Genomic DNA, 53,998 nt, shown 5'->3' with positions numbered 1-53,998 from the left:
ACGATATATAGAATGATACACGCAAAAAAGCTGCCAAAAACTAGTATGAAAAATTTGAGAAGAAAAGCTAAATTTAAAAGGCCAGCAGAAAAAAGAGGAAAATTCAATGATAAAGGTAGAACAATTAAGAAAAGACCTAAAGAGATATACAGAAGGCAAGAATTAGGCCACTGGGAAGCAGATACAGTGGAATCAGGCAGATTAGATCATAAAAGGAAAAGTAGATGTTGTTTCGTAACTTTAGCAGAAAGAAAATCTAGATATTATATAGCAATCCTAGTTGAAAATAGAAAGTCGGAAAGCGTAACACCAGCAATAATAAATGCATTAAAAGATTATCCAAAAGAATTAGTAAAAACAATAACCTTTGATAGAGGTAAAGAATTTTCAGAATTTGAGAAAATAGAAAAAGAATTAGGATGCAAAACTTATTTTTGTGATCCCTATTGTGCATGGCAAAAAGGTACAAATGAAAATAGTAACGGACTTTTGAGGGAGTTTTATCCTAAGGGTATGGATTTATCAGAAGTGAATATTGATGAATTAAATTATAACTTAAGTTTAATGAATAATAGACCTAGAAAATGTATAAAATATAAAACACCTAAAGAAGAACTTTTTGGTCTCTTACCATAGGTGTTGCATTTGATTTGACAATTCGTCTGAATAAAAACCTCTATAATATGAAAGTGCTCTTTCGGCTTCCTCTTCATTAAATTTAAGGCTGTTTTTGAATGTATCATCCAAAGGTGGTCCTATATATTTTTCCAATTCCTTTGCACTTGGCACTTCCAACCCCATCTTATCAAGAGTATATTCAAAACTTCTAACTATACCCTCTCCAGATTCTATGATAGTGCCATCTAAATCAAATATTATTAACATTATTTCTCCTTCTTCCCAAAAAGTGAACTTAACTTTTAAACTAAAGATTGCTTCTTTAGTATATATAAAAAGGTAAACTTTGAAAACTTTTATTTAAATATTTTAAAACTTTTCCCAAAATTTCTTTTGCATTTTAAAAAACTCATCCAATGAGATTGGCTGCATCTTTGCAAATAGTTCCATTTGAGATTTCATCATCTCTACATAAAATTTGTCCCAACTATTACTAACTTCTATCTCTTTTTTAGAATTTATAGTTGCTGGGATTTTAGAAGAATTTTCACTCTTTGGTGAATGCACTTCTATTATCATCTCCCCAAAATTATTTGAAGGCTTTGTCTGTATATTTATTTTTTCAGAATCTTTATTTTTTATTTCTGCTTTTTTTCTAATTTGAATTTGATTTTTAGGCGTAGACTCGTCCCTATTCTTATTTGAAAGCTCTATAAATATCCCTTGGCTCTTTATAAGAAGCAACTCATCATCTATTTCTTCGAGTTCATCTTCTGCAAAATCACCTTTTAAAACATCCATTTCTTCTGAATATCTATAAAACTCAACAGACACTAAGACTAACTCTCTGTCTATATCTAAAAATCCTTTGTCTTTAACTTTTGCTATAAGGAATACTTCTTTATGTTTTATCCAAATATAGTCTCCTTTTACCAACTTAAAACAAGTCCCAAAAGGTCGCTCTATATTTAGTAGCTCCTCTGCATTTGAATCCAATAATTCGCTAAAAACAATCAAATTATTTTCTATTAAGCTATGATACCTGTCCTCATCAGTTAAATTAAGTCTATATAACATAATAATCCTTTCTAAAGACCTCTCATCATTCCTGGTCTAAAATTCTTTCTTCTGAGAGTTTCATCAATTTGAGCAATTAGAGCCTCTCTATCTCTGTTTAAAGTTCCGCCCAACAATACATAGTTGGAAGCATGGTTAGATCTGAATACAGTACCTTCAGAATCAACATGTTCCAAAAATTTTCTCATCTCAAACAAAATTTGTTCAGCTGTTGGCATTTCAAACTTTCCAGATGCATAGTCTCTATATAGGCTTGCATTTTCATAAAGTCTAATTGTCAAATAACTCACATATTTTGGTTTTGTCTTACTTATCAACTCTGCTGTTCCAACGGCATTTTGTTCCCATTTAGCAGTACCACCAAGACCAGCTATTATTGTGATTGAAGATTCAAACCCAACTTTGTTTACCTTCTCCATCGCCTCTATATAGTCTTTTGTAGTAAGTCCCTTGTTGATATCTCTAAGTATCTCTTCATCTCCACTTTCAAAACCTATATAAAGCATTCTCAAACCATTGTCATAAAGCAATTTCAGTTCTTCTTCTGTCTTTAAATTTATATCCTTAGCTGTCGCATAAGAAGATATCCTCTTCACATTAGGCATATTTTCATTTATATAATTTATGAGCTTTAGAAGTTTATCTGTTGGGATTATAAGTGCATCTCCATCAGCAATAAACACTCTCTCATAGAAGTGAAAATAATCTCTATCTTCTTCCAAATCTGCTATGACATCATCTATATCTCTTATTATAAACGGTTCATCTTTGTACATATAACAAAAGGTACACTTGTTGTGTGAACATCCTATAGTAGCTTGAATGATTAAAGATCTTGCTTCACTAGGCGGTCTAAATACATTTCCGTAATATTTCATTTAACTCCCTTTCCATGAGATTTTAAAAGTTCATCTTTTATATTCCAAAGTTCTTGTGACAAGTCCACAATATACTCTTGTGGATTATCAAGTCTCTTTACTTCTTCCCATATAGTACCCAATTCAACTTGAACTTTATCTCTTATTTCATCTATTGTTGGCAAGTCATATACCAACTTACCTTTTTCATATATAGGCACTAAAAGTGGTTTAGCTGTAAAATCACTTAGTCTCTTTCTCTTCCAAGTATGCACTGGATGGAAGATTTCATACTCTTCTTCATCTATTGTTTCATCATGTAGAGTTATGACATCTGCCATTGCCTTACCTGTTTTGTTGTCATAAAGACGATATAAATTTTTAAATCCTGGATTTGTAATTTTACTTACATTTTCAGAAATTTTTATCTTAGGAATCATCTTTCCATCTTTTTCAACAACAGTTAATTTGTAAACTCCACCAAAGACAGGAGAACTCTTTGATGTTATAAGTCTTTCTCCAACACCAAAAGAATCTACTTTCGCCCCTTGTAGTAAAATATTTTGTATTGTAAATTCATCCAGAGAATTTGAAGCCATTATTTGACAATCTTCAAAACCTGCCTCATCTAACATCTTCCTTGCTTCCTTAGTTAAATAAGCCATGTCTCCAGAGTCTATTCTAATTCCCTTTGGTCTATATCCTTTTGGCAAAATCACTTCATTAAACACTTTAATGGCATTTGGAATACCCTCTTTTAAAGTGTCAAATGTATCTACCAACAGATAGCAATTGTCAGGATATGTTTCAGCAAATTTCTTAAATGCCTCATATTCAGAATCAAAAAGTTGAATCCATGAGTGAGCCATAGTTCCCATAGCTGGGACTCCGTATGCTTTTTCAGCAAGTGTGTTAGCCGTTCCAACACATCCTCCTATATAAGACGCTCTCGCTCCAAGCATTGCTCCTGAGTATCCTTGAGCTCTTCTTGAACCAAATTCTATTACAGGTCTGCCCTCTGCTGAAGTACAAATTCTGTTGGCTTTTGTTGCTATCATAGACTGATGATTAATAGTCAAAAGAATCATAGTTTCTATAAATTGAGCTTGTATTGCAGGACCCTTAACTATAACTAAAGGTTCATTTGGGAATATAACAGTCCCTTCAGGGATTGCCCATACGTCACATTCAAATTTAAAGTTTCTTAAGTATTCTAAGAATTCATCATCGAATATTTTCTTTGTCTTTAAGAACTCAATATCATCATCTGTAAATTTCAAATGCTCTAAGTACTCAACCATCTGCTCTATCCCCGCAAGTATTGCATAACTTGCATTGTCAGGTACAGATCTAAAGAACATATCAAAACACACAATTTCGTCCTTTAAATGTGATTTGAAAAAGCCATTTCCCATAGTAAATTCGTAAAAATCTGCAAGTAGTGTATAATTATTTTTGTCTCCGTCTATGTCTCTCATATTTTCACCTAACCCTTTTAAACTAAAATCATTATATATTTATTATGCGTATTGTTCAAATGTTTACCCATTAATTCAATAATTCATAGGATTTAAGTGAAATATTGTTTTTATTGGGTATCAAAACAAAAAAAGGAGGATTGTATGAAAATTAGAGATGAATATTACTTGGAAGAAAATTTTGCAGTTGACTTCATATCAGAAATTGTCGAATACGAAGGCAGCTCATTTGTCCATGATGAGATTGTATATTTGCTATTACAGAGACTCACTGTTGGGAACAAGAGCCTTACAGAAATGTTTGAACTTTTAAATTTACAAAAAGCTGTTGAATTTGCAATTGAGCTTGCCAAAAGCGAAAAGGAATTGAGCGAGAGCTTAATCACAGAAATAAACAGAATTCTCTTGATAGACATAGTGCCTGGTGGAATTTACAGAACTCACAACAACATCGGTGGCGTGAACTTTACGGAGATAAGAGAACAAATGAACTATCTGCTTGATGACTACCTCCACTCTGAAGATGTAAAATCCGCAGAATGGTTCTTTGAAAACTTTATGGAAATCAAACCTTTTAACTATAGAAACTTGGCCACTGCAGCTGTTCTATACGTGTTTATTAGCTTGAAACTCGGAGACACTCCAAAACTAATAAGTGAGGTATAATAATGAAAGCTTTAACAAAAAATCTTTTCTCTATACTTATTATATTAGCGCTCGTTGTTCTCACAAGTTGTCATAATAAATATGATTTTGAAATAATATTTGAACCAAAAGACAACTATCGAGAAAAGATATATACTACAAAAGAAAATTATTCCATCTACTCATTAGATGGGAAAGTTTTGGTGAAATTTAATGAAGAAGAAATTTCTTTAAAGGAAGCTTTGGAAAACAATAAAATATCCATGGAGCAAATCCTCGAAAAAGCCGAAAATGATTTTTCATCTAATTCCATTACAGCCCGCACGTACGCCGACGGTGGTAGTGAAGAATACTCTTACAAACAATATACCATCATAGATTTTAATGAATTAGATGGCAAAGACGATATCTATTTTGCCCCACCAGACACAACCATAAATGATATAGACGATAATCATGAGATGGATGTTACTTTTATCCCCAATCAAAATGGATTGATGCTAGTTCAATCTTCGAATAAAGATGTAAGTTTTAACACTTTTTCCTATAATGGAGATGTTAAAATAGTTTATGAAGGAAAAGAAATACCTTTAGAGGATGCAATAAAAAACGGTTTGTATATGGAATTCGTGTATTATAAAATAGATAGAGGCGATTTCCAAAAGAACGAAGATATGATTAAAACGTATAAAAATAGTTTTAAAATATATCCCTATTCAAATTACAAAGTTATAAAATCTGAATCTAATTTATATTTTATTCCTTCTGAAATCCCTTTGACAGAAATCGAAAAAATAATTAAATAATTTAAGAAAGGATGTGTAATTATGCAAACAAAAAAATTATTACTCTTAATGCTCGTCTTTACACTTACTATTCTACCTAATTTTGTAAGCGCAAAAGTTGCAGATAAGGTTGAAGAAAAGTACACAAGCTTTTCAGGAATGATTGACTCTGTTGACAAAAAATATGGTGATATTACCATCTTAGTAAATATCAACAACGATAAAAACAACCCTATGATTGTTCATATTCAAAAAGATACTCTTTTATTTGACATGACAGACACAAGAGAAAACAAAGAAGTTCTTTTGGAAAAGGGCGCTACAGTAGAAGTATTTTTCTTAGAAAACACTCCTATCGCTGCAAGTTTACCAGCACAACTTATGAACCCTTGCTTAGTGCTAATTAAAAATTCTGATTACACAACAAAATTAGATAAATTTGATTCCGAGCTTGTGAGTTCTGATGGAAAATTAAAACTAAATGTTAAAGACAATGCAACTGAATACAAAGATTCACTTCTTCTTGTGTTCTATAAAGAAAGTACAAAAAGTATTCCAGCTATTGCAAATCCTTACAAGGTAATCAAACTGCACCCAGAAAATGAAGTTGCCTTACTATCAAAAGATGGTGTGTTATTTGCTCCATTGAGAAAAGTTTTTGAAACTATGAACTATAAAGTTGATTGGAATGCAGAGCAAAAACTTATAACTATCAAACAAGATGATAAAGCTGCAACTTTAAACTTGGATAAAAAGTCTTATACAGATTTTAATAAAAAAGAAATTAAATTGGAAGCTGAACCATTTATAATGGATGGCAGAACTTTCGTGCCAGTTTCCTATATGCAAAAGAATCTAAAGTTAAATAATTTAGAAATCAAAGATGCGTTCTTAATTATAAAATAATTTTAAAACACAAAAATCTACCTCGCTAATATGGGGTAGATTTTTTTCAGATTTAATTTTGTCTTATTATAAATTTCTAAGTTTCTTTAGAATTAATTTTTGTTCAACACTTGCAACTAAACGTCTTGTGTATTCAACTGTATCTGGGTTTACACTCATTGATGTGACTCCACATTCAACAAGATATTCAGCTAACTCAGGATATTGGCTTGGGCCTTGTCCACATATTGAGCAAGTGATTCCCTTCTTATTTGCCGCGTCTATAATAGTCTTTAGTGCTCTCTTAACAGGTTCGTTTCTTTCATCGAAGTAACCCATGTTGTTTAGTACTCCGGAGTCTCTGTCTGCTCCCATAACAAGTTGAGTTAAGTCGTTTGAGCCAATTGAGAAACCATCTACAAGCTCTGCAAACTCTTCCGCTTGGAATACAACAGCTGGAACTTCTGCCATTATCCAAATCTTGAAGTTCTTAGATTGTTTTAAACCTTCAGATGCCATAATTTCTTTAACTGTTACAAGTTCATCAAGAGTTCTAACAAATGGAAGCATAGCTATTACATTTGTAAGTCCGAATTCTTCTCTTACTTTCATCATAGCACGACATTCAAGTCTAAATCCTTCTTCGTATTCAGGAGAGATATATCTTGAAACCCCTCTCCATCCAATCATTGGATTTGCTTCTATAGGTTCAACTTCGTCTCCACCCTTAAGCCCTCTAAATTCATTAGTTCTGAAGTCACTCATTCTAACTACTAAGTTCTTTGGATAGATTGCTGATGCTACTTTTGAAATTCCTTCAGCCAATTTATCTATCATAAGTTGCTCTTGGTGAGTTTTTAATAGATACATTGGGTGAGCTCCAATCATATTTGTGAATATGAATTCAGTTCTCATAAGTCCAATTCCATCAAATGGTAGGTCTTTATATTTTTCAATAAGTCCCGGTTCGCCAAGATTCATATATATTTTTGTTGCAGTCACTGGAGCTGAAAGATTTCTAAGGCTTGCAATCAAGTCTTCAGATACTACTGCTCCGCCTTCGCTCTTTTCTTCAACTTTCTTTTCTTCTTTTAATACTTCGCCTTCGTATACTACTCCACGAGTTGCATCAACTGTAACTGTTTGTCCTTCCTTTAGAACTTTTGTAGCGTTCTTAGCCCCTACTATACATGGAATTTGGAGTTCTCTTGATACAATTGCTGCGTGGCAAGTTCTTCCACCTTCATCAGTTACAACTCCGGCTGCCTTTCTCATAGCTGGCACCATGTCAGGGTTTGTCATTTCAGTTACTAATATATCTCCCTCTTTTACAAGGTTAATTTCTGAAACATCTTTAATTAAGATTACCTTACCTCTTCCTATTCCAGGAGAAGCTGGTAGACCTTTACAAAGTGGTTTTAAAACCTCTTGTTTTTCTTCAATTGTAGTGATTGGTCTTGATTGTAGGAAATAGAATTCTTTAGTATCTCTATCGAATCCCCATTCAGTATCTTGAACACTTCCGTACAATTCTTCAACTTTTAATCCTCTTTCAATTAGAGTATTTAATTCATCTTGAGAAAGACATTCTGCTTCAACAAATTCTTCTCCAAGCACTTCACTTACAAGTTTTTCTTCTGTTCCAACAGTATCTTCTCTACGAACTACCATTGTCTTTTTAGAAGCTATATTCTTTTCAATTATCTTTTTATTTGTCTTGTCTATTACATATTCGTCAGGAGTTACCATTCCGGAAACAACAGCTTCCCCAAGTCCCCAACTTGCATTTATCATCATTTCATCTTTAGAGTTGTTGATAGGATTTGCAGTGAACATTACCCCTGATTTTTCAGAGTTTACCATCTTTTGAACAACTACTGAAAGAGATACGTTGAAATGGTCAAATTTTTGCTTTTCTCTATAGTAAATTGCTCTTGAAGTCCAAAGAGATGCCCAACAGCTTCTAATGTGATTTAAAAGTTCTTCTTCTCCTCTTATGTGAAGATAAGTGTCTTGTTGTCCTGCGAAAGAAGCATCTGGTAAATCTTCTGCTGTAGCTGATGATCTAACTGCCACTTCAGGATTTTCAACTCCAATTTCTTTTGCAAATTCTGCATAAGCTTTTTTAATTTCTGCTTCTATGTCCGGTTGAATTTCAGAAGAGTTAATTTTATCTCTAACTTCTTTTGAAACTTGTGTCAATGCTTCAACATCTTCTACGTCAAGAGAGCTCACTAATATTCTTACAATTTCATCAAGCTCTGAATAGTTTATAAATTCATCATACGCACCTGCTGTTACGCAAAATCCTGGAGGCACAGGCAATCCCATGCTTGTAAGTTCGCCTAAATTAGCTCCCTTTCCTCCAACTTGTGATATATCATCTTTACCAATTTCATCAAACCATTTTATATAATTATAATTAGACATAAGCCCTCCCCGACAAATGTTGTGTCATACTTTATTAACTTCTACAATAGTATATCATATTTATTTATATGACGCATTATTTTTCAATAAAAAAATTCCGTTTTTACACGGAATTTATTTTGACAAACTTGCCTTTAGTTCTGCTATGGACATTGTAGAAACATGGGCTTTATCAATCCCTAGTTCTTCCAATATCGAATACAATTCATCCTCTGAATTAGCTTCTACTTCTACGTATGGATAAGGATAAGTCCTCTCGTCCCATCTATCCACATCAAATCTTATATTTTTAAATTTATACGAAGTTCTCTGTTTACCACCTTCATCTTGTAAATCATATCCCATCAAAATCAAAATCTTTCTAAGTTCTGCCACATCTGAGATTTCAGTTGTGTGCTCTATATTCTCTCTCACATTTTGATCTGTTATCTGTTCTTTAAATGTAAAATAGTTTGTGCACTGGCCTGTTGTCAGATTTTTAGACTCTCTAATTCTCAAATAGCCCAATGTTTTATCTATTGGATGTTTTGTAGAATTTATAGTTATATTGAGTTGACTCTCTTCTAAAAATTTTTCTGCCCCTATCTGTAAAAGCTTATCTTCGAAAGTCTCCACATCAAGACCTAATAGCTTAACTTCAATCTCTCTTTCCATCTACAATCTCCTGTAATTCAAAATTTATATAGTCGCTTGATACACACTTATATAGTACATCATTTTTCATCCCTTTAAACACTTGCTTATGTCCCTCTGCATGAAGATGACCATATATACAAATCTCAACTCCACTTGCTGTGAGTAAATCTGAAAATTCATTTGCTGTAAAGTCTTGGTTGTAAGGAGGGTAGTGTATCATGGCTATTAACTTCTTCCCCTTTTCAGCCGCCTTTATTGAATTCTCTAACCTTATAACTTCTCTGTTATAGATTTTTTCATCAGGCTTCTTAAACTCACTCATGTCTTTTGAAATCCATCCTCTTGTTCCCACAATTGCATAGTCTCCAAAAGTGTGAGCATTGTTGTATAAAAATTTTGTCTTTTTAAGCTCCAACTCATTTAGCTTGTTTATTGAGCTCCACCAATAGTCGTGATTTCCCTTAGATATTATCTTATATCCCGGAAGTTCATCTATCAATTTTAAATCTATTACACTTTCTGAAAGTCTAAGTCCCCAACTAATATCTCCAGGTAGCAAAACTAAATCATCTTCTTTTACCTTAGACTTCCAACTTTCAATTATCTTTTCCTTGTGATTTATCCACTTCTTCCCAAATACATCCATAGGTTTTTCGCCTATCGGGTCGAAATGTAAATCACCTATCCCATATATCATAAATTCACCCTGTTATATATAGCGCCCATACTATCTAACATCTCACATTCTCTATTCATGGCACTAAATATTATTACCTGTTTTATTTTTGAATACCTATCTAAAAATTTCAAGGTCTCTTTGCACCTTTCATCATCATATTGTACAAAATGATCATCTAAAATTATAGGTGCATCTTTGTATAGCATTTCTGAAACAGCAAGTCTTAATCCAAGGTAAAGTTGGTCAATAGTTCCATTGCTTAGCTTTTCAGCCTCAACCATTTTCCCTGACTCAGTATCTTCAACTGCTATATTAAAACTATCATCAACCACTATCCTATTGTACTTGCCAGATGTTATATCAGATATAAAACCATTCATAAACTTTACAATCTTTGGCAAAAATACACTCTTGTTTTGAGCATACACTTCCCTCAAAGCATCTATTGCTCTTTGCATAGCTTGTTGATTTTGTTCCAATTCATCTAGTTTTGATTTCTTTAGACTGATTTCCTCTTCTATTTCATTTAACAGATGAAATTTTTCATCCTTTGAATAGAGTTCTCCAGAAAGGCTTAAAAATTTAGATTCCAACTCTTCAAGCATGCTTTCTTCTTCTGTTAAATCCCCCTCAACCACTTCAATCCCATGGTTCAAGTCTTCCAAATCTCTGCCATTTAAAATATGTGCTATTATACTTTCTCTATTCTTTAACTCTTGTCTTTGTCTCTTGCCATCTTCAGATAGATATTTTTCTCTTAACTCTTCAAAATTTAAATTGTATTTAATTTCCAATTCTTCAATTTTATTCTTTAACTCTTTAAGTTTATCTTCCAGCTCAATTCTATTTTTGGTTTCTATCTCAGTCCTTACATTTTCTTCAATCTTCAATTTATCTATTTCAGATTTTTCATTTTCTAAAAATGACTTCAATTCATCAAAGCTATTTATCCTATACTTTCTCATGTAGACAGAAAAAACTTTATCCATTTCCCTTTTCTCTTCTGTTTTTACCGAAGACTTTTGCATATAGTTATTTATTCTGTCTTCAATTCTATCTATAGCTGCCTTTTTCATTCTATATGGATTGAATTTTAAATAAGCATGAAATAGCATTGGTATTGCAAATAAAGCACTATAATATACTTTTAAATACACCCCTAAAACTACCATTAAAAAGGCTAACCCAAGCTCTACAAACATAATAAGTCTTAGCTTGTCTACTTCCGCCTTTGTGATAATCAAATCATGATTTAATAACTCTATCTCCTTAGAGAAATTATTTCTATTTAGCTCATCAATTCTGTCACAGAGACTTTTGAACTCGGTATAGTCCTCTTCTATATCCTCATACTTGTATTCAAAACTTTTTTCTTCTGTCTTTTGATTTAGCTGTCTTTCTATTTCGACATAGCTTCTGTTCATCTCATATAGCAAATCAAAATCTTCGTCTGATAGTTCCCTTTCCGGTGACTTATTTTCGGCAATAGCTTTTATCTTAAAGTAGTTTCTTTGGTCATCAGATAATTTTAAGTTCTTAACAAATTTTTTCTGCTCTAATAGACTTTGTTTGATTTCTAAAAATTCAGCTGTACTTTCTGCATAATCTTTTAGATGAGAGTTCAATTCATTTTTCTTCTTATCAAGCATAGCTATCTCTTGATATAATTTGCCAACTGTAGAAGTTTTTCTACTCTCTTTCCCAAGAGCATCTCTCTTTTCTTCAAGTTTTTCTATTGCATTCACCAACGAATACTTTTCATTTCCTGAAGTTGCAAAATTCTCAAGAGAGTGTTTTAAACTATCAACTTCGCTATCCAATTTAGAACATAGTTGTCCTATAAAAAATGAATTTCTAAAAATTGAATAATCTACATTAAATAAAAATACTCCCGGCTGTTTTATTTTAGCAAACTGATTCAACTCACTTATAGAACTCAAATTCTCACCAGTTGTCATATTATAAAATTCCAACTCGTGTTTTTCAAAATTCCTCATTATTCTAAAACTGTCATCGTCTGTTAAAATAGCTGAACCCTTGTATTCATTCCCTGTCCAAGGTCTATATCTGTCGTAATCAGGTGTAGTTCTTCTCTGTGTTCCGCTCTTTGCAAAGCCATAGAAAATACCTTCTATAAATTTAAAGATAGTGCTCTTGCCAGATTCATTCTTCCCTTGGATTAAATTCAATCCTTCTTTTAATTCTATTTTTCTATTCTTAAATTTTCCAAATGCCTGCAAGTTAAGTTCTTCAATCTTCATTTGCCGTCTCCAAAAGAGCCTCTATACCATATTTTATAGCTTGCCCATCATTTCCAAGCCTCTTTAAAACTTCAAAGACAATCCCGCTCTCATCTTCCTTAGATATCTTATCATAGTCTATTATGTTCTTTGTCTTGTCTTCTATTTTTAAATAATATACCTCGATACTCTCCAACACTTCTAAAATATACTTTATATTTTCCGTCTTGCCCTCTAAAATCAATCTGTTAAAATCATTTTGATGTTCTGCTAAATAATTTACAACTTCCGCCTTAACATCGTCTACGCTCTTTGCTGTTACATCAACTTTGAACTCACAGTAAGACCTCTTCGCTAAATTTATAAACTCTTGAACATTCTTATCCAAATCATAGACATAAAATCCATGTTCACCTTCATCTTTAAACCTTGATGGTTCTAATGCGCCACAATAGTATGCTCTCTCTCCAACTTTTTTATGTCCGTGGAAATGACCTAAGGCAATATAGTCAAATTCCAAAGCATTCAGTTTTTCTTCCTCGATTGGAAAGTGACTTACAAATCCTACCGAACAGTGTAGCATCAAAACATTCTTATAATTTTTATCCAAATTGAATTTCAATTCTCTTTTGAAATTGAACTGTCTATCCCAAGTCACCCCATAAATTCTGACGCCTTTATACTCAAGATATTCTTGTTCTAAAAACACATGCACATTGCTTGGCATATCTACTTTTAATAACATACTGCCTTCGTCAATGTGGTCATGGTTGCCACCTATTATATATATTTGAGAATTTGACGCAGAGAACAAACTGCTTAGTCTATTAAAATCACTGAGAGTAAAATATTCTCTTTCGTATAAATCCCCACTTATTAAAATAATTTCTATATTATTTTCATTTGCATAGCCTATCAAATTAGAAAAACTTTGCCAAATTTCCTCTCTCCTCTGTTTTGAATAGAGAAAATTTTCGCCCTTATAAGATTTTCCAAGATGTAAATCCGCAGTGTGTAGTATCTTCATTTCATCACCTATCAAAATTATATAATAACAAACAAAAAATATACAGGATTGCCCTGTATATTTAATATTTTATATTTACTTATTAAGCTTAAATTATAAGCTTTTGAACAGCTTTGAATTCATCAGTACCTGAGATTGAATTTAAGTCAAACATAATAGTTTCTGTGTTTGTAACTACACATCCCATTTCATTTAGCATTTGAAGTGCATTGTTGTAGTTGAATTCGCTTCTTGAACCAATTGCATCACTCGCAATGAACACCTCATAGCCGTTAGCTATAAGATCTCTTGCTGTAAGCAATACACATATATGAGCTTCTATTCCACTTAAAACTATTTGTTTTTTATTTGTCTTTTTAAGTTCCTCTACAAAAGCTTCGTCCAACATACAGCTAAAAGTAGTCTTTGGAAATTCTTTTGCATCCGGTAAAATAGCTTTTAATTCTTCATTATTAAAGCCAAGCCCCTTTGGATATTGAGCTGTAAAAATACTTTCCAATTTCATAATATCAGCCATTTTTGCAAGAATTTTTGTATTTTTTAAAACATCTTCTCTGTTTGCGATAGCTTTTAATAATTTATCTTGTACGTCTATAAACAAAAACAGAGCTTGTTCTCTATCTATATTAAAATTTTTCAAATTTCCTCCTTGATAACATGTACTTTTATACCGTTCATCAAACCTTTTAAATCTGCCATCTCAGCTTTTCTATCTCTCACAACAGACTCCACAAGTGCACAAGCTATTCCAAGTTTTAAAGTCATTTCAAAATCGTATCCTCTTTCAATTCCAAGAGCTATGCCACCGTTTAGCTTATTCTTATCAAATTTGCCAACAGAATATTTTAAATCACTAAAATCAACTCTGTAACTTGCTCCTTTTGTGTTTACCATGACACCTGTTTGCGAATTCACAACTAAAACTCCAACACCTTTTTCAAAAATTATGTTAGATGCTTTTAAAACTTGATTTTGTGTCTTTATCACGAAGTTAGTGTAGTTCTCTAAGTCTTCTTTATCAACCACCATCAAATATGGTTTTGCATCTATAACATCTTCAATCTTTCCCGGAGCAGTTAAAACTCTCACTCCATTTTTATAGCACAAATTAAAGAAACTCTTATACATCGCAGAATCTATATTTGGATTTCCCATAGCAGAAATCAAAACAATCTGTGCATTTTGAAGTAGTTCGTTGAAATTGCTAAATAAATTTTCTTCCTCATCATTAGTTAAAACCGGATATTCCCCTCGTATAAGTGTTTTGAGACTTCTGCTTCTAATCAAAATCTCTTCCATGCTCTCATCTTTAGCACGCACTACAACTGGATCGATTCCAATCTTGTTTAGTTCTTGTCTGAACAATTCCCCAGTCTTACCACCCAAATAAGTTAATAGAGTAGTATTAGCAGACATACTATCTATTAAGAGCATAGTGTCTAAAATTTCGCCAGTTGGATATTCAATTTTTTCAGAAAAAGTATTCTCTTTATTCTTTTCAAAATCAACCACTCTATATTCTCTTCTAAGAGTAGGATTAAATTCACAAAACAGTATCATGTCAGCCTCCATTATTCAACTGAGTTAAGTTTTGATAATACGTCTTCTTTTATATCCTCTACCTTTTTCTTCGCTGCTTCTCCATCTTTATCAACTACATAGATGTATAGCTTTATCTTTGGTTCTGTTCCTGATGGTCTAACTGCAAACCAAGAGCCATCTTCTAAATGGTAAATTAAAACATTGCTCTTTCCAACATCTTTGTAGCCATCTTTATAGTCAATTCTCTCTTTTAATTTTATATCTGCAAAAGATTCAAAATTTGTTCCTCTGAAGAATTCCATCATTCTCTTAATTCTATTAGAGCCTTCTAAACCTTCAAGCACAACGCTCATAAGATGCTCTGCATGGTAGCCATACTTTTCAAAAATTTCATTTAAAACATCTACAAGAGTCATTCCCTTAGACTTATAGTAAGCTGCCATTTCAACAATTAGCATAGATGAAATTACGCCATCTTTATCTCTTACGTGTCCTCCGAATACATATCCTATGCTTTCTTCAAATCCATAGATGAATTCAGATTCTTTTGTTTCATCCCACTTGTTTGGAAGAGCACATATATTCTTAAATCCTGTTAGAGTTTCATAAGATTTTACACCGAAGCTTTCAGCAATCTTTCTTGGCAAATCCCCTGTTACTATTGATTTTACAATTGCACCATTCTTTGGAATAGCTCCCTTTTCTTCTAACGAACTAAGTATATAGTAAGCTAAAAGAGAACCTATTTGATTTCCATTGAATTCAAAATATTCACCATCGTGTAGTGCCATCATAGCCACTCTGTCGCAGTCTGGGTCTGTCGCAATAAGTAAATCCGCAGCTATCTCGTGTCCCAATTTTTTAGCATAGGCAAAAGCTTTTGTATCTTCCGGATTAGGATAGCCTACAGTTGCAAAAGTTGGGTCAGGATTTTCTTGTTCAGGTACAACAGTTATGTTTTTAAATCCTCTTTCACTTAAAATATGTCTCACAGGATAGTTACCAGTTCCATTAAGAGGAGTGTATACCACACTGATGTCTTTATCTACATTTTCTCTAAGTGCTCTTATAAGAGTCTCTCTATAGTATGACTTATCCAAGTCGTGAGAAAGTATTTCTATAAGCCCTTTATTCTTAGCTTCTTCATAGTCCATAGTCTCAACATCTTCAAAGTTCAACTTATCTATTTCAGTTAAAATTTCTGATGCTATATCTTCTAAAATTTGAGACCCTTTATCCCAGTAAACTTTGTATCCATTATAATTTTTAGGATTGTGGCTCGCTGTGATTACGATTCCAGATTGAGTCCCCAAATATCTCACTGCATAAGAAAGCATAGGTGTAGGTCTAATGTCATCAAATAGATAAGTTTTAATTCCATTAGCAGCAAAAACTGAAGCTGCTATTTCTGAAAATTCATGCGACATATATCTCACATCATGAGCTATTACAATTCCCTTTTTAATAGCTTCTTCCCCATGATTTTTTATAGTGTTGGCAAGACCTTGTGAAGCTCTCATAATCACATACTTGTTCATTCTATTAGTACCTGAGCCAAGTATTCCTCTAAGACCCGCAGTTCCAAACTCTAAATCTCTATAAAATCTATCCATCAGTTCTGCTTCATCTTTAATTTTTCTGATTTCAGCCTTAGACTCTTCATCAATCACACTACTACTTAACCATTCATTCATTCTGTCTTTATATTCCATTTAATCTCTCCTAACTATTTGAACAAATTCCGCTCCAATCAACTTTTCTAAATCTCGTGGGTTTATCTTTATCTGCATTCCTATTTTCCCACCACTCACATATATAAAATCCTTTTCTAAGGCAGACTCATCTACATACGTTTTAAAAAGTTTTTTCATTCCAACAGGAGAACAACCTCCGTGAATGTAACCTGTTGTCTTTAGCAATTCAGATTGCTTTAGCATCTCTATCTTCTTCGCTCCAGATACAGAGGCGGCAAGTTTCAAATCCAATTCATCACATACCGGCACAACAAACACAAAATTTTCATTCTTAGAATGTGTCACAAGAGTTTTAAAAACCGTTTCTTCATCTTCCCCCAACTGTCTTGCAACATCTTGGCCTGATATGCCACCATCTTCTGAATATTCTACTATCTCGTATTCAATTTTGTTTTGATCCAAAATTCTCATTGCATTAGTTTTCTTCATACTTGTATTTTACCCAAAATCAATGTTTATCTTCAAGTCCATCATCTATTAAACTTAGGAGAAATCAAAAGAATAATTATAAGCGTTATAACACCTATTAAAACTATAGTCCCTCCCGGTTTTAAACCTAAATAAAATGAGAGCACAAGTCCACTCATAGTAAACAACATCCCAAAAATTGACGATAAGACAAGAGTTTTGAAATACCCCATTCTAAACTTCATAGCACAAGCCACAGGTATAACCATCAACGAAGATATTATAAGTATCCCCACAGTCCTTGCAGAAACTGAAATTGTTATAGCAATTAACATCATAAAGATTGTGTTTACAAGTCCTACATTTATCCCCGAAAGCCTTGCACTGGTCTCGTCAAAAGAAATGTGCATCAAGTCCTTATAAAAATATATAAAAGTTAAAAATACCACCGCTCCAACTGCAACGATAAGTGCAAATTCATCATTGGGAATTGCAATTATACTCCCAAATAAAAACCCTTCAAAGTTTGCCGAACGAGTTAAAAATCCCGATAATATTGAGGATAATCCTATACCGGTTGACATTATAATCGCAGTTGAAATCTCTTGATAACTTGGAAATTTCTTTCTTATAAATTCCATTAAAAGAGCAGCTATAACACACACTATAAGTGCTCCCAAGGTCATGTTGATTCCCAATACAAAACCCATAAGCACTCCAGCTAAAGAAACGTGAGAAAGTGCATCTCCTATCATGGATATTTTTTTATTTACAACAACTATTCCCATAAAAGGAATTATGATTGAAACTATAAATCCCACTATCAAAGCACGATTCATATAACCATACTCAAATATCTCCATCTGCCCTCACCTGTCCATCTTCCACAATATACACTCTGTCCAAATAATCTTTAACCAAGTCCAACTCATGTGTAATTATCAAAATAGTTATGCCGTGCATCTTGTTTATATGGTGAAGCAAACTATATAATTTACCCTTTGTATTGTGGTCTATTCCATTTGTAGGTTCATCTAAAATCAAAAACTTAGGATACGTTATAAGTGCTTTTGCAATCAAAACTCTCTGTCTCTGCCCGCCTGAAAGTTCTGAATATAATACATCCACCTTCTCTGCAATTCCCACAAGTTTTAAAATTTCTTCTATCCTATCATTCTCTGCCTTGGTAAGTTTCCCACGTCTCTTTAGCGGTAGCGAAAGTAGTTCTCTAACAGTTATTGGGAAATTATAACTCGAACCCACTCCCAACTGCGGAACATATCCGACGTCTCTAAATCCATTTTCTAAATTAAAATCTATTGAACCGCTATCAGGGCGCAACTCACCTAATATAAGTTTTACAAAAGTAGTCTTACCTGCTCCATTAGAACCAACGAGGGCGATAAATTCGCCCCCGTTAATTGTTAAGTCTATATTTTTTAAAACTTTTTCTTTGTTATAACCAAAATCTAAATTCTTTATTTCAAGTAATTTCAACTTAAAGCCTCAACTAATTTTTCAAGATTTGCTCTCATAACTGAAACATATTCATCCCCATTTTTGATTTCTTCTTCAGAAAGTCCTTCAAGTGGATTCAATCTAACAGTTTTAGCGCCTGTTTCTGATGAAATTGTATCAGCTATCTTAGTATCAAGCAACTCTTCTGTAAATATAGTGTTGATATTTTTTTCTTTCACAAGTTGAATTATTTCTTTCATTGTCTTTGCATCTGGTTCAGTTTCTGCTTCAATTCCTGTTATACCAAATTGTTCTAAACCATAGTCTGCCACAAGATATCCATAAGCTTCGTGAGATACTACAATTGTCTTGTTTGGAACTTCTGCAAGCTTTGCCTTATAGTCTGCATCTAATTGCTTAAACTCTTCTGAATACTTAGCTAAGTTTTCTTTATAGTAATCAGCATTTGCAGGGTCAGCTTCTGAAAGTGCAGTTGTAATATTTTCCAATTCTTTTATTGCTCTTGTTGGAGATAACCAAACGTGTGGGTCATAAGCTCCGTGATCATGTTCATGTTCATGAGCATGTTCATGTTCTGCCGCCTCATTGTGATGTTCGTTGTGTTCATGATTGTGTTCAGCTGCTTCATGTTCATTGTCATGATTGTGGTTGTGCTCTGCCGCTTCATGTTCTTCATCATGGTGGTGAGTGTTAGCTATTAAGTCCACACCTTCTGTAGCTTCAACAATCTTTAAATTTTCATTCTTTACAGATTCTGTAACTTTGTCTACCCAAGATTCAAGACCTGCTCCAGAATATACAAACACATCTGCGCCTTCAAGGTCTTTTAAAAGTTGTTGGTCAGGTTCCCATCCGTGAGGTTCTTCTCCATTTGGAATCACTGACTTAAGTTCTATCTTGTCTCCACCAATCTTGTTTACAAAATCATAAACAGGATATACAGATGCATACACTTTAATCTTTCCGGAAGCATCTTCAACCTGTTTATCTCCAGCCACATTCTTATTACTGCAAGCTGCCAACACAACAAGTGCCATTGCAACTAATAGATGCTTAATTTTTTTCATCTATTTTCTACTCCTCCTAAAATTAATTATTATTCTTAAGTTATAGTATACCCTTTTTTGTCGAAAATAAAGTCAAATACTATTTTTCTTCTAAAAATGTTATACTTATTAGAGATGGAGGTTTATTATGGAAAAATTATTAATTGAACATGGCTTCAGAGCTACTAAAGCCCGCATGGAAATTTTAAATATCCTAAATGATAGTTCTGTGCCTCTCTCTGCAGAAGAGTTGATTTCAAAAATAAATAGAGATATAGTTTCCGGCTCCAGTGTCTATAGAATTTTAAGTGAACTTGAAAGGCCTGGCATACTTAAAAAGACACTTCGTCAAAATGGACTCAACTACTATACCCTTCACGACTCACACGAACACTATATCGTATGCTCTAAGTGTGGAAAGGTAGTTCAACTTGAACGTTGCCCAATTTCTTCTTATGAAGATAATATTGCAAACACTACCGGGTTCAAAGTTACAGGACATATTCTTGAACTAAAGGGGATTTGTCCGAACTGCCAAGAATAAAAGTAAACGTTCAATAAAAAACAAACTCCTGAGTTCGCATCTCAAAGAGCTTGTTTTTTATTATTTTATTTTACATACATTCCGCCAGGAGTTGTACTTAAGTTTATCAAAATATTTTTTATTTGAGTGTAGTGGTCTAAGATAACTTTGTGAGTTTCACGACCTATTCCAGACTCTTTATATCCACCAAATGGCGCACCAGCTGGGAAAGTATTATATGTGTTAATCCATATTCTACCAGTTCTAACTCCAGTGGCAACTCTCATGGCTTTGTTGATGTCTTGTGTGAATACACCACCTCCAAGACCATAGTCTGAATCATTTGCCATTCTTATCAAATCTTCTTCATCTTTAAATTTAATAATTACTCCAACCGGTCCGAAAATTTCTTCTCTTGCAACTCTCATTTCGTTAGTTACCTCGCCAAGCAATGTTGGTTCCATGAACACTCCATCACCTTTAATTTTATTTCCACCAGTTAGAACCTTAGCTCCTTCTTGTTGTCCTATTTCAACATAATTTAAAATCTTATTAAGTTGACCCGGGCTTGATTGAGCACCCATTTGTGTTTCAGGATCAAGAGGGTCTCCAACCTTAACTTTCTTAAATGCCTCAACAACTTTTTCCACAAACTTATCATAGAAACTTTCTTGTACAAATATTCTTGAACCTGCTGAACAAACTTGTCCTTGGTTAAATAGTATTCCTAATTGAACACCTTCAAGAGCTAAGTCCATGTCTGCATCTTCAAAGAAGATATTTGCACTCTTTCCACCAAGTTCAAGAGTTGCCGGAATAATTCTCTCTGCTGCCGCAATTCCTATTCCTCTACCAACTTCAGTTGAGCCTGTGAAAGCAAGTTTATCAAGTCCTTTATGGTGTTGTAGATACTCTCCACTCTTAGAACCAGAACCTGTTACTATGTTGATTACACCAGCCGGCACTATATCTTGAATCAATTCCATAAGAGCAAGCACAGATAGAGAAGTACTGCTTGATGGTTTTAAAATAGTTACATCACCAGCTGCTAAAACTGGCGCCAACTTCCAAGCTGCCATCAAGAACGGGAAATTCCAAGGAACGATTTGTCCCACAACTCCGATAGGCTCGTGTAGAATTAAGTTCAATGTGTTCTTATCCAACATTTGAGCTGTACCTTCTTGCATTCTCGCCGTTGCTGCAAAATATCTAAAGTGATCTGCAGCCAAAAGTATATCCGCTCCCTTAGTTTCTCTAATTGGCTTACCATTGTCCATAGACTCTATAGTTGCCAAGTAGTCTGCATTTTCTTCTATTACATCTGCTATTTTATTTAATAGTGCTTGTCTTTCTGTAGCTGTAGAATCTTTAAAAGTTTCAAAAGCTTTCTTAGCAGCCTCAACAGCACTGTCCACATCTTCATTTGTCGCTTGAGGAATCTTAGATAAAACTTCTCCAGTTGCCGGATTAAAAGTTTCTAACCATTGTCCGTCTGAAGCCTCTTTCCATTCCCCACCTATAAACATCCTATATTGTTCTTTTATTTTAAAAGACATTTCATCACCCTTTTTCTATTAATTTAATTAAAATATTTTCTTCCTTTTCAATCTATACCCCTTGTATTTTATAAAAAACACACTAAAAAAAGAGATTTTTTTAACAATCTCTTTTTCATATAGCTATTAAATTATTCAGTCTTAGGTAAAATTATTTTTATTGTTGTTCCAACTCCAACTTCACTTTGCACTTCAATATCTCCGTCCAAATTCTTGACTATGTGTTTCACAATTGAAAGCCCAAGCCCAGTGCCACCGCTCTTCTTGTTGCGTGACTTGTCAACTCTATAGAACCTCTCAAAAATTCTCTTTAAGCTTTCCTCGTCAATTCCTATTCCGGAGTCTTTAACAGTAAACTCAACAGCTCTTCCCACTTTCATCTCGACATCAACTATGCCATCTTCAACATTGTACTTAATTGAGTTCTCTATAATATTTGCCAGCATTTCCCAAACCATTGTCATATTGGATTTAAATATTCCATCTCCGCTAATCTTTAGTGCTACGGACTTTTCACTCGCTATTGGTTCAAAATATTCTCTTAACCTCTGTTCCAACTCTTTTAAATCTACCCTGTCCTCTGCAACTTGCACATTGGATTCAAGTTTTGAAATCTTGATTATCTCGTCAATCAAGCTGAGCAGTCTCTTCGATTCGCCATAAATTCTGTCGTAAATCTCTTTTCTGTCCTTATCATCTGTTATCATGCCCGCATTTAAGAGTTCCGCAAAGCCATAAATTGAAGTCAATGGAGTTCTCAACTCATGAGACACGTTGGCTGAAAATTCCTCTCTTACTTTTTCCGCCTCAATCCTCTTTGTTTCGTCTATCAAAAGTAGTACAGCTCCATTTATCTTGCCTTCATAGTACACAGGATTGGAGTAGTACTTGATATATCTATCTTGACATTCCATCCTTCCTTCCGAATAAACCCCCATGTAACAATCTTCAATAGCCTTAACTATCTCGCTATTTCTTGTTACATATAAAATACTCTTGCTCACAGAATCCTGATCTGTTTCGAGAATCTTCGCCGCTTCCGAATTGAGCATCAAGATTCTTCTCTTTTCGTCAAGTATCAAAAGACCTTCTTTCATACCACCCAAGATTGTATTTATTGTATCTCTTTGGCGCTCGACTTCATTTATCTCTCTTACCTTGGCGTCGTTTAGCCTATTAAATAATTTTTCTAAAGGGTATATCTCCGGCGCATCTTTTAGAGCTTCTAAGTTCTCTGTCTTTTCATAAGCATTTATAGGATTCATGACCTTTGTCACAGCTCTCTTTGTAACAAACTTAGTGAGTATAAACACACAGCCAAATGCTAAAAAGTTTATCGGCAACAAGTGTATAAGCACTCCCAAGAGGCTGCTTTTCACAGTGCTAACTCCAAGTAATGAACCATCTTCTAACTTTCTAACCAACTCATACTCGGTCTTAGCCATGTCCACATGGTTTGTATTTTTTCCAACTTCCAAACTAAAATTTTCACTTTTTGCAGAATCGTAGCTTTTTGTTCCCGAAATATATCTTATTCTTAAACCCTTAAACTTACCACTCAATTCTGTAATATATCCAAATTTATCCACTTTGTTTGAAAGTTCCTGCTCAATTACAGAACTAAAAGTGGATAGAGTTTTGTATTGACTATCGTTGTAATCTACAAAATATATAATTGAGGAGGCGATAAAAATAATAACGAAGGAAAAAATCGCAACAATTCTCAAATATTTTCGAATGTGCCTATCCATTTTTATCTCCTATTTTTATTTTATATCCCACACCTCTTACAGTATGTATAAGTTCTCTCTTCTCTCCAAGTTTTTCTCTTAATAACTTTATGTGCATGTCTACAGTTCGAGTTTCGCCCTCATAGTCATATCCCCACACAGAGTTTAAAAGCATCTCCCTCGACAAGACAATCCCAACATTGCTTAACATATACTTTAAAAGTTCAAATTCTTTATATGTCAAAAGAATAGCTTCTCCATCAATCATCACCTGTCTTCTCAAAAGATCCATGCTAATCCCCTCGAATTCTATCTTGTCCTCTGCTTTCTTTTCACTCTTAGTTCTTCGTAAAAGTGCATTCACTCTTGAAAGCAATTCCAAAACAGAAAAAGGCTTTGTCATATAGTCATCTGCTCCAAGGTCTAATGAGCTTACAATATCATACTCAGAAGTCTTTGCAGTGAGCATCATCACAGGTATATCAACAGTAGTGCTGTTTTGTTTTAATTTCTTTAGAATTTCAGTCCCATCCATATCCGGCAACATTATATCTAACAAAATTAAATCAGGTACAACTTTAGAGAGTTCAGCAAAGAACTCCCTACCATTTTCAAAACCCTTACAGTTGTAATTTTTAGATTTTAATGCATATTCAATTAATTTTTGTATAGAACTATCATCTTCTACAATATATATCAACATATTACGCCTCTGTTGGAAATCCCTCTATGGCAAATATTATCCATCTTGAAATATTAACAGCATGGTCTGCAATTCTCTCAAGATACTTTGTAATCATAATCAAGTCAATTATTCGCTCAGCATCTAAGGATTCATTCTTTATCAACTTTACAAATTCCGCTCTAACTTCAATAAAATATTCGTCCACTATGTCATCATCTTTAGAGACACTACGAGCTATTTCAATATCTCTCTTTACATAAGCATCTATGCTCTTATGCACCATGGCAATTGTAGCCTTTGCCATTTGCTTGATAACATCCACAGAAAATACTTTGTCCGTATCTTTAAAATACTTACACAACTCTGCGATGTCTCGGGCTTGGTCGCCTATTCTCTCCATGTCCGTAATCATCTTTAGAGTTGCAGAAATCCATCTCAAATCTGTGGCAACCGGCTGTTGCTCTAAAAACAATCTCAAACAATGATCTTGTATTTTAGTCTCCAACCTATCTGTTTCTTCTTCATACTCAAAAACTTCTTTAATACTTTCCTTATCCACTTCAAAGATTAAATTTACAGCCTTGTCTATCGCCTTTTCAGCTATCATACTCATCTGCAACATTTCATCATTTAATAGATTAAGTTCTTCATCAAATCTCTTACGCACTATATCACCCAAACCTTCCTGTTATATAATCTTCCGTTCTCTTATCTCTTGGATTGGAGAAAATTTCATAAGTATCTCCAAACTCCACAACTTCTCCATTTAAGAAAAATGCAGTTTTGTCTGAAACCCTTGAGGCCTGTTGCATATTGTGCGTTACCATGATGATAGTATAATCTTTTTTCAATTCAAGGACAAGGTCCTCTATCTTCCCAGTGGAAATAGGATCAAGCGCAGACGTAGGTTCGTCCATCAATATTACATCCGGCTCCACAGCAAGACATCTCGCTATGCAAAGCCTTTGTTGTTGCCCTCCGGAAATCGAAAGAGCATTTTTATTTAAATCATTTTTCACTTCGTCCCATATTGCAGCAGCCTTTAAAGATTTTTCAACAATCCCGTCTAAAGTACTCTTGTCAGTTATTCCATGAGTTTTAGGCCCGTAAGCTATGTTGTTATAAATTGACATTGGAAATGGATTTGGTGATTGGAACACCATCCCCACTCTCTTTCTAAGAGCATTTATTTCGTATGAATTTATATCTTTCCCATCAAGAGCTATCCTGCCCTCGATTCTACAACCCTCCACCAAATCATTCATTCTATTTAAACACTTTATGGTAGTTGATTTGCCGCATCCGGAAGGCCCTATAAAAGCAGTTATCTCATTAGATCCTATTTCCATATTTATTCCCTTTAATGCTTTAAAATCACCATAGTATAGATTTAAATTTTCTATATCAAAACGTGTCAACTCTTAACCTCCATAAATTTACTTGCTATTTTATTTGAAACAAAATTAATTAAAAGCACTATCAAAAGTAGTACAGTCGCTGTTGCATAAGCCTCTCCCACGTGCATCCCTTCAGAGGAGAGCATATACACATGAAGCGCCAAAGTTCTCGAAGAGGAAAATAGACCTGTCGGCATCTTTGTCGCAGTTCCAAGAGTGAACATAAGACAAGCAGTCTCTCCCACTACACGTCCTGTAGCAAGCACTATGCCCGAAATAATCCCAGGCATTGCAACTGGAAGTACAATCTTAAAAATTGTTCTGAGCTTTCCCGCTCCAAGTGCAAATGACGCAAATCTTATACTGTTGTTGACAGCTTTCAAAGCCTCTTCTGTCGAACGTATTATCAAAGGTAAAATCATAATTGCAACTGTGCAAACTCCAGATAGAATTGAAAAACCAAACCCAAGCCAAACGGAGAAAAACATCATTCCAAATAATCCATACACTATTGATGGAATACCTTGTAGAGTTTCAGCCGCAAGTCTTATGACTTCCACAACCTTTGAACCGCTCTTTGCATATTCCACTAAATATATCGCCGTAAAAACTCCTATTGGTGCTGCCACGAGAATCGCAAGCGCCACGACTATAAGAGTGGTTATAATGGCAGGTAGCATGGACACATTTTCAGAAGTGTATTCCATTGCAAAAAGAGATGGTTTTATATAAGGTAGCCCTTTTGAAAGTACATATTCCACTATCAGCACCAAACTTCCGAAAGTAAAAATAACTGAAAGTGTTGTAAAAAATCTATAAGGACTCAACATATTTTTAGACTTTAAAAATATAGCAGTTCCTATGAGAATTGTTGCCAATATAATTAATATCCAAAGTTTAGTGCTCATAGTCTTTCGCTCCTCTTCTTAAAAATCCAAAAAGTAAAGTTTATTATAAGGATGAATATAAATAGGACACATGCAGTTGCTATTAGAGCCTCTCTGTGCATTCCTGATGCATATCCCATTTCCATTACAATGTTAGTAGTTAGTGTTCTAATTCCCTTGAAGATGTCAAATGTAAGACGTGTTTGATTTCCAGCAACCAATATCACAGCCATTGTCTCCCCTATTGCACGACCTATCCCAAGAATTATTCCGGCGAAAATTCCGCTCTTAGCCGCCGGCATCAAAACTTTCATAACAGTTCTTTCGTGAGTTGCTCCGAGTGCAATGCTTCCTGTGTAGTAAGAATACGGAACAGAACGTATTGCATTTTCAGAAATAGAAATTATAGTCGGAAGTATCATTATCAAGAGAAGAATAGAAGCAGTTAAAATGCTCATTCCTGTTCCGCCAAACAAATCTTTCATCTTTGGAACTATAAAAGTCAGCGCAAAGAAACCATAGATTATAGACGGAATTCCCGCCATTAGATTTAGAGCTGGCTTTAAAATTTTGTATAGCCACTTCGGGCAGTCACAAGCCAAAAAAGTTGCCGTAAAGACAGCTATCGGCACTGCTAACGCACTCGAAATCAAAGTTGCCATCACAGAGCCCATCACCATTGAAAAAATTCCAAATGAAGCTGGTTTGTTCATAGGTGCCCATTTAGAGTTAAATAAAAAATCTTTTATCCCTACTTCTCTAAATAAATTTATTCCGCCACTAAATATAAAATATGAAATTAAAAGAATGAATATTACAGATAACATAGCACTGAGTAAAAAGAGGTATCTTGCGATACTCTCTTTAAACTCTTGCTGACTTTTAACTTTGTATACTACTTTATTTTCCATTTACCTCAGTCCAATCAGTTAATTTACCATTGAATATATCTCTTACTTGTTCCATAGTGATGTCAGAAGTTTCATTTGCCTTGTTTACTATCACAGCTATTCCGTCCATTGCTATAACTTCTTTTTTAACTTGCTTTGCTTCATCTTCCTTAAGCTCTCTTGAAGACATTCCTATTTGAGCAGAACCGTCTATCGCAGCTTGAATACCTGATGATGAACCTGTTGCTTGGATATCAGCTTTGAATTCAGTATTGTGTGCCTTGTAAGCCTCAACTAATTTTTCCATAAGTGGTGCAACAGAAGTTGAACCAGCGATTGTGATGCTTGCAGTGTTGTTTGTAGCTTGATAAGGTTGCACTTCTTTGTTTGCAACGTATCCCGCTTCTTCAACCACCTTTTGTCCCTCAGCAGATGCCATAAATTTTAAGAAGTCTTCCACTTCAGGTGTGATGTCTTTGTAAACCACGTTAAATGGTCTTGCAATTGGATAAGAACCATTGGTAATATCCTCAGCACTTGCCTCAACTCCACCGATTTTTAAAGCCTTTATAGTGTCGTTAACTGATCCAAGAGAAATATATCCTATGGCACTTTCGTCATTTGCAGTTGCTGTCATAACTGCGTCAGTAGAATTTTGTATAACCGCTTCAGGAGAAGTTAAATCAGTTTCATTTCCATCTGCATCTTTTTCTATCAATCCCACAATTTCAGTAAAAGCTCCTCTTGTTCCAGAACCATCTTCCCTTGAAATGACGTCGATAGCTCCCAAAACAGATTCTTTTGATTCCTCTGCAGTGTTTTTTGGGTTGTTGCCACATGCCACAAGTCCAATTGTAAAACTCACTACACAAACCATAACAAATAATTTCTTAAATACTTTACTAAACATTGAATTCATCCTTTCTAAAGTTCCTGTTTTTTATTACACGCTCATTATATTGTCCGATTGTAAAGTTATTAGCATCAGATTGTAAAGTTTATGTAAAATAATATGCACTTTAAAAATTTTGATAATTTTATGTCGAATGATATAATACAAATGGTAAAATTGATAAAAGAGGTAAGAAATGACATTACAACAACTTAGATATATAATACAAGTCGCTCATACTGGCTCAATTCACACAGCGGCTCAAGAATTATTTATAACACAACCTACTCTTTCCAAATCCATCATGGAACTTGAAAAAGAAATGGGCATCACAATATTTTACAGAACAAACCGTGGCGTCAGCTTAACTGATGATGGTACAAAATTTTTATCCTATGCAAAACAAGTTATAGAACAAGCAGACCTCTTAGAAGGACAATATAAATCCGAAAAATCAGTTAAGAGAATATTTGCCGTCGCTTCACAACACTACGCCTTTGTTGTAAATGCATTTGTTAAATTAGTTAAATTGCTTGGTAAAGATGAATATGAATTTTCTCTAAAAGAGCTTAAAACTTTTGAAATTATAGAAGACATTCGCACAAGACGTAGCGAAGTCGGAATACTATATCTAAGTGACTTTAACAGAGAAATTTTAAAGAGAAGTTTCGTTGCAAACGACTTGAAATTTGAACGACTATTTAAAGCAAGACCCCATGTGTTCTTCAGTAAAAACCATCCGCTTGCAAACAGAACTTCAGTAACCTTAAAAGACCTTGAAGACTACCCAAGATTTACCTATGACCAAGGCCTTAACAACTCTTTCTATTATGCAGAAGAGTTGCACTCAATAGAATACGCAAGAAAATCCATAGTAGTAACAGATAGAGCCACTCTGTTCAATCTTTTAATCGGTCTTGATGGATACACTATTTCATCTGGAATACTATCTCGAGAACTAAACGGAGACGATATAGTTGCCATACCTCTTGAAAGCGAAGAAGCCATGGAGCTTGTCTATATATATAGATCCGACAATCCAATATCAGAAATCGGCAAGACCTATATAGACATTTTAAAGCACTATGTAGAGCAATATAAAATAAACGAAAACTATTAATCCGCTTTTAATTTATAATCTCTTGGGTATAAGTCAAATGATAAACTCATACTTTTAGGAGGTCGTTATGGAAGTTAAAAGAGGACAAAACTGTTATTATATAGGCGAAAGCGAACAAGACTACAAGGGAATCTTAACATACGTTGAAAGAGACGGAAAAATAGACGCAGAGCATACAATAGTAAAACCTGAATTCGGCGGACAAGGTTTAGCCGGAGAATTAGTTAAAAAACTTATTGAAGATGCAAGAGCTGAAAACAAAAAGATAATTCCAACTTGTTCATACGTCAACAAAAAACTAAGCGCTACAGAATTTGACGACATCAGAGCATAACAAAACTAAGTTCCTTAAATTTATTTTGAGGAACTTTTTTTACAAGAGTAAAAGCGCATTGATGATTTTTGATAGACACGCGAATCTAAAATATAAATATGGAAACTGACACTTTTGGTGCAGAGGATATTTTGTAGATACCGTGGGAAAAAATGAAAAGAAGATAAGGGAATACATAAGAAATCAGCTTGAAGAAGATTATGCTAAAGATCAAATCAGTATGAAAGAATACTTGGATCCTTTTACTGGAGAAAAAATAGAGAAATAGAGAAAAAGTCACTTTGAGTGGCAACAGTGATAGTGATGCGATAGTTAAATTCAATACCACTTCAGGGTAAGCAAGAGATAACCCTTCTAGGATGTGGAAAATTGTAGGGTACGCACGAGCAACGCGAAGCCGTAGCGTTTTGTAGGGGTGGCAAGAGTGTAGCGAAGCCCGCCCGTGATACAGTTCGTGTGCGATGCAATTCACAATTCCCAAATCAATTGTTGGGTTATCAATTCCAACCCCAACATTCCATCATCACCTTTGGCTTTCGTCTGGTTCGTGCTACGACGGGCGGGCCTCATTCCATTCGTGCCGCCCCTACGATTTTGTGTTACAAACGAGGCGACCTGTCGCTCCCCGTACAATATTAAATAAAAAATAGGGCGGAATAATCCGTCCCACTACTCACCTTTCTATTTCCAATTCAAAAACTTGTACAAATACTTTACACCGGCAAGTCCAAGCGCTGTTCCGAGTCCAGAATAAAACACCGCAATAAAAACTTCCGACACCAAACTATAAACTCTCAAACTAATTCCCATGGTCATCATAAATGCCATGATTATAAATGATTTCAAATCAAAAAACACCCAAAAATTGCGCTTTTCACCAATCATATTTTCAATTCTAACAACATTCTTGTCCACCATCTTTTTGAAAATCATGTTCCAAAAAATCATAAACACAAAAATACTTCCAATAACATTTACAACAGAAATATAATTTCGGTAAGCCTCTATTCCTATTTTCAAAACATTAAACCCAGCCATAATCCAAACTATGGCTGAAATCAAAACCAAACTTCTCTTTCCTACTTTCATAACCCAACTCCTAAATACATTTAACTGTACGAGTATATACCCAATTACACAAAAAAAGAGCAACATCAGTTGCCCTTTTCTTGATAAGTGAGTTTATTTAGTTAGTTGTATTTTAACTTCTCTCTTTGCTCCATCCCATTCAATGTTCTTGTTGTCGCCCTTGTTTCCAGTTGTCATTCCAAGTGCTTTACCAATTTCAGAAATTGGAAGCATTGTTCTGCCTTGTTTAATTTCAGGGTCTACACTGAATGTGTTCTTAATACCATCTACATAAAATTCTCTTGAATCTATATTGATGATTACCACTTTCTTGCCATCTGTGAAAGTTGCAAGTCTTGTTGTATCATTAAAAGTTACATTATATCCCAAAGCTTGAGCTACAAATCTGATTGGTAGCATTGTTCTGCCTTCTTTGATATATGCTTCAACATCCATAGTTGTTGTTGTAGTTACTCCGTCTTTTGTTGTTGTCAATCTCTTGTCGCCTATTGCTAAGTTTACAACGTAGTTGTAAGTGTCTTTCTTAGATTCTCCAGCTACTTTATAAGTTGTGCTGTTTTCTCTTAGGTTTGAGTAGTTAGCTGTAACTTTGATTTCTTCGCCAGCTTTTAGGTTTCTGTTTAAACTGATGTTGAAATCTCCATTATAGTATGCTGTTCCACTTCCAAGTCTGATTCCCTTAGAGTCATATACTGCAACTGTTGCATATCCGTTAACTCCACTTCCCTTTACAACGCTTGTTCCTGCTGTTGCTTGAGTGATTCTTGGTGCATATGCATAGTTGTTGTAATATCCGTTGTTATATCCATCAGTATAAGCTCTGTTTAAATAGTATTTATCTGAATATTTTCCATCTAATTCAGCTTGTAGATAGTAATCAGATAAATCATAGTATCCATAACCATTGTTATATCCGTTGTTATATCCATTTGTGTAAACTACAGTATTATTTCTATTGTATACATACTTATTAAAGTTTATAGTATAGTATCCTCTAGAATCAGAATATGCAGAACCTAAATATTCTCCATTGTTATATGCTTGAACATAAGTGTTTGCAGTTGTATAACCTGATACATATCTATCTCCATAAGAACTTATTGAAGCTGTTCCATTGTATCCGTTATATCTGTAGTCGCCAAATCTATAATTTATTGTATAGTCACCATATTTATCTGCTTTTACATAGTCAATACTTCTTCCATTTCTATATAGAGTTACAATTGCAAAAGGATTGGTTCTTCCTGTAACTTTGTTATAATATACAGTTGGTCTGTTTAAGTATACTGATGTTGGTGCAGGAGTTGGTTTTACTGTTTTCTTTTCAAGTTTTACTTTTTCAAGAGTTTCTTTTGCTGTAGTATACTCTTGTGCTGTCTTGTCAGCTTTATAAATACCTTCAGCTGTTTCTATTGCAGTTTTTAATTTATTTATAGACTCTTGAGTATAAACATCTGTAGTCGCTGTCTTTAAACTACCGTTAGCTATATCTATAGCTGATTTTAATTCAGCTTTAGCTTTTTCTTTAGCAGCTTTTTCTTGTTTTTCTTGTTCTGCTTTGTTAATTACTGCTTCAGCTTCTGATATTTTTCTATTAGATTCATCTATTATATTTTGTTGTTCTTTTACAACTTTTTCTTGTTTATCTTTTTCCTTATAAGCTTCTAATAAAGCTTTTTGAGCTTCATCGTATTCTGCAGTTCCTTCTTTAATTTTACTCTTTTCTTCAATTATGGCCGTTTGTCTCTTTATTTCTTCTTTTGCTGTAACAATAGCAGCTTCTGCTTTTTGTTTTGCGGCTTCTGCTTTTTGTTTTTGTTCTTTAGCTTCTTCCTCTGTCATCTCTTTTGCCGGTGCAGCTGGTGCAGCAGCTAATACTTTATTAAGCCCTAAGTCTAAATTTGTAAAATTAGCTTTTACTGGTGCAGCTACTGCAAGTGTAAATGCTAATGCAACTGATGTAACTCTTCTTTTATTAATTTTATTCATACATTTCCTCCTTTTAGGTGTATACAACTCTCACTTATATCTTATTTCAAAGTATACCCCTAAATGCTTAAAATTTCCAGTAAATTCCATTTTTTTAACATTTGTAACATGAATTTAATATTTCTTTTACAATAGTTTAATTTTTATAAATTATTTTCCAATTGTCTCCATAAATCTCGTAGGGGCGGCAAGAGCGCAGCGAAGCCCGCCCGTTCAAATATAATGAAATTCATATTTTTTTTAATATTTTTGGGTTATAATTTTCAGCACAAATGTTTCAACAACGCCTTTGCCTGTCTTTTGATTTGGGCTACAGCGGGACGGCCTCACATTCGTTCGTGCGTCCCCTACGGATATATTTTCCGCCTTACATTTTACTGAAATTCTTATTTATTAATCACCAATTCCAACACAATTTTTTCAACAACACCTTTGGTTGCCTTTTGGTTCGGGCTACAACGGGACGGCCTCACATTCGTTCGTGCGTCCCCTACGATTTTGTAAATTCTATTTAATTTTACATTTTATAAATTGTTTTGTTTAATAATTTTCAACACAAATCTTTCAACAACATCTTTGGCTGTCTTTTGGTTTGGGCTACAACGGGACGGCCTCACATTCGTTCGTGCGTGTCCTACGGTTTTTGTAAATTTTATTTGAATTATAAATCGTCTTCTATTACACTGCTCTTTGCATAGGCTGAAACTTTTGCTTCGAAAAAGTCTGTCTTTACCATGTTTGGATCTGAATACTCACTCACCCAAGCCATACTCTCCGGCTCTTTTTCAAATCCAGGATAGATTATTCCAAATCCTAGTCCCTTACTTCTAAGGTTTCCAAGATATTTTATATAGCTTCTAATCATATCCATGCTAAGGCCTTTTACATTGTTTCCAATTGCATATTCTGCCCACTTGATTTCTTCTTCAACACCTCTTATTATCATCTCTCTATACACTTCAATTTTCTCTTCTGTGAATAGTTGAGGTTCTTCTTTTTTGAGTTCTAAGATTATGCTTCTAAACAACCAAAGGTGTGAATTTTCATCTCTGTTGATGTATCTTATCTCTTGTACTGTGCCCGGCATCTTGCCTATTCTTCCAAGCGAATAGAAAAACATAAATCCTGAATAGAAGTAAATTCCCTCAAGCACATAGTTTGCAACCAATGTCTTGGCCAAGTTATCAGCTGTTCTATCATAGTAGAAGTCGTTGTACTGGTCTCCGATAAATTTATTTCTCGCAAGAAGTATCGGGTCATCTTTCCATTGGTAGAGTATTTCAGTTCTCTCTTCCGGTGAACAAATGGTATCTAATATATATCCATAGCTTTGAGAGTGAATGGATTCTTGATATGTTTGAATGTTCAGACACAAATTCACTTCGTTTGCTGTTATAAATTCAGACAAGTTCGGCAAGTTTGCTGATTGTAGAGAGTCTAAAAACACAAGGAAAGAAAGTATCTTGTCATAAGCTGTCTTTTCGGTTGCGTCTAGCTTTCTGTAGTCCTTTATATCTTGTGTCATGTTTATCTCTTCCGGAATCCAGAAGTTGTTCATGGCAAGTCTGTACCAGTCTGAAACCCATGAGTACTTCATATTGTTGAAGTCATTTAAGTTAGTAGTATTACCATTTATCATTCTTCTCTTGGAGAGTTCTATATCTCCTCTTTCGTTAAAAAGGGCCTTTCTCTTTACTTCCATTTCTCCTCCTTAAGCGCTACAGCTGTCGCACTCTTCGACTTCTAACGACTTACTTCTGATATAGTAAAGTGTCTTTACTTCTTCTTCACAAGCTTGTATATACAAGTTCAAAATTCGTTTCATTGTGTACTCTGTGGTTATATATAGGTTCACTGATTGGGATTGGTCGAGATGTCTTTGTCTTATCCCCGCTGATTTCACTACCCAAGTTTGGTCTATTTCGTGAGCGTTTTCATATAGCCAGAATGTTTGGGCACTAAGCGATGGTGCAACTCTTGGAACTATTTGACCTTTCTTTTCTTCAAGGAAGTATCTCATCATAACAGGGTCTATGGCAGCAGTTGTGCCGGCGATTATAGACGTTGAACCTGTTGGAGCAACTGCCATCAGATAGGCATTTCTCATTCCCTTTGCAACTTCTTTTCTAAGCGCTTCCCATCTATCTGAATTGTAATTTCTCTTTTCAAAATATGCGCCAGTTTGCCAGTCTGAACCTTCAAAGTATTGGTAGCTTCCCTTTTCTTTTGCAATTTCTGAAGATGCTTTAACTACATAGTAGTTTATATTCTCATAGAGCTCGTCTGCAAATTTTAAATGTTCTTCGCTTTGGAACATAATTCCCTGTTTTACCATTGCATGGTGGTACCCACTTGTCCCAAGCCCTATTGCTCTATATCTTCCGTTTGTAATCTCTGCGTATTCGATAGGGTAGTAGTTCAAATCTATTACATTATCCAGCGCTCTTACCACTGTTGTAACTACATCTTCAAGTTCTTTTTGGTCTGTTATGTCTATATTCCCAAGCACTAATGATGCAAGATTACATACTACAAAATCTCCCGGCTTGGTTGTTGTCACAACTACTGTATCTCCGTTCACTTCCACAATTTCTTTTGAAACTGATTCAATTTCTGATGTGTTTTGAGCAATTTCTGTGCAAAGATTTGATGAGTATATAACTCCCTTGTGTGGGTTTGGATTGTATTTATTTACTATATCTCTGTTAAAGACAAATGGTGTGCCTGTTTCGACTGTAGATTTTATTATAAGCCTTACCATATCCTTTACGCTCATAACTCTCTTTTCTATTCTGTCGTCTTCAATACACTCTTTGTATTTTTCAACCCATTCATCACCGAAGTAGTCTTCGAGTGCATATCCTCTATACGTCAAAATTTCGTGAGGACACATCATATACCAATTTGCATCTATATCATTCTTTGCAAGTTGCCAGAAATAGTTTGGGAAACAAACTGCCGGGAACACGTCATGCGCCTTCATTCTATCGTCGCCGTTGTTGGTTCTGATTTGTAAGAACTCTGGTATATCCTTGTGCCATACGTCTAAATACACAGCACAAGCGCCTTGTCTCATGCCGAGTTGGTCTACTGCCACTGCTGTATCATTAGCAAGTCTTATCCAACGGATTACGCCTCCTGCAACGCCTTTAAATCCTCTAATGTCTGAACCCATTGCTCTAACTTTTCCAAAGTATAACCCCATTCCTCCACCGTGTTTTGAAACTTGTGAGAAATTGGTTATTGAACGGTATATTCCGTCCAAGCTATCAGGTACAGTGTCTATAAAGCAAGATGATAGTTGGTGGAAAGGCTTACGTGCGTTGGACATGGTTGGAGTTGCCATGGTAACTTTTAAGTTTGAAAGTATGTCATAGAATTTCTTTGCCCAGTAGACTTTTTCTTTTTCTTTCATTGCAAGGTGCATTGAAATCCCCATAAACATCTCTTGCACTTTTTCAAGCACAACGCCATTTCCGCTCTTTATAAGGTATCTCTTATATACCAGTTCAAGTCCTGAGTAGTTGAACAACTCGTCTCTCTCCGGCTTGATATAGCTTTCCAATTCTTCGATTTCATCGCTTGAATAGTGTTCAAGCATATATTTTCCATATAGTTTTTCTTTTGTAAGTAGCTTAATTTTATCGTTAAAGCTATATATATCGTGTTTGTTACATTCTATATCTATGTTTCTATTTATGTTGAAGCTTAAAAATCTTCCTGCAATGTACTCCCATTTTGGTGCGTCTTTTGAAGTCAGTTCACTTGCCGCCTTTATAAGTGAGTTTACTATATCTCCAAAGCTCATATTTTCTTTTGCGAATGAGCTGAACTTAGTGTATAGATTGCCAAGCTCATAGACGTCTTCTTTAAAGTCTTTTTGAATTTTCTTCATGACTTCCATAAGTTCTGGATCGTCGAAGTATTCTGCAAAGTCCTCTAAAACTTTTCTCATCTTATGGTGTGAGGCTCTGTATAAAATGTATGATTTAACCACTGTATAGTAGTTATGTTCGATTAGTGTTATCTCAACTAAGTCTTGAATTTCTTCCACTGTCACCACATGGTCTTTAGGAAAATTATTTTCAGCCTTTGTTTGAACGTCTGTTGCCATCTGTTCTAATATCTCTTCTTTATACGGCTTAGAAACTGAGATAAATGCCTTTTCTATTGCTCTTTTTATCTTTTGCGAATCGAACTCTACCGTCTTTCCACTTCTCTTTATTATTATCATTTCTACTCCTAAATCTTTTTCATCAATAGATTAAATATACCCATAAAGACTCCATTTTAAAGTTTACTCTTCCGCCCAGTCAAAAGCTCTCGAAACTGCTTTACGCCATAGTTTCAACTTGTTTTCTCTCACTTCTGCTGCCATATTAGGTATAAAATTTTTATCTATATTAAATTTTTCAGAGATTTCGTCTATGGAACTAAACATTCCCACTCCAAGCGCCGCCAAAAATGCCGCACCTCTAACTGTGGATTCTATATCTTTCGGTCTGACTACTTCTCTATCTATAATGTCTGCTTGGAACTGCATTAAAAAGTCATTTGCACTCGCTCCACCGTCCACTTTTAATATCTTTAGCGCTCCCAAATCTTCTTCCATAGCTTTTAGTACATCATTTGAAAGGTATGCCATAGACTCTAAAGTCGCTCTCACCAAGTGCGCCTTTTTCACACTTCTTGTCAATCCGCAGATGGTTCCTCTTGCATATTGGTTCCAATACGGAGCGCCAAGTCCTGTGAAAGCCGGCACAACATAACAACCTTCTGTATCGCTCACCTTGTTTGCCAAGTATTCTGAATCTTCTGCTGAATCTATAAGTTTTAAATCGTCTCTTAACCACTGGATTGAAGAACCTGCTATAAGTATTGAACCCTCCAGTGCATAAGTTATCTTTCCGTCGATTCCCCAAGCAATTGTAGAAACCAATCCGTTTTTAGATTCAACTTTCTTATCGCCTGTGTTCATCAACAAGAAAGCTCCCGTTCCGTAAGTATTCTTTGCTTCTGCCTTTTTAAAACAACCTTGTCCAAAGAGAGCTGCTTGTTGGTCTCCAACTGCGGATGCTATTTTTATCTCTTCGCCGAAGAATTCTCTCGCCGTCTCTCCGTAAACTTCTGCCGTTTCCTTTACTTCTGGCAACATACTCTTTGGTATGTCCATTAGTTTTAAAAGCTCATCATCCCATTCGAGTGTGTTTATATTGTATAGCATTGTTCTGGAAGCGTTGGAATAGTCTGTTACATGCACACCTTTTGTCAATTTCCAAATCAAAAATGTGTCCACAGTTCCAAACAACAGCTCGCCTCTCTCTGCTCGCTCTCTCGCTCCGCTCACATTATCCAATATCCATTTTATTTTTGTGGCTGAAAAATATGCGTCTACTTCAAGACCTGTCTTTTTATATATTTCATCTCTATAGCCCACTTCTCTAAGTGAGTCGCAATATTTTGACGTACGTCTACACTGCCAGACAATTGCATTGTATATAACTTCTCCGGTCTGTCTGTCCCACACAATTGTAGTTTCACGTTGGTTTGTTATACCTATCGCTGCAATGTCGTTCGCATTTATATTCATCTTAGCCATCGCTTCTACTGCTGTTCCAAGTTGAGTTGAAAATATTTCATTCGGGTCTTCTTCCACCCAACCTGGCTTTGGAAAAATTTGCTTTAGTTCTTTTTGAGCTGATGATATTATGTTAAATTCGCTATCGAATATTAAAGTTCTGCAACTTGTAGTTCCTGAATCAAATGCCATTATATATTTTTTCATGAGCACCCTCCTGTTTAAATTTTAGCATATTTAGAATTTATTTTTCCGCCAATTTAAACAATCACTCCCAATTTGCAAATAAAAAAAGACCCGACTTTCGTCAGGTCAATCTCTCTTAAAATGCTGGAACTATTGCTCCCTCAAATTTTTCTTCTATTACTTTCTTAGCTGCATCTGAGTTTAGCACTTCAATAAGTTTCTTAATTTTTTCTTGTCCTTCTTCACCTGTTCTAACTGCAACTATGTTTGCATAAGGTGAGTCGCCAGCTTCTAATAGCATTGCATCTTTTGCTGGTGTAAGTCCGGCTCCAAGTGCATAGTTTGCATTGATGATTGCAATTTCTGCGTCCTTATATGTGTTAGGAATGTTTTGTGCTTCCATTGCCACAAATTTTAAATTCTTTTCATTTTCAACTATGTCTGCCTCAGTTGAAAGAAGGTTTGTATTGTCTTTTAATTTAATAAGTCCAACTTGTTCAAGAAGAAGTAGTGCTCTTCCGCCATTTGTAGCATCGTTAGGAATTAAAACTTCTCCACCGTCTTTAATCTCTTCAATAGACTTAACTTTGTCTGAATAAATTCCCATTGGTTCAATGTGTACACTTCCTATTGAAGTAAGGTCTAAATTATTTTGCTTTTTAAACTCTTCAAGGTATGGTCCATGTTGGAAGAAGTTTGCATCTAAGTCTCCTGCCGCCAATTGTTCATTTGGTTGGATATAGTCATCAAAGATTACAGCTTCAACTTCTATTCCAGCTTCTTTAAATTGTGTTTGAAGTGCTTCTATAATTTCTGCGTGAGGTGTTGGTGAAACACCAATTTTAATTGTAGTTTCTGATGCTTCTGTCTTTGTTGCCTCTGGGCTATTTGCCGCTTGGTTTGTCTTTTGCGCTCCATTTCCACAACCTACAAGCGCTAACGAAAGTCCTAATATTGCTAATACTTTTTTCATGATTCCCCCCTACTTTTTATCAATCTTATTTTCTAAATATGTTCCTACAAATTGTATTATCTGAACAAGAGCCACTATCAGTATTACTGCCACCCATAGTATTTCATATCTCTTGTATGAATAGCCATATCTAACGGCAACTTCTCCGAGTCCACCGCCTCCAATAGCACCCGCCATTGCTGAATAACCAATTATATTTATAATCACCATTGTTATGCCGTTTATTATTTGAGGCATAGCTTCTGGAATTAAAACCTTTTTAATGATTTGGCTGTTTGTTGAGCCCATTGACTTCGCCGCTTCAAGTATACCCTTATCCACTTGTGCAAGGTATCCTTCCATAAGTCTACCGAAAAATGGTATTGCTGAAACTGCAAGTGGAATTATAGTTGCCGCGGTACCGTAGGCCTTGCCCACTATAATCCTCATCAACGGTATCAATATCAACATCAAAATTATGAATGGTATTGACCTAAAAAAATTCACTAAAGAATCCAATACTGAATACAGTTTTTGGTTTTCCTTTAGACCTTCCGGTCTTGTGAGTGTGAGTATTATTCCAAGCGGCATTCCAAGCAAAACAGCTATTGCAGATGAAGCAAACACCAATATCAACGTCTGTGGTATTGCCGGAGCCACTATTTTCCAAACTTCTGATACAAACTCCATTACAACACCTCCACACTTACTTTGGAATTTTTAAGATACTTTATCGCCTTGTCTACTTCTTGGTCTTCTCCTGTAATCTCAATTGTCAAATAACCCATTGCTCCCTCTGTAAGTTTATTTACATTGGCAGAGATTATATTGAAATATACATTGTATTCTTTTAGACACTTAGATAAAATCGGCTCTGCTAAATTTTCTCCGTCATACACAAGTCTTAAAATAGTTCCCTTGAACTCACTTGCCACAATTTCCTCTGCAACGTCTAAGTGTTGTATAAAGGATCTTGTCAAAGCAGTCTTTGGATTTTTGAAAAGCTGTTCTGTTTCATTTTCTTCCACTATCTTTCCGTGGTCCATAACCGCAATTCTATCGCATATATCTTGAGCCACTTCCATCTGGTGGGTTATCATGACTATCGTCATCTTGTATGTTGCTACAACTTTTTTTAACAGTTCTAAAATCACTTTGGTATTGGCTGGGTCAAGAGCTGAGGTTCCCTCGTCGGATAATAGTATCTTTGGATTGGTCGCTATACTTCTTGCTATTGCAACTCTCTGTTTTTGTCCTCCAGATAACTCTGACGGATATGCATTTTTCTTTTCTTCAAGGTCTATGAATTTTAACAGTTCATTTACCCTCTCGTCTATTTTGTCTTTTGAAACATTTGATATTTCAAGTGGATAAGCTATGTTTTGGTAAACTGTCTTTTGCATAAACAAGTTGAAGTTTTGGAATATCATTCCTATTTGTCTTCTCTCTTCCAACAATTCCTTTTCAGACAAATCAAGTATGTTCTTTCCATCTACTATAATCTCTCCTGAAGTTGGCTCTTCAAGTCTGTTTAGACATCTCACCAAGGTACTCTTACCTGCACCCGATAATCCTATTATTCCGTATATCTGACCTCTTTCAACCGAAAAGCTTACATTGTCTACCGCTTTAAATTCGGCTCCATCTAATTTAAACTCTTTGATTAAATTTTTTACCTCTATCATTTGCTCCTCCAGTACCTCTCATGTATGTAAAAAGTATAATTTTATTTAGTATGTGAGTCAAGCTATCTAGTGCTTGTTGTTTTTCATACTCCACTATAGCTTTTACGCATATCAGCAAATAAAAAAACTCGAGTTTTACCTCGAGCCTTTATAACTTATTTCTTTTCAATTAATTCGCCAGTTTGAGCATTGTATGAATACTCTAATTCAGGCACATCATGTCCGTGTAATTCAACTTCTACTACGTTCACTCCGTCCTTAACTGAGATTTCCCAAGCTGTGTTGTAATATTTATCTCTTCCAGCATCTTCAATTGCCTTCTTAGCTAAATCCATTGCCTTTGCAACAAGAGTTTCATCGATAAAGCCATCATTGTCAGAATCTTTTTCTTTTTCATCTCTTGTTACATCACCTGTTACAGGATCAATTTCAACTTCAAATTCTTCGGCTCCATTTGAACCTTGAACTTCATAATAGAATCCTTTGTCGTCGTCATTATCTAAAGATACAGATTCTATCTTTGCATCTGCATGAGCTTCTTTAAATTTAGCTACTGCTTCTTCAGGTGTAACTTTAATGTTTTCGTGAGTTGCTGCTGTTACTGCATCTGATTTTTCTTCAGCTTTGTCTTCCATAGCATTTTTAGCATTTTCAACTTTTTCTACTGCGGCGTTCTTAACTTCTTCTGCCTTATTGGCTGCACTGTCCGCTGCGTTCTTAGCTTGTTGTTGACAACCAACTAATGCCACAGATAGCGCTATTACGGATAATAATTTTTTATTCATAGTTCCCTCCCGTTCTTTCTACTTATATGCCCATATACGCAAACTATCAAACACCTTTTACAAATGATTTGTATATGGCTTCTATCGCCTTATCATAATCTTGTTCAAGTATTCCGACAATTATGTTGAGCTCTGATGAACCTTGAATAATCATTTTTATATTTATGTTTTCTGTAGCCAAGGCTGAGAATATCTTAGCAGATGTACCAACTCTATCTTGCATTCCTCTACCTACTACTGTTATAAGTGCTATTCCATAAGATATAGAAACTTTGTTAGGATTGCAGAAAGTTTTCAATTCTGAAATGATTGTGTCAGTCTTTCCTATTATCTGTGAACTTGGCACGATTAATGAAAGAGAGTCTATTGAAGATGGCATGTGTTCTAAAGTTACATCATTTACTTCTAAAACAGACATTACCTTTCTGTGAAATCCCTTATCTGAATTCATTTTTATTTTCTCTATATTGATTACGGCAAATTCTTTCTTACCTGTAACGCCAGTGATTTCTATGTCTGATTTTGTTCTCTCATCAGGCACTATCATAGTACCATCGTCTTCCGGAACAAATGTATTCTTTATCTGTATTGGAATTCCCGCTGATTGCACCGGTAATATCGCCTCTGCGTGTAGTACAGATGCTCCTGCGTAGGAAAGCTCTCTAAGTTCTCTATAAGTTAGTTCTCTAACTTCTCTTGGGTTTTGAACAATCTTAGGGTCTACTGCCAAGAATCCACTCACGTCAGTCCAATTTTCATATAGGTCAGCTTCTACGCCCCTTGCTATGATTGAGCCTGTTAAATCTCCGCCACCTCTTGAAAAAGTTTTAACTTTACCATTGATGTTTACTCCGTAAAATCCTGGTATGACAGCATATTCATGTTCTTCTCTCATTTTAGCTATGGCATTATATGTCTTTGTTTCATCTATATTTCCATTCTTATCGAAGAAAATTAATTCTTTAGCATCTACAAAATCATACCCCAAAAGTTTTGCTAAAATCTTTGCGTTTAAATATTCGCCCCTTGAAGCAATATAATCTTTAGATTCATTTGCCATGTTCTTAGTGAACTCTTCAAATTCTGAGTCCAAGTCTATTTCAACATTCACTTTTTCAATTATATCCTGGTATTTTTTCAATACTTTATTTAATATATCATCACTATTTATATTATTTACTGATAAATCATAAGCTAAATATAATAAATCCGTTACCTTAGTGTCAGAGCTGTTTACTTTCCCCGGCGCTGAAGCAACTATGTATCTTCTTGTTAAGTCGCTTTTTAAAATTTCTCTTACTTCTAAAAATCTATCTCCACTCGCTAATGAAGATCCTCCAAATTTTGAAACTTTAATCATGATATTCTCCTTTTGACACTTTTTGTATATATTACACTATTAGAGAAGTATTTTCATCTTTAATTACAATATTTTGAAAATTTATTTTTCTAAAAAAGGGCATAAAAAAACCTTGAAGAAAATTCTCCAAGGTTTCGCTCTGGTGCACCTTCACGGACTCGAACCGTGGGCCCACTGATTAAGAGTCAGTTGCTCTACCAACTGAGCTAAAGGTGCATACCTTTGATAACAAAGGATATTTTACACTTATTTTTTTATTAAGTCAAGCTTTTATTTTTAGAAATAGATTTTATTTTAATTTTTGTTTCTATTTTGAACATAAAAAAAGAGCCTAGGCATTTGGCTCTTTTCAATATCTAAGCTCTTCTTCCTAATTCAGCATCGTAGTGATACAATCCAGTCCAAGATTCGCCTAATCTTTCCATCTTTTCAACGATTCCTCTAAATGTATTTTCTTCTTCTACTTGCTCTTTGATGTATCCGCCTAAGAATTCAAGAATTTCATAGTTCTTTTCTTCTGTTGCTTTTTGATAAAGAGCTCTGATTCTTCTTGTAACTTCTTTTTCGTGTTCTAATGCTTGTTTAAATAACTCTGAGAATGTTCCATATTCAGTTGCAGGTTTTGCGATTGCTTCGTATTCTGGAACTGAATTTAAAAGGAATATGAATTTATAAAAATCCATTGCGTGTCCAAGTTCTTCTTTTGCTTGGAAATCCATGAAGTGTGCGAATCCTTCCATTCCCTTGCTCTTGCAATAAGAAGCCATAGCTGCATAAATATATGCACTGCTGATTTCAAAATTCATTTGTTCATTTAAGCCTTCAATTAAATTAGTCATATTTCCTCCTACTATAATCCCTACTAATTTGAGCCATATAACTCATAGACTCCGTATATTTTTACTTTGAGTTCTACCAACTTTTCAATAACTGCAGGAATTTCACTTGTTAAAATATTTAAACTCATTCCATTGTATTTTAGTTTTCCCAATCCATAATATTTAGAATCTACTGAATTAAAATTATCCAATAAAATTTTTATATTTTTATCCATGTCTCCTATCAGAAAGAAAATCTCTCTTTCTTCGTCAGTTCCTTGAATATTTATTTTATTTATCAACAAAGTGTTGTCCATTAGTCATCTACCTCTCTGGAAATACTTTTACCCCTTTTAAGCTTTAATAAACTCTTTATTCTGAATATCCTAAATTATCTACTGCTATATTAACCCCATTGGCTTTTAGCTTTATATATTTGATTTTATTTTTATCTACACTAAATTCGTCAATAGGTATTCTAACTGTTTCAAAAGAACCTTTATATGAGTAATCTTCTGTCAGCTGTTGCAATTTTGAAGTCTCAACTTTTATCTTAGGTTGTAGCTCGATATAGTCTCCCACTTTGACACTCTTTGAGTTTCCAAAGTCATCTATCATCTCAACTTCTAAGTCAGTGCCCTTGTAATTATATTCCTTATCTAGAACCATAATATCCATGTTCAAATATTTTTTAGTCGGCACAAATGTATCGAAGCTAAAAATATATTCTCCACTTCCACTTAGAACCAACGCATTGTCTTCTGTGTCGAATCCTCCGATATAGCTACTCTCTTCTGTCACAATCAAATCATCAAATCTCGTCTTGCCGTAAATAAAAGTAGTCAAATCGTAATCTTCATCAAAATTTGCAATGGTATTGAATGATGAATTTTGATATCTGCTCCAGACAGGAGTTGCGATGTCTTTGTAATCCTTTGGATTTTTAATAATATCTAAATCCCCTGTGTGGAAGAAACTCGCTTTTAAAAATTGTTCTATTAATGAACTCGCTATCTTTTGTTGGTGTTCTTCTTCTAAAAGAGACGCTCTATTTAAAAACCAACTCTTTGGCGGATCCGTATCCCCTAACCACTCAGAATTAAATCTGCCGTGGTTTGCATATCCAATGTATAAAGCGGCTTTAAATGCATCTCCCATAAGAGATGCATTGTCATATATTTTCATACCACTAAATCCATCTACATCTGAATCGTGAGTTCCGTGTATGGTTAGAAAATTAACTCCTCTAAGTCTCAAATTTTTATCCGCAGGATTATATTGATCCACCGTTGGTGCTATTGCCACTACAGCTTTTGCATTGAAATCATATCCTATTTCTTTGCCATTGTCCGGATTATACTTTAAATTTAGTAATTCAGCTGCTATACTCGCCGCTTCTCCACCTCTTGAATGTCCTATAAAAGCAATTTGTTCTCTATCAAACATATTGTCAAATTGTCCTTTATTTTCACTGTTGTTTATTAGATATTCAAGGTTGTCGAGTAGTAGATATGCTCTTGCATCATTTTCATTTTTCAAACCAAACTTCAAAAATCCGTTTAGCATATTCATATCTACACTCGCCATTGCTATGCCCTGTCTTGCAAGTTGCTTGCCCAAGTAGTCATAACCCAAATAGCTTGGTGTTGTAAATCTGTGGTTGCCATGCGCTAAGACAACAAGCGGCACATTGGTAGCTCCCTTCGGATACCACAATCTCCCCTGTATTGGAACTTCATTTAATGTGGTCTTAAAGAATTTATCTCTAACCCACTTAGTCTTTCCTGAATACTTTACATAAGGTCTTAAATTCACCGAATTTCCCTTATAGTCTACGTATTCTGCCGAATATATTATCTCTTCATCAATTGTTTTGTTAGCTTCTTTATCTGCAACATATCCATTTTCATTTCCTGGATAGATTACGAATAAAAATCCCAAAACCACTACTATCAAACTCAAAACCGTAGTTATTATAGGCAATGCTTTTTTATTTTTTAATGCACTCAAACTCTTGGCAAATACCATCAGCAAAAGCGTAATTACAATAGCCATGACTATTTCCTCGAACTGAGTCCAATCTTCATCTGCAATGTCTTCAATAAATCTGTAACTTATAACTATCCCAAGTATTAAAAACACTAAGTTGGAAGTTCTCATTCGCTTAGCTATCAAGGCCAAAATTTTAAATACAAATACACATAGACTAATTGCTATGTAGAATAGAATGGAAGTTCCTATAAATGCAACTGCTGTTGGAATCTCCAAATCTGCTATATAAAAATAAAAATCTGTAGCCAACAATCCCGCAAAAATTGCTTTTAAAATTCTCTCTGCCGGTTTTACTCGCCCATATTGAGAACTAAAAAAACTTTGAATTTTTGCAATTATTCTTATAAGTATCGCTTTAATTTTCATAAAAAAGGGCGGTTTTCCCGCCCATCACTCCTTCTCAAGTTCTTTTAATTCTTCAGGTCTTGCCTCTTCATCTTTTAGCGTCGAAGTCATACCTAAGTAATTTTTGTTATATTTACCTGTTCTCTTAACTTCTCCTATTTCATAAAGTTCTATTTCAGAGTCTTCTTTATCTGAGAACATAACTTTTACCAACTCTTGAATTGTATAAGTAGATATGACAGTTCCCTTACCTTCTTTAGTTTCTACTATTTCTCCAATTCTTGGCATTTTTTTAATTATGCACTCATAACCATCTTGTTCATATTTAAGACAGCACATAAGCCTTCCACAAACCCCCGAAATCTTAATTGGATTTAATGAAAGTCCTTGGTCTTTTGCCATCTTTATAGATACCGGACTAAACTCTGATAAAAATGATGAACAACAAGTTTCTCTTCCGCAGCAGCCAAGCGCTCCTACTACTTTTGCCTCATCTCTAACCCCAATTTGTCTAAGTTCTATTCTAGTTCTAAAAATAGTCGCAAGGTCTCTTACAAGCTCTCTAAAGTCAACTCTGCCCTCTGCTGTAAAATAAAATAATAACTTTGATTTATCAAATGTATACTCAGCATTTATCAGATTCATTTTCAATCCGTGGTGTTCTGCTCTGTCTTCAAAGATAAGCATTGCCTCTCTTGCTTTGTTTCTATTGTCTATATGTTCAGATTTATCTTCTTCTGTTGCAATCCTTAAAACTGGCTTTAATTCAGATTTTATCTCTTCTTCGTCAATACTCTTTTTAGTTACGACTTTACCATATTCCAAACCTCTAATAGTTTCAACTATTACGTCATTATCTATTTCTGCATTAGTTTCATTTGGATCAAAATAATAAATTTTACAAGTTTTTTTAAACCTGACGCCCACTACGTCTAACACTATATTCCTCCTATAAAAAGTTGGCCAATGGTCAACTCAAAATTTGCATTATCTTTTAAATATTTTTGTGTCTTTTGGACTTGTTTGTACATCCTTATGACTTCTTTTGTAGATATATTTTGTTTTTGAATGTAATTTAACTTATCTATATTGATATAAAATTTATCGTCTATATTTTCATTAAATATAATTACATCTCTTAAAAAAATACTGTATATATTAAAAAATTCTTCTAAATTTTCTTTGTTTTCTTCAAAAAAAGGCATCTCTCTAAAAGGATCTGTCTTCAAATTTATAAGTCTGTCTATTAGTTCAAAACTCTTATCTCTAAATGCAATCGCAGATGGATCTGTTGCATATCTCATCGCTCTCTTTATAGAACCAACTGCTATTTTAGAAAATAGCTCTGCATTTTGTGCATCTAAACCAATATTTTGAACTAAAAATTCACTTATTTCTTCATCATCAACATCTTTAAACTTTATAAGCCTACTTCTTGATGAAATAGTTGGCAGTATATTAGTAATTGATTTAGCTATTAAAATTATCTTTAAATATTCTTCAGGTTCTTCTAAAGTTTTTAAAAGAGCATTCTGTCCACTAATGCTCACATTTTCAAAGCCATCTATTATGAAAACTTTATATCTTCCAGAATAAGGATTTTTTTTGGCTTCACCAATCAATTCTTCTATCTGTTCTTTTTTTATAGAGCTTCCTCTTAGAATATGTAAATCCAGAGTATTCTCACCAAGTATTCTTTTTGCAAAAGCCTTCGCAAGTGTAAATTTTCCAACGCCTTCGCTCCCTAAAAAAAGATATGCATGGTTTATATCCCCTGTGTTTATATTCTTTTCAAGCTCTAACTTCGCATCTCTATTCCCTACGAAATCTATTAACATTAAATTCTCAAATTATCTTCAACGTCCACTACGAAAATTGTAGCTCCTGAAACGTCAAATTCTCCCTTTTCAGTTTCGATATGTTCTTCTTTTGTTATTTTTTTGAATATAGAATAAACTTTTTCAATCTCAGATTCTTCGCAACCTAAAAGCAAGGTTGAGTTTCCACTCTTAAAAAATCCACCTGATGAAGAAATCTTAGTTACATAAACTCCTTCGTCATAAAATCTATTCATGATTTCATCTATAAATTTGTCTTGCACTATGGCAATCATCATTTTCATAATTTAAAACCTCTTAAAATCTTCTACGTTTAAAACAAATGAAGTAGCTCCACCAACAGTCACTTTTATCGGCATTGGTAACATTGCTGTGCCTGGTATATTTATAGTCTGTATAGTTTTAGTAACTTCTCTTGTCTTTGCATTATTTTTTACAACTGTTAGATACTGTTCAACCTTGCCATCCTCAACTCCAGACAATAGCGTTGAGTTTCCACTCTTCAAGAACCCTCCAGTAGTACTCATCTTTGTAACTCTGAATCCTTCTTTTGTGATTTCTTCGGTTAGTTTTTCAGCATCCACGTCTTGAACAATTGAAATTATTAGTTTCATTTTCTATCCAACCTTTCCAAAATAACATCCATACAGTTTTGGAAAACTTCTTCCACTGACTGTGTCGCATCAATTACGGTGTACCTGCCACTTTGAATTAAACTTCTGTAGCCTTCTCTTACCCTTGAGTGGAACTCTCCCTTTTCAAGCTCAAGTCTATCTCCACCTTCTTTTAATTTTCTCTCTACAGAATTGTTTTCCTTTACATCAAATAGGAAAGTTATATCCGGTGCAACCTCTCCAACTGCAAAATCATTTATCTCTTGGACGCTTTTTTCTCCAAGTCCCCTTGCATATCCTTGATACACCAAAGAAGATACAATAAACCTTTCACATATTACTATTTTACCCATTTTCAGTGCCGGTTCTATCAACTGTTCAACATGTTGCGCACGAGATGCTGCATAAAGCAACGCCTCTGTTCTCGATGTCATGTCAACATTGTTATTATCTAAAATAAAATCTCTGATCTTCTCAGAAATCTCTGTTCCGCCCGGCTCTCTGGTCTTTATACATTCAAATTTCTTTGAGAGCTCAGCGTACACTTTATTTGAAATCGTAGTTTTTCCGCACCCATCCGGGCCTTCAAAAGCTATGAATAAACTCATTTAACTACCTCTACCTTACTTTCTACAACTCCTGAAAGTTTGGGATATCTCTTCAGCTCTCTGACTACCTCTTCAGTAAACTCTTCTCCATAAGCCACAATAGGAACTCCCGGCGGATATAGCATCACCATAGAGCTTGAAACTCTGCCCACTGCCTCTTCTATATCTACCATTTCACTTTCACTCTCAAAAGCTTTCTTGGGAGACAATACAATCTTTGGACTTATCTCTTTATAGTCTCTGTCTATATAGTCATATTCTCCAACCGAAATTTCCTTTAAAGCATTCTCTAAGTTTTTAAAATCTTCAGTTTCATCAACTACAGACAAGATGCAAAGAGCATAGTACAAATCCCCCATCTCTAATCTTATATTATACCTTAAAGCTAACTCATTCACAACGTTAAGCCCACTGTTGCCGCGAGTTCTAAAAGCCAATTTTAAAATATCCATATCAGCTATTGAATTGTCTTTAATCTCTAAAAATTCAACCTCTTCTCTTAAATGTTCTTTAAAATTATCTACTTCTCGCTCAATCTTTTCAAATCCACCAGTGTTTTCTAAGTATGCAACTCCAAATTCACTAGACAACATAGATAGATATGACGGCGAAGATGACATGAGTAGACTCATCATTTTAAGCACTCTACCGTGCTCTATTTCACAATTGATGTGGAGCATTGACGAGCCTGTCAAACTCGGCAAAGTCTTATGTGTAGAATGCACCACTACATCTGCATACCTAACAGCAGACAACTCACTCTGTCTTGAAAAAATCAAATGTCCACCATGCGCCTCATCCACTATTAACTTGCATCCATGCTTATGCACAACTTCCGACAACTCTTTTAAATTCAAAATCATTCCATAGTAGTTTGGACTGGTTAAAACTACAACTTTTATACTTTTATTTTCATTTAATTTTTTATCAAGTTCCTCTGTTTCTATACCAAGTAGCAATTGTTTTTCAACATCAAACTTTGGACTTATATATTCCAAATTCAAGTCAAATTGCACAGCGCTATTGTATATAGACTTGTGTGAATTTCTCTGCACCAAAATAGTGTCCTTAGATTTTGTCAAAAGAGTTATTGCTATCTTTAGTGCCATGGTTGAGCCCTCCGTTATAAAATAACTTCTCTTTACTCCATAGACCTTTGCAATCTCTTCTTCACTCTTTAAAATACACTCTTCCGGTTCCATCAAGTTGTCAGCTCCAACAACTTCTGTTATATCATCTCTAAAATCAAAATCGTATATATCTTTGGACTTATGACCTGGCATTGAAAATGCAGTCTGTCCTCTCAAACTCTTTAATGCTTCGTAAATATATCTCTTCATAATTCCATTATAGTTAATTTTAAAAATTATTTCGATGTTTAAATAAAAATGAATCTTAAAATATTTTTAACTCTCTCCATAAAAAAACAGCAAGCTAAAAGCTTACTGTTCTATAAATCAATTTTCTCTTTTATATCTATATACCATCTAAATCAAGTGTCGTAGAAAAATAATCACAACCATAAATCTTTATCCGAAAGTTCTTCCAACAAGATGGTTTTATATTCCTCGTCAAAAAGAGTAGTAAAATCATTGGTTAACGCTACTAAATTTTATATCTATTCAGGTGGATTGTTAGCGACAAATTTGAATTTATCTATTCTTCAAAAGATTTTAATAAATTAGATATTTCTTTTTCATCATAGATATCTCCTGATGAAATGAACTTCTCTATTTCGAGATGACCATCTTCAAAAACTTCAATTTCCCATCTTTCGCCAGGCACAACCACCTCAATTAAAACTGAATCTCTTATTCTTGCTAGTTTATAAAAAATATTTTTATCCTCTAGTTTTTTAAGAATACTGAATAAATTGTTCATAATCTTGCCCCTCATAAATTATAGTTTATCTCTGTATTTACTCAAAACAATTATTTCTTTCCTTGTAATCTTTTGATACCACTATCATTAAGCTTTTCAAGTGACATCATCTGAGTTCTTGCAATCTTTCTAAGTTCTATCATTCTTTCTTTTTGATCAATCCTTTTACCAATTAAGATTGCATTGTAGCTTTCCATATTTGCAAGCACCAATAACTCGTTCAGACTTGCGTAATCTCTCTTATTTCCTTTTAGGTCTTGATTTTCTTCACGCCACTGTTTTACTCTTTTATTAAATAAGGCAACATTTAACATATCTGCTTCACTTACGTATTTATAGGATAACTGTTCGTTGGTAAGATCCTTTAAGAGATATTCTTTGATTGCGTCTGTATGAATTTTATAGTTAACCTTAGAAATTTCTCGATTAAGATTCCAATTTAATTATAATTTTGAGTTTTCATCTGACTTAATCCTTTTATAATCTTGGATTAAATATAGTTTAAACTCTGCTGAAATCCATGAAGCAAATTCCATTGCTACATCAGGATGAGCGAACGTTCCTCCTCTCCCAGATTTAGAAACAATGCCAATCGCATTTGTGTTTTCAGTCCATCTTTGAGATGATAATGTAAATGCATTTGTTCCTGTTTCCTTTCTAAAGGAGTCGAATTCGACCCCTTTAAAATTAGGATTGTGAATAGTCTCCCAAAGACCAATGAATTCAATTGTATCTCTTACTCTTAGCCAGTTTTTAACAACATCTTTAGGTTCATGTGCATTCTTATATCTCGCAATATCCGTAAGACTTATATAATCGTTTTTAAAATCTTCTGTATACACTTGAATAGCAAAACCTTTTGCTTCAATAGTTTATTTTTTTATTTTAGACATTTGAGTTCCTCCTCTCTGTTAATACACTATTAATATAATTTTATTTTCTCAAAAATTCTTTCAATCAATCTATTAAGCATTTTCATAGTTTCTTCAATTTAGTAGCAGCTCTAAAACCCTTACTTTTCTATTTACATCTTAAGCTATCCACCAATCTCCGCTCGGTGCTCGATATAGACTTCCTAATTCTTCAGATATTACATCTCCGTCAACATTTTTCACTATTACTTTTTCATAGTATTTATATTCGCTTGTGGCACAATTGGTTTTATCATCCCTTCCTTCTTCAATCCATGAATTAAAATATAGTTTTTCATCTTCTATAAATTGTATTGACTCATTTTCTTTTTTAGGAATTTTAAATTTCTTTGGATAATAGCATTCCACTTCTTCATCACTGCTCACTATGTAAAGTGGATTTCCTATAATCACAAGATTGTATAGATTTACCTCATTCATCTCTAAACTTACTACTTCTTCTAAAGACTCATTTGGAAAACACCTAAATAGCTTCACTGTTTTTTTATTATAGTCACCTTGTAAAAAATAATACATTCCCTCCACAAAGACAGGGGCTCCGTAGACTACATTTTGCATTTTCTCAAATGGTTCATATACATCTCCGGTTTCAAAATCATAGAATATAATTGTAGAACCTTGATAGCCTCCATACTTTGCCCATTCAATCAAATCGTAAAAATCTGTCATATCAGATATAGCAAATGCAAATCTATCTTGTCCTATAATCTTTTCAATATTTATTCCCATAACTTTTTTAAATTGTTTTATCATATCTTTTCCTCTATTTAAAATACTTATATTTATTTTAATGCAAATAAAAAGGCTCTATAATATCTGTTGGGGAGTAAATCTCTAACAGATATTTTTATGCAGATAATTTATCATAACAAGTGCAACATAAATAAACTCATAGCTAATCAGCTGTGTTAATATGTAAGTGACCAAACAAAACATATTAAAAGGAGTGATTAACTATGAGCTATAACCATCTTACCATAGAAGAAAGATCTTGTATTTACCAATTTTTAAATTTAGGAATGAGTATAAGGAAAATTGCACAAGCACTTAAAAGGTCACCTAGTACAATATCTAGAGAAATTAAAAGAAATTCATCTAAGATAAAAGTTAGTAGGGGAAGTTACACTAAGTACTTTCCGATAAAGGCAAATGATAAATATATTGATAGAAGAAAAGACTGCCATAGAAAAAGTAAATTTTCTAAAGATGTTATTGATTATTTAACTGTAAAGATTAACGAACATTGGTCCCCTGAACAAATATCAAATAGAAACACAAATGAGATTCATGAATTACCATCTACATCAACGATATATAGAATGATACACGCCAAAAAGCTGCCAAAAACTAGTATGAAAAATTTGAGAAGAAAAGCTAAATTTAAAAGGCCAGCAGAAAAAAGAGGAAAATTCAATGATAAAGGTAGAACAATTAAGAAAAGACCTAAAGAGATATACAGAAGGCAAGAATTAGGCCAACTGGGAAGCAGATACAGTGGAATCAGGCAGATTAGATCATAAAAGGAAAAGTAGATGTTGTTTCGTAACTTTAGCAGAAAGAAAATCTAGATATTATATAGCAATCCTCGGAGTGGAAGTGGATGTTCCAATGGACATGAAATACAACGATGAATGGTCTGATCCACCTTTACACATAGATCTTAAAAAGGGACTTCAAACTTTAAAT

General features: G+C 34.3%; 52 protein-coding genes, 1 tRNA gene and 3 pseudogenes. 9 read left to right on the top strand and 47 right to left on the bottom strand.

Annotated features, from left to right (window positions below):
- Positions 1–636 (top strand): IS30 family transposase (locus B8869_RS09880; protein ID WP_144017988.1); only part of this gene is annotated, 636 nt, incomplete at its 5' end.
- Here the strand turns inward: B8869_RS09880 and B8869_RS09875 are convergent.
- From B8869_RS09875 to B8869_RS09860, 4 genes are all read right to left on the bottom strand, one after another.
- The gene (locus B8869_RS09875; RefSeq protein WP_084231454.1) at positions 628–885 is read right to left on the bottom strand and encodes an HAD hydrolase-like protein; all 258 of its coding nucleotides are present in this window, start codon (positions 883–885) and stop codon (positions 628–630) included. The two genes, B8869_RS09880 and B8869_RS09875, sit on opposite strands and share 9 nt — an antisense overlap.
- A gap of 102 nt (positions 886–987) precedes the next feature.
- Positions 988–1,695 (bottom strand): hypothetical protein, encoded by a 708-nt coding sequence (locus B8869_RS09870; protein ID WP_084231453.1) that lies wholly within the window; start codon positions 1,693–1,695, stop codon positions 988–990.
- An 11-nt stretch (positions 1,696–1,706) separates the two neighbouring features.
- The gene (locus tag B8869_RS09865; RefSeq protein ID WP_084231452.1) at positions 1,707–2,573 is read right to left on the bottom strand and encodes a B12-binding domain-containing radical SAM protein; all 867 of its coding nucleotides are present in this window, start codon (positions 2,571–2,573) and stop codon (positions 1,707–1,709) included.
- Complete coding sequence (locus tag B8869_RS09860; RefSeq protein WP_084231451.1) at positions 2,570–4,030, bottom strand: nicotinate phosphoribosyltransferase; 1,461 nt, start codon at positions 4,028–4,030, stop codon at positions 2,570–2,572. Before B8869_RS09860 ends, B8869_RS09865 begins: the two co-directional genes overlap by 4 nt.
- Before the next feature lie 144 nt (positions 4,031–4,174).
- On the opposite strand from B8869_RS09860, the gene B8869_RS09855 reads away from it, so the two are divergent.
- Genes B8869_RS09855 through B8869_RS09845 form a run of 3 tightly spaced genes read left to right on the top strand, consistent with a single transcriptional unit; the run spans position 4,175 to position 6,366 of the window.
- A complete protein-coding gene (locus B8869_RS09855) occupies positions 4,175–4,696 on the top strand; it encodes a hypothetical protein (RefSeq protein ID WP_084231450.1) in 522 nt (173 codons plus the stop codon).
- Between the two features lie 2 nt (positions 4,697–4,698).
- Positions 4,699–5,481 carry a hypothetical protein gene (locus B8869_RS09850; RefSeq protein WP_084231449.1) on the top strand — a complete coding sequence of 261 codons (783 nt, stop codon included), beginning with the start codon at positions 4,699–4,701 and terminating at the stop codon, positions 5,479–5,481.
- 21 nt (positions 5,482–5,502) lie between these two features.
- Positions 5,503–6,366 (top strand): stalk domain-containing protein, encoded by an 864-nt coding sequence (locus tag B8869_RS09845; RefSeq protein ID WP_084231448.1) that lies wholly within the window; start codon positions 5,503–5,505, stop codon positions 6,364–6,366.
- Positions 6,367–6,432: 66 nt separating this feature from the next.
- On the opposite strand, the gene ppsA is transcribed toward B8869_RS09845, so the two are convergent.
- The 12 genes from ppsA to B8869_RS09785 form a co-directional block, all read right to left on the bottom strand.
- Entirely contained in the window at positions 6,433–8,775 is a 2,343-nt protein-coding gene (gene ppsA / locus B8869_RS09840) for a phosphoenolpyruvate synthase (protein WP_084231447.1), read from the bottom strand.
- 114 nt (positions 8,776–8,889) lie between these two features.
- Positions 8,890–9,429 (bottom strand): class IV adenylate cyclase, encoded by a 540-nt coding sequence (locus B8869_RS09835; RefSeq protein WP_084231446.1) that lies wholly within the window; start codon positions 9,427–9,429, stop codon positions 8,890–8,892.
- Entirely contained in the window at positions 9,413–10,108 is a 696-nt protein-coding gene (locus B8869_RS09830) for a metallophosphoesterase (RefSeq protein WP_084231445.1), read from the bottom strand. The genes B8869_RS09835 and B8869_RS09830 overlap by 17 nt, the downstream gene beginning before the upstream one ends.
- Entirely contained in the window at positions 10,105–12,351 is a 2,247-nt protein-coding gene (locus B8869_RS09825; protein WP_084231444.1) for an ATP-binding protein, read from the bottom strand. The genes B8869_RS09830 and B8869_RS09825 overlap by 4 nt, the downstream gene beginning before the upstream one ends.
- Positions 12,341–13,357 (bottom strand): metallophosphoesterase family protein, encoded by a 1,017-nt coding sequence (locus tag B8869_RS09820; protein WP_084231443.1) that lies wholly within the window; start codon positions 13,355–13,357, stop codon positions 12,341–12,343. The genes B8869_RS09825 and B8869_RS09820 overlap by 11 nt, the downstream gene beginning before the upstream one ends.
- Positions 13,358–13,445: 88 nt before the next feature.
- On the bottom strand, positions 13,446–13,997 hold the full coding sequence (locus B8869_RS09815; RefSeq protein WP_084231442.1) for a hydrolase: 552 nt from the start codon (positions 13,995–13,997) through the stop codon (positions 13,446–13,448).
- Positions 13,994–14,917, bottom strand: a complete 924-nt coding sequence (locus tag B8869_RS09810; protein WP_159445261.1) for a PfkB family carbohydrate kinase — start codon at positions 14,915–14,917, stop codon at positions 13,994–13,996. Before B8869_RS09810 ends, B8869_RS09815 begins: the two co-directional genes overlap by 4 nt.
- Before the next feature lie 11 nt (positions 14,918–14,928).
- On the bottom strand, positions 14,929–16,611 hold the full coding sequence (locus B8869_RS09805; protein ID WP_084231440.1) for a phospho-sugar mutase: 1,683 nt from the start codon (positions 16,609–16,611) through the stop codon (positions 14,929–14,931).
- Entirely contained in the window at positions 16,612–17,082 is a 471-nt protein-coding gene (ybaK, locus tag B8869_RS09800; protein WP_084231439.1) for a Cys-tRNA(Pro) deacylase, read from the bottom strand.
- Positions 17,083–17,123: 41 nt separating this feature from the next.
- Positions 17,124–17,924 carry a metal ABC transporter permease gene (locus B8869_RS09795; RefSeq protein ID WP_084231438.1) on the bottom strand — a complete coding sequence of 267 codons (801 nt, stop codon included), beginning with the start codon at positions 17,922–17,924 and terminating at the stop codon, positions 17,124–17,126.
- Positions 17,911–18,558 (bottom strand): metal ABC transporter ATP-binding protein, encoded by a 648-nt coding sequence (locus B8869_RS09790; RefSeq protein WP_084231437.1) that lies wholly within the window; start codon positions 18,556–18,558, stop codon positions 17,911–17,913. The genes B8869_RS09795 and B8869_RS09790 overlap by 14 nt, the downstream gene beginning before the upstream one ends.
- Positions 18,555–19,607 (bottom strand): metal ABC transporter substrate-binding protein, encoded by a 1,053-nt coding sequence (locus B8869_RS09785; RefSeq protein ID WP_084231436.1) that lies wholly within the window; start codon positions 19,605–19,607, stop codon positions 18,555–18,557. The genes B8869_RS09790 and B8869_RS09785 overlap by 4 nt, the downstream gene beginning before the upstream one ends.
- A 127-nt stretch (positions 19,608–19,734) precedes the next feature.
- Between B8869_RS09785 and B8869_RS09780 the strand changes: the two genes are divergently transcribed.
- Positions 19,735–20,130, top strand: coding sequence for a Fur family transcriptional regulator (locus B8869_RS09780; RefSeq protein WP_084231435.1), 396 nt, complete (start codon positions 19,735–19,737; stop codon positions 20,128–20,130).
- Between the two features lie 65 nt (positions 20,131–20,195).
- Here B8869_RS09780 and B8869_RS09775 read toward each other — a convergent pair whose 3' ends face one another.
- From B8869_RS09775 to B8869_RS09740, 8 genes are all read right to left on the bottom strand, one after another.
- Complete coding sequence (locus B8869_RS09775) at positions 20,196–21,665, bottom strand: aldehyde dehydrogenase family protein (protein ID WP_084231434.1); 1,470 nt, start codon at positions 21,663–21,665, stop codon at positions 20,196–20,198.
- 131 nt (positions 21,666–21,796) lie between these two features.
- Positions 21,797–23,416, bottom strand: coding sequence for a sensor histidine kinase (locus B8869_RS09770; RefSeq protein ID WP_084231433.1), 1,620 nt, complete (start codon positions 23,414–23,416; stop codon positions 21,797–21,799).
- Positions 23,409–24,098, bottom strand: a complete 690-nt coding sequence (locus tag B8869_RS09765; protein ID WP_084231432.1) for a response regulator transcription factor — start codon at positions 24,096–24,098, stop codon at positions 23,409–23,411. The genes B8869_RS09770 and B8869_RS09765 overlap by 8 nt, the downstream gene beginning before the upstream one ends.
- A 1-nt stretch (position 24,099) precedes the next feature.
- Positions 24,100–24,747, bottom strand: coding sequence for a phosphate signaling complex protein PhoU (gene phoU / locus B8869_RS09760; protein WP_084231456.1), 648 nt, complete (start codon positions 24,745–24,747; stop codon positions 24,100–24,102).
- Between the two features lie 4 nt (positions 24,748–24,751).
- A complete protein-coding gene (gene pstB / locus B8869_RS09755) occupies positions 24,752–25,498 on the bottom strand; it encodes a phosphate ABC transporter ATP-binding protein PstB (protein ID WP_084231431.1) in 747 nt (248 codons plus the stop codon).
- Positions 25,495–26,385 carry a phosphate ABC transporter permease PstA gene (gene pstA, locus B8869_RS09750; RefSeq protein ID WP_200806001.1) on the bottom strand — a complete coding sequence of 297 codons (891 nt, stop codon included), beginning with the start codon at positions 26,383–26,385 and terminating at the stop codon, positions 25,495–25,497. Before pstA ends, pstB begins: the two co-directional genes overlap by 4 nt.
- On the bottom strand, positions 26,382–27,275 hold the full coding sequence (pstC, locus tag B8869_RS09745; RefSeq protein ID WP_084231430.1) for a phosphate ABC transporter permease subunit PstC: 894 nt from the start codon (positions 27,273–27,275) through the stop codon (positions 26,382–26,384). The genes pstA and pstC overlap by 4 nt, the downstream gene beginning before the upstream one ends.
- A complete protein-coding gene (locus B8869_RS09740) occupies positions 27,265–28,164 on the bottom strand; it encodes a substrate-binding domain-containing protein (RefSeq protein ID WP_200806000.1) in 900 nt (299 codons plus the stop codon). Before B8869_RS09740 ends, pstC begins: the two co-directional genes overlap by 11 nt.
- A gap of 178 nt (positions 28,165–28,342) precedes the next feature.
- Between B8869_RS09740 and B8869_RS09735 the strand changes: the two genes are divergently transcribed.
- The 3 genes and pseudogenes from B8869_RS09735 to B8869_RS09725 all read left to right on the top strand — a co-directional run.
- On the top strand, positions 28,343–29,266 hold the full coding sequence (locus tag B8869_RS09735; RefSeq protein ID WP_084231428.1) for a LysR family transcriptional regulator: 924 nt from the start codon (positions 28,343–28,345) through the stop codon (positions 29,264–29,266).
- Positions 29,267–29,333: 67 nt separating this feature from the next.
- Entirely contained in the window at positions 29,334–29,600 is a 267-nt protein-coding gene (locus tag B8869_RS09730; RefSeq protein ID WP_084231427.1) for a GNAT family N-acetyltransferase, read from the top strand.
- A 37-nt stretch (positions 29,601–29,637) separates the two neighbouring features.
- Positions 29,638–29,868 (top strand): annotated as a pseudogene (locus B8869_RS09725) (transposase); the annotation flags it as partial.
- 413 nt (positions 29,869–30,281) lie between these two features.
- Here B8869_RS09725 and B8869_RS09720 read toward each other — a convergent pair.
- The 23 genes and pseudogenes from B8869_RS09720 to B8869_RS09610 form a co-directional block, all read right to left on the bottom strand.
- A complete protein-coding gene (locus B8869_RS09720) occupies positions 30,282–30,689 on the bottom strand; it encodes a hypothetical protein (RefSeq protein ID WP_084231426.1) in 408 nt (135 codons plus the stop codon).
- A 93-nt stretch (positions 30,690–30,782) separates the two neighbouring features.
- On the bottom strand, positions 30,783–32,678 hold the full coding sequence (locus B8869_RS09715; protein WP_084231425.1) for a stalk domain-containing protein: 1,896 nt from the start codon (positions 32,676–32,678) through the stop codon (positions 30,783–30,785).
- A 661-nt stretch (positions 32,679–33,339) separates the two neighbouring features.
- Entirely contained in the window at positions 33,340–34,380 is a 1,041-nt protein-coding gene (locus tag B8869_RS09710; protein WP_084231424.1) for a ribonucleotide-diphosphate reductase subunit beta, read from the bottom strand.
- A gap of 9 nt (positions 34,381–34,389) precedes the next feature.
- Positions 34,390–36,912, bottom strand: a complete 2,523-nt coding sequence (locus tag B8869_RS09705) for a ribonucleoside-diphosphate reductase subunit alpha (protein WP_084231423.1) — start codon at positions 36,910–36,912, stop codon at positions 34,390–34,392.
- A gap of 63 nt (positions 36,913–36,975) precedes the next feature.
- Positions 36,976–38,463, bottom strand: a complete 1,488-nt coding sequence (gene glpK, locus B8869_RS09700; RefSeq protein ID WP_084231422.1) for a glycerol kinase GlpK — start codon at positions 38,461–38,463, stop codon at positions 36,976–36,978.
- 115 nt (positions 38,464–38,578) lie between these two features.
- A complete protein-coding gene (locus B8869_RS09695; protein WP_084231421.1) occupies positions 38,579–39,415 on the bottom strand; it encodes a MetQ/NlpA family ABC transporter substrate-binding protein in 837 nt (278 codons plus the stop codon).
- Positions 39,416–39,424: 9 nt separating this feature from the next.
- Positions 39,425–40,084 carry a methionine ABC transporter permease gene (locus tag B8869_RS09690; protein ID WP_084231420.1) on the bottom strand — a complete coding sequence of 220 codons (660 nt, stop codon included), beginning with the start codon at positions 40,082–40,084 and terminating at the stop codon, positions 39,425–39,427.
- Positions 40,084–41,079 carry a methionine ABC transporter ATP-binding protein gene (locus B8869_RS09685; RefSeq protein WP_084231419.1) on the bottom strand — a complete coding sequence of 332 codons (996 nt, stop codon included), beginning with the start codon at positions 41,077–41,079 and terminating at the stop codon, positions 40,084–40,086. The genes B8869_RS09690 and B8869_RS09685 overlap by 1 nt, the downstream gene beginning before the upstream one ends.
- A gap of 155 nt (positions 41,080–41,234) precedes the next feature.
- Entirely contained in the window at positions 41,235–41,864 is a 630-nt protein-coding gene (locus B8869_RS09680; RefSeq protein ID WP_084231418.1) for a PepSY domain-containing protein, read from the bottom strand.
- A 46-nt stretch (positions 41,865–41,910) separates the two neighbouring features.
- A complete protein-coding gene (locus B8869_RS09675) occupies positions 41,911–43,224 on the bottom strand; it encodes an aspartate kinase (protein WP_200805999.1) in 1,314 nt (437 codons plus the stop codon).
- Between the two features lie 140 nt (positions 43,225–43,364).
- Positions 43,365–43,440 (bottom strand) — tRNA-Lys (locus tag B8869_RS09670).
- Positions 43,441–43,580: 140 nt separating this feature from the next.
- Positions 43,581–44,063 carry a ferritin gene (locus B8869_RS09665; protein ID WP_084231416.1) on the bottom strand — a complete coding sequence of 161 codons (483 nt, stop codon included), beginning with the start codon at positions 44,061–44,063 and terminating at the stop codon, positions 43,581–43,583.
- Between the two features lie 23 nt (positions 44,064–44,086).
- A complete protein-coding gene (locus B8869_RS09660) occupies positions 44,087–44,359 on the bottom strand; it encodes a hypothetical protein (protein ID WP_084231415.1) in 273 nt (90 codons plus the stop codon).
- A gap of 55 nt (positions 44,360–44,414) precedes the next feature.
- Entirely contained in the window at positions 44,415–46,460 is a 2,046-nt protein-coding gene (locus B8869_RS09655) for an alpha/beta hydrolase (protein ID WP_084231414.1), read from the bottom strand.
- A 24-nt stretch (positions 46,461–46,484) separates the two neighbouring features.
- Positions 46,485–47,378: a PSP1 domain-containing protein gene (locus tag B8869_RS09650; protein ID WP_084231413.1), complete on the bottom strand. Its 894-nt coding sequence runs from the start codon at positions 47,376–47,378 to the stop codon at positions 46,485–46,487.
- Positions 47,378–48,277 (bottom strand): DNA polymerase III subunit, encoded by a 900-nt coding sequence (locus tag B8869_RS09645; RefSeq protein WP_084231412.1) that lies wholly within the window; start codon positions 48,275–48,277, stop codon positions 47,378–47,380. Before B8869_RS09645 ends, B8869_RS09650 begins: the two co-directional genes overlap by 1 nt.
- Complete coding sequence (locus B8869_RS09640; protein ID WP_084231411.1) at positions 48,277–48,561, bottom strand: cyclic-di-AMP receptor; 285 nt, start codon at positions 48,559–48,561, stop codon at positions 48,277–48,279. The genes B8869_RS09645 and B8869_RS09640 overlap by 1 nt, the downstream gene beginning before the upstream one ends.
- A gap of 3 nt (positions 48,562–48,564) precedes the next feature.
- A complete protein-coding gene (locus B8869_RS09635; RefSeq protein ID WP_084231410.1) occupies positions 48,565–48,891 on the bottom strand; it encodes a cyclic-di-AMP receptor in 327 nt (108 codons plus the stop codon).
- Positions 48,888–49,499 (bottom strand): dTMP kinase, encoded by a 612-nt coding sequence (gene tmk / locus B8869_RS09630; protein ID WP_084231409.1) that lies wholly within the window; start codon positions 49,497–49,499, stop codon positions 48,888–48,890. The genes B8869_RS09635 and tmk overlap by 4 nt, the downstream gene beginning before the upstream one ends.
- Positions 49,496–50,839, bottom strand: a complete 1,344-nt coding sequence (locus B8869_RS09625) for an aminotransferase class I/II-fold pyridoxal phosphate-dependent enzyme (RefSeq protein ID WP_084231408.1) — start codon at positions 50,837–50,839, stop codon at positions 49,496–49,498. Before B8869_RS09625 ends, tmk begins: the two co-directional genes overlap by 4 nt.
- A gap of 316 nt (positions 50,840–51,155) precedes the next feature.
- On the bottom strand, positions 51,156–51,380 hold the full coding sequence (locus B8869_RS09620; RefSeq protein ID WP_084231407.1) for a hypothetical protein: 225 nt from the start codon (positions 51,378–51,380) through the stop codon (positions 51,156–51,158).
- A gap of 50 nt (positions 51,381–51,430) precedes the next feature.
- Positions 51,431–52,249 (bottom strand): annotated as a pseudogene (locus B8869_RS09615) (KilA-N domain-containing protein).
- Between the two features lie 162 nt (positions 52,250–52,411).
- Positions 52,412–53,065: a hypothetical protein gene (locus B8869_RS09610; RefSeq protein ID WP_084231406.1), complete on the bottom strand. Its 654-nt coding sequence runs from the start codon at positions 53,063–53,065 to the stop codon at positions 52,412–52,414.
- Between the two features lie 203 nt (positions 53,066–53,268).
- On the opposite strand from B8869_RS09610, the pseudogene B8869_RS09605 reads away from it, so the two are divergent.
- A pseudogene (locus tag B8869_RS09605) lies at positions 53,269–53,998 on the top strand (IS30 family transposase); the annotation flags it as partial.

Origin of the sequence: Peptoniphilus asaccharolyticus DSM 20463 (genome assembly GCF_900176115.1) — a bacterium.
Lineage (GTDB): Bacteria > Bacillota > Clostridia > Tissierellales > Peptoniphilaceae > Peptoniphilus > Peptoniphilus asaccharolyticus.
Note: the sequence above shows the minus strand (reverse complement) of the source record. Positions and strands in the feature narration are given on the sequence as shown.

Excerpts from the sequence above, each read along its gene's own strand:
- B8869_RS09715 (WP_084231425.1), bottom strand. The coding sequence starts at position 32,678 with ATGAATAAAATTAATAAAAGAAGAGTTACATCAGTTGCATTAGCATTT.
- B8869_RS09675 (WP_200805999.1), bottom strand. The coding sequence starts at position 43,224 with ATGATTAAAGTTTCAAAATTTGGAGGATCTTCATTAGCGAGTGGAGAT.
- pstA (WP_200806001.1), bottom strand. The coding sequence starts at position 26,385 with ATGAGCACTAAACTTTGGATATTAATTATATTGGCAACAATTCTCATA.
- B8869_RS09820 (WP_084231443.1), bottom strand. The coding sequence starts at position 13,357 with ATGAAGATACTACACACTGCGGATTTACATCTTGGAAAATCTTATAAG.
- B8869_RS09645 (WP_084231412.1), bottom strand. The coding sequence starts at position 48,277 with ATGTTAATAGATTTCGTAGGGAATAGAGATGCGAAGTTAGAGCTTGAA.
- B8869_RS09720 (WP_084231426.1), bottom strand. The coding sequence starts at position 30,689 with ATGAAAGTAGGAAAGAGAAGTTTGGTTTTGATTTCAGCCATAGTTTGG.
- B8869_RS09785 (WP_084231436.1), bottom strand. The coding sequence starts at position 19,607 with ATGAAAAAAATTAAGCATCTATTAGTTGCAATGGCACTTGTTGTGTTG.
- pstC (WP_084231430.1), bottom strand. The coding sequence starts at position 27,275 with ATGGAAAATAAAGTAGTATACAAAGTTAAAAGTCAGCAAGAGTTTAAA.
- B8869_RS09865 (WP_084231452.1), bottom strand. The coding sequence starts at position 2,573 with ATGAAATATTACGGAAATGTATTTAGACCGCCTAGTGAAGCAAGATCT.
- B8869_RS09805 (WP_084231440.1), bottom strand. The coding sequence starts at position 16,611 with ATGGAATATAAAGACAGAATGAATGAATGGTTAAGTAGTAGTGTGATT.
- B8869_RS09685 (WP_084231419.1), bottom strand. The coding sequence starts at position 41,079 with ATGATAGAGGTAAAAAATTTAATCAAAGAGTTTAAATTAGATGGAGCC.
- B8869_RS09610 (WP_084231406.1), bottom strand. The coding sequence starts at position 53,065 with ATGATAAAACAATTTAAAAAAGTTATGGGAATAAATATTGAAAAGATT.
- B8869_RS09660 (WP_084231415.1), bottom strand. The coding sequence starts at position 44,359 with ATGGACAACACTTTGTTGATAAATAAAATAAATATTCAAGGAACTGAC.
- B8869_RS09855 (WP_084231450.1), top strand. The coding sequence starts at position 4,175 with ATGAAAATTAGAGATGAATATTACTTGGAAGAAAATTTTGCAGTTGAC.
- B8869_RS09695 (WP_084231421.1), bottom strand. The coding sequence starts at position 39,415 with ATGAAAAAAGTATTAGCAATATTAGGACTTTCGTTAGCGCTTGTAGGT.
- B8869_RS09825 (WP_084231444.1), bottom strand. The coding sequence starts at position 12,351 with ATGAAGATTGAAGAACTTAACTTGCAGGCATTTGGAAAATTTAAGAAT.
- B8869_RS09710 (WP_084231424.1), bottom strand. The coding sequence starts at position 34,380 with ATGGAAGTAAAGAGAAAGGCCCTTTTTAACGAAAGAGGAGATATAGAA.
- B8869_RS09875 (WP_084231454.1), bottom strand. The coding sequence starts at position 885 with ATGTTAATAATATTTGATTTAGATGGCACTATCATAGAATCTGGAGAG.
- B8869_RS09680 (WP_084231418.1), bottom strand. The coding sequence starts at position 41,864 with ATGAATAAAAAATTATTATCCGTAATAGCGCTATCTGTGGCATTAGTT.
- B8869_RS09780 (WP_084231435.1), top strand. The coding sequence starts at position 19,735 with ATGGAAAAATTATTAATTGAACATGGCTTCAGAGCTACTAAAGCCCGC.
- B8869_RS09705 (WP_084231423.1), bottom strand. The coding sequence starts at position 36,912 with ATGATAATAATAAAGAGAAGTGGAAAGACGGTAGAGTTCGATTCGCAA.
- B8869_RS09850 (WP_084231449.1), top strand. The coding sequence starts at position 4,699 with ATGAAAGCTTTAACAAAAAATCTTTTCTCTATACTTATTATATTAGCG.
- B8869_RS09690 (WP_084231420.1), bottom strand. The coding sequence starts at position 40,084 with ATGGAGTTTGTATCAGAAGTTTGGAAAATAGTGGCTCCGGCAATACCA.
- ppsA (WP_084231447.1), bottom strand. The coding sequence starts at position 8,775 with ATGTCTAATTATAATTATATAAAATGGTTTGATGAAATTGGTAAAGAT.
- B8869_RS09795 (WP_084231438.1), bottom strand. The coding sequence starts at position 17,924 with ATGGAGATATTTGAGTATGGTTATATGAATCGTGCTTTGATAGTGGGA.
- B8869_RS09860 (WP_084231451.1), bottom strand. The coding sequence starts at position 4,030 with ATGAGAGACATAGACGGAGACAAAAATAATTATACACTACTTGCAGAT.
- B8869_RS09830 (WP_084231445.1), bottom strand. The coding sequence starts at position 10,108 with ATGATATATGGGATAGGTGATTTACATTTCGACCCGATAGGCGAAAAA.
- B8869_RS09740 (WP_200806000.1), bottom strand. The coding sequence starts at position 28,164 with ATGTTTAGTAAAGTATTTAAGAAATTATTTGTTATGGTTTGTGTAGTG.
- B8869_RS09620 (WP_084231407.1), bottom strand. The coding sequence starts at position 51,380 with ATGAACAATTTATTCAGTATTCTTAAAAAACTAGAGGATAAAAATATT.
- B8869_RS09635 (WP_084231410.1), bottom strand. The coding sequence starts at position 48,891 with ATGAAACTAATAATTTCAATTGTTCAAGACGTGGATGCTGAAAAACTA.
- B8869_RS09835 (WP_084231446.1), bottom strand. The coding sequence starts at position 9,429 with ATGGAAAGAGAGATTGAAGTTAAGCTATTAGGTCTTGATGTGGAGACT.
- ybaK (WP_084231439.1), bottom strand. The coding sequence starts at position 17,082 with ATGAAGAAAACTAATGCAATGAGAATTTTGGATCAAAACAAAATTGAA.
- B8869_RS09730 (WP_084231427.1), top strand. The coding sequence starts at position 29,334 with ATGGAAGTTAAAAGAGGACAAAACTGTTATTATATAGGCGAAAGCGAA.
- B8869_RS09655 (WP_084231414.1), bottom strand. The coding sequence starts at position 46,460 with ATGAAAATTAAAGCGATACTTATAAGAATAATTGCAAAAATTCAAAGT.
- B8869_RS09870 (WP_084231453.1), bottom strand. The coding sequence starts at position 1,695 with ATGTTATATAGACTTAATTTAACTGATGAGGACAGGTATCATAGCTTA.
- tmk (WP_084231409.1), bottom strand. The coding sequence starts at position 49,499 with ATGAGTTTATTCATAGCTTTTGAAGGCCCGGATGGGTGCGGAAAAACT.
- B8869_RS09640 (WP_084231411.1), bottom strand. The coding sequence starts at position 48,561 with ATGAAAATGATGATTGCCATAGTGCAAGACAAATTTATAGATGAAATC.
- glpK (WP_084231422.1), bottom strand. The coding sequence starts at position 38,463 with ATGAAAAAATATATAATGGCATTTGATTCAGGAACTACAAGTTGCAGA.
- B8869_RS09765 (WP_084231432.1), bottom strand. The coding sequence starts at position 24,098 with ATGTTGATATATATTGTAGAAGATGATAGTTCTATACAAAAATTAATT.
- B8869_RS09735 (WP_084231428.1), top strand. The coding sequence starts at position 28,343 with ATGACATTACAACAACTTAGATATATAATACAAGTCGCTCATACTGGC.
- B8869_RS09845 (WP_084231448.1), top strand. The coding sequence starts at position 5,503 with ATGCAAACAAAAAAATTATTACTCTTAATGCTCGTCTTTACACTTACT.
- B8869_RS09775 (WP_084231434.1), bottom strand. The coding sequence starts at position 21,665 with ATGTCTTTTAAAATAAAAGAACAATATAGGATGTTTATAGGTGGGGAA.
- B8869_RS09665 (WP_084231416.1), bottom strand. The coding sequence starts at position 44,063 with ATGACTAATTTAATTGAAGGCTTAAATGAACAAATGAATTTTGAAATC.
- B8869_RS09770 (WP_084231433.1), bottom strand. The coding sequence starts at position 23,416 with ATGGATAGGCACATTCGAAAATATTTGAGAATTGTTGCGATTTTTTCC.
- B8869_RS09625 (WP_084231408.1), bottom strand. The coding sequence starts at position 50,839 with ATGAAGAGATATATTTACGAAGCATTAAAGAGTTTGAGAGGACAGACT.
- B8869_RS09810 (WP_159445261.1), bottom strand. The coding sequence starts at position 14,917 with ATGATACTGTTTTGTGAATTTAATCCTACTCTTAGAAGAGAATATAGA.